The sequence below is a fragment of the Maribacter aquimarinus genome, assembly GCF_047345505.1.
Classification (GTDB): domain Bacteria; phylum Bacteroidota; class Bacteroidia; order Flavobacteriales; family Flavobacteriaceae; genus Maribacter.
Genome location: NZ_JBLFEO010000030.1, coordinates 1 through 48031, shown reverse-complemented (window position 1 = coordinate 48031; position 48031 = coordinate 1). Strand labels below are relative to the sequence as shown.

45 protein-coding genes are annotated in these 48031 nt (G+C 51.7%); 19 read left to right on the top strand and 26 right to left on the bottom strand.

Going from position 1 to position 48031, the window contains the following annotated elements; translation table 11 throughout:
* Nucleotides 1-779 precede the first annotated feature (779 nt).
* From ACKWCC_RS16740 to ACKWCC_RS16725, 4 genes are all read left to right on the top strand, one after another.
* On the top strand, nt 780-3017 hold the full coding sequence (locus ACKWCC_RS16740; protein WP_413997116.1) for an NADP-dependent isocitrate dehydrogenase: 2238 nt from the start codon (nt 780-782) through the stop codon (nt 3015-3017).
* 127 nt (nt 3018-3144) lie between these two features.
* Nucleotides 3145-5532, top strand: a complete 2388-nt coding sequence (locus ACKWCC_RS16735) for a TonB-dependent receptor (RefSeq protein WP_413997115.1) — start codon at nt 3145-3147, stop codon at nt 5530-5532.
* A gap of 3 nt (nt 5533-5535) precedes the next feature.
* Nucleotides 5536-6393: a DUF4249 family protein gene (locus ACKWCC_RS16730; protein WP_413997114.1), complete on the top strand. Its 858-nt coding sequence runs from the start codon at nt 5536-5538 to the stop codon at nt 6391-6393.
* 147 nt (nt 6394-6540) lie between these two features.
* Nucleotides 6541-6795, top strand: coding sequence for a DUF6095 family protein (locus ACKWCC_RS16725; protein ID WP_413997113.1), 255 nt, complete (start codon nt 6541-6543; stop codon nt 6793-6795).
* A gap of 94 nt (nt 6796-6889) precedes the next feature.
* On the opposite strand, the gene ACKWCC_RS16720 is transcribed toward ACKWCC_RS16725, so the two are convergent.
* Nucleotides 6890-7582, bottom strand: coding sequence for a DUF4294 domain-containing protein (locus ACKWCC_RS16720; protein ID WP_413997112.1), 693 nt, complete (start codon nt 7580-7582; stop codon nt 6890-6892).
* Nucleotides 7583-7685: 103 nt separating this feature from the next.
* Between ACKWCC_RS16720 and ACKWCC_RS16715 the strand changes: the two genes are divergently transcribed.
* Together ACKWCC_RS16715 and ACKWCC_RS16710 are read left to right on the top strand one after the other, a co-directional pair.
* Complete coding sequence (locus tag ACKWCC_RS16715) at nt 7686-8771, top strand: M42 family metallopeptidase (RefSeq protein ID WP_413997111.1); 1086 nt, start codon at nt 7686-7688, stop codon at nt 8769-8771.
* A gap of 88 nt (nt 8772-8859) precedes the next feature.
* Nucleotides 8860-9408, top strand: coding sequence for an NUDIX hydrolase (locus tag ACKWCC_RS16710; RefSeq protein WP_413997110.1), 549 nt, complete (start codon nt 8860-8862; stop codon nt 9406-9408).
* On the opposite strand, the gene hisS is transcribed toward ACKWCC_RS16710, so the two are convergent.
* The 5 genes from hisS to rpsF all read right to left on the bottom strand — a co-directional run bounded on the left by hisS (nt 9400) and on the right by rpsF (nt 12635).
* A complete protein-coding gene (gene hisS / locus ACKWCC_RS16705) occupies nt 9400-10776 on the bottom strand; it encodes a histidine--tRNA ligase (RefSeq protein ID WP_413997109.1) in 1377 nt (458 codons plus the stop codon). The genes ACKWCC_RS16710 and hisS overlap by 9 nt on opposite strands.
* 209 nt (nt 10777-10985) lie before the next feature.
* Entirely contained in the window at nt 10986-11462 is a 477-nt protein-coding gene (locus ACKWCC_RS16700; RefSeq protein ID WP_413997108.1) for a DUF6495 family protein, read from the bottom strand.
* 64 nt (nt 11463-11526) lie between these two features.
* Nucleotides 11527-11979 (bottom strand): 50S ribosomal protein L9, encoded by a 453-nt coding sequence (gene rplI, locus ACKWCC_RS16695; protein WP_413997107.1) that lies wholly within the window; start codon nt 11977-11979, stop codon nt 11527-11529.
* Between the two features lie 12 nt (nt 11980-11991).
* Nucleotides 11992-12288: a 30S ribosomal protein S18 gene (gene rpsR / locus ACKWCC_RS16690; RefSeq protein ID WP_413968512.1), complete on the bottom strand. Its 297-nt coding sequence runs from the start codon at nt 12286-12288 to the stop codon at nt 11992-11994.
* A 5-nt stretch (nt 12289-12293) separates the two neighbouring features.
* Nucleotides 12294-12635 carry a 30S ribosomal protein S6 gene (rpsF, locus tag ACKWCC_RS16685; protein ID WP_413997106.1) on the bottom strand — a complete coding sequence of 114 codons (342 nt, stop codon included), beginning with the start codon at nt 12633-12635 and terminating at the stop codon, nt 12294-12296.
* Nucleotides 12636-12865: 230 nt separating this feature from the next.
* On the opposite strand from rpsF, the gene ACKWCC_RS16680 reads away from it, so the two are divergent.
* A complete protein-coding gene (locus tag ACKWCC_RS16680) occupies nt 12866-13558 on the top strand; it encodes a LytR/AlgR family response regulator transcription factor (RefSeq protein WP_413997105.1) in 693 nt (230 codons plus the stop codon).
* Nucleotides 13559-13608: 50 nt separating this feature from the next.
* Here ACKWCC_RS16680 and priA read toward each other — a convergent pair whose 3' ends face one another.
* From priA to nadC, 4 genes are read right to left on the bottom strand one after another with little or no spacing between them, the layout of a single operon-like run.
* Complete coding sequence (gene priA / locus ACKWCC_RS16675; RefSeq protein ID WP_413997104.1) at nt 13609-16065, bottom strand: replication restart helicase PriA; 2457 nt, start codon at nt 16063-16065, stop codon at nt 13609-13611.
* Between the two features lie 4 nt (nt 16066-16069).
* Nucleotides 16070-16510, bottom strand: coding sequence for a DUF2147 domain-containing protein (locus ACKWCC_RS16670; protein ID WP_413997103.1), 441 nt, complete (start codon nt 16508-16510; stop codon nt 16070-16072).
* The gene (locus ACKWCC_RS16665) at nt 16507-17475 is read right to left on the bottom strand and encodes a YihY/virulence factor BrkB family protein (protein ID WP_413997102.1); all 969 of its coding nucleotides are present in this window, start codon (nt 17473-17475) and stop codon (nt 16507-16509) included. The genes ACKWCC_RS16670 and ACKWCC_RS16665 overlap by 4 nt, the downstream gene beginning before the upstream one ends.
* Entirely contained in the window at nt 17476-18333 is an 858-nt protein-coding gene (nadC, locus tag ACKWCC_RS16660; RefSeq protein ID WP_413997101.1) for a carboxylating nicotinate-nucleotide diphosphorylase, read from the bottom strand. It abuts the gene before it with no gap.
* A gap of 62 nt (nt 18334-18395) precedes the next feature.
* Here nadC and rlmH point away from each other — a divergent pair, with 62 nt between their 5' ends.
* Nucleotides 18396-18869, top strand: coding sequence for a 23S rRNA (pseudouridine(1915)-N(3))-methyltransferase RlmH (rlmH, locus tag ACKWCC_RS16655; RefSeq protein WP_413997100.1), 474 nt, complete (start codon nt 18396-18398; stop codon nt 18867-18869).
* A gap of 105 nt (nt 18870-18974) precedes the next feature.
* Here rlmH and serA read toward each other — a convergent pair whose 3' ends face one another.
* From serA to ACKWCC_RS16635, 4 genes are all read right to left on the bottom strand, one after another.
* Nucleotides 18975-20876: a phosphoglycerate dehydrogenase gene (gene serA / locus ACKWCC_RS16650; protein ID WP_413997099.1), complete on the bottom strand. Its 1902-nt coding sequence runs from the start codon at nt 20874-20876 to the stop codon at nt 18975-18977.
* 150 nt (nt 20877-21026) lie between these two features.
* Nucleotides 21027-21725, bottom strand: a complete 699-nt coding sequence (locus ACKWCC_RS16645; protein ID WP_413997098.1) for a DUF3307 domain-containing protein — start codon at nt 21723-21725, stop codon at nt 21027-21029.
* Nucleotide 21726: 1 nt separating this feature from the next.
* Nucleotides 21727-22341 carry a SatD family protein gene (locus tag ACKWCC_RS16640; RefSeq protein WP_413997097.1) on the bottom strand — a complete coding sequence of 205 codons (615 nt, stop codon included), beginning with the start codon at nt 22339-22341 and terminating at the stop codon, nt 21727-21729.
* Nucleotides 22342-22416: 75 nt separating this feature from the next.
* Nucleotides 22417-22869 (bottom strand): methyltransferase family protein, encoded by a 453-nt coding sequence (locus ACKWCC_RS16635; protein ID WP_413997096.1) that lies wholly within the window; start codon nt 22867-22869, stop codon nt 22417-22419.
* Nucleotides 22870-22923: 54 nt separating this feature from the next.
* On the opposite strand from ACKWCC_RS16635, the gene ACKWCC_RS16630 reads away from it, so the two are divergent.
* The 4 genes from ACKWCC_RS16630 to ACKWCC_RS16615 all read left to right on the top strand — a co-directional run bounded on the left by ACKWCC_RS16630 (nt 22924) and on the right by ACKWCC_RS16615 (nt 28192).
* Nucleotides 22924-23514, top strand: a complete 591-nt coding sequence (locus tag ACKWCC_RS16630; protein ID WP_413997095.1) for a non-canonical purine NTP diphosphatase — start codon at nt 22924-22926, stop codon at nt 23512-23514.
* 238 nt (nt 23515-23752) lie between these two features.
* The gene (locus tag ACKWCC_RS16625) at nt 23753-25525 is read left to right on the top strand and encodes a DEAD/DEAH box helicase (protein WP_413997094.1); all 1773 of its coding nucleotides are present in this window, start codon (nt 23753-23755) and stop codon (nt 25523-25525) included.
* A 76-nt stretch (nt 25526-25601) separates the two neighbouring features.
* Nucleotides 25602-26372 (top strand): carboxypeptidase-like regulatory domain-containing protein, encoded by a 771-nt coding sequence (locus ACKWCC_RS16620; protein WP_413997093.1) that lies wholly within the window; start codon nt 25602-25604, stop codon nt 26370-26372.
* 113 nt (nt 26373-26485) lie between these two features.
* Nucleotides 26486-28192 carry an alpha-amylase family glycosyl hydrolase gene (locus ACKWCC_RS16615; protein ID WP_413997092.1) on the top strand — a complete coding sequence of 569 codons (1707 nt, stop codon included), beginning with the start codon at nt 26486-26488 and terminating at the stop codon, nt 28190-28192.
* 49 nt (nt 28193-28241) lie between these two features.
* Here the strand turns inward: ACKWCC_RS16615 and ACKWCC_RS16610 are convergent, their stop codons facing one another.
* Nucleotides 28242-28895, bottom strand: coding sequence for a TrmH family RNA methyltransferase (locus ACKWCC_RS16610; RefSeq protein ID WP_413997117.1), 654 nt, complete (start codon nt 28893-28895; stop codon nt 28242-28244).
* A gap of 106 nt (nt 28896-29001) precedes the next feature.
* On the opposite strand from ACKWCC_RS16610, the gene ACKWCC_RS16605 reads away from it, so the two are divergent.
* From ACKWCC_RS16605 to purB, 3 genes are all read left to right on the top strand, one after another.
* On the top strand, nt 29002-29700 hold the full coding sequence (locus ACKWCC_RS16605; RefSeq protein WP_413997091.1) for an SIR2 family NAD-dependent protein deacylase: 699 nt from the start codon (nt 29002-29004) through the stop codon (nt 29698-29700).
* 114 nt (nt 29701-29814) lie between these two features.
* A complete protein-coding gene (locus ACKWCC_RS16600; RefSeq protein ID WP_413997090.1) occupies nt 29815-30396 on the top strand; it encodes an adenylosuccinate lyase in 582 nt (193 codons plus the stop codon).
* Nucleotides 30397-30456: 60 nt separating this feature from the next.
* Nucleotides 30457-31800, top strand: a complete 1344-nt coding sequence (gene purB, locus ACKWCC_RS16595; RefSeq protein ID WP_413997089.1) for an adenylosuccinate lyase — start codon at nt 30457-30459, stop codon at nt 31798-31800.
* An 87-nt stretch (nt 31801-31887) separates the two neighbouring features.
* Here the strand turns inward: purB and ACKWCC_RS16590 are convergent, their stop codons facing one another.
* The 6 genes from ACKWCC_RS16590 to ACKWCC_RS16565 all read right to left on the bottom strand — a co-directional run bounded on the left by ACKWCC_RS16590 (nt 31888) and on the right by ACKWCC_RS16565 (nt 35989).
* On the bottom strand, nt 31888-32697 hold the full coding sequence (locus ACKWCC_RS16590) for a mechanosensitive ion channel family protein (RefSeq protein ID WP_413997088.1): 810 nt from the start codon (nt 32695-32697) through the stop codon (nt 31888-31890).
* 301 nt (nt 32698-32998) lie between these two features.
* Nucleotides 32999-33538, bottom strand: coding sequence for a DUF4252 domain-containing protein (locus ACKWCC_RS16585; RefSeq protein ID WP_413997087.1), 540 nt, complete (start codon nt 33536-33538; stop codon nt 32999-33001).
* Nucleotides 33539-33685: 147 nt separating this feature from the next.
* Nucleotides 33686-34231 (bottom strand): DUF4252 domain-containing protein, encoded by a 546-nt coding sequence (locus ACKWCC_RS16580; protein WP_413997086.1) that lies wholly within the window; start codon nt 34229-34231, stop codon nt 33686-33688.
* 152 nt (nt 34232-34383) lie between these two features.
* Nucleotides 34384-34941, bottom strand: coding sequence for a DUF4252 domain-containing protein (locus tag ACKWCC_RS16575; RefSeq protein WP_413997085.1), 558 nt, complete (start codon nt 34939-34941; stop codon nt 34384-34386).
* 114 nt (nt 34942-35055) lie between these two features.
* On the bottom strand, nt 35056-35493 hold the full coding sequence (locus ACKWCC_RS16570) for a hypothetical protein (RefSeq protein WP_413997084.1): 438 nt from the start codon (nt 35491-35493) through the stop codon (nt 35056-35058).
* On the bottom strand, nt 35480-35989 hold the full coding sequence (locus ACKWCC_RS16565; RefSeq protein WP_413997083.1) for an RNA polymerase sigma factor: 510 nt from the start codon (nt 35987-35989) through the stop codon (nt 35480-35482). The genes ACKWCC_RS16570 and ACKWCC_RS16565 overlap by 14 nt, the downstream gene beginning before the upstream one ends.
* Nucleotides 35990-36194: 205 nt before the next feature.
* Here ACKWCC_RS16565 and ACKWCC_RS16560 point away from each other — a divergent pair, with 205 nt between their 5' ends.
* The 3 genes from ACKWCC_RS16560 to ACKWCC_RS16550 all read left to right on the top strand — a co-directional run bounded on the left by ACKWCC_RS16560 (nt 36195) and on the right by ACKWCC_RS16550 (nt 41110).
* Entirely contained in the window at nt 36195-37718 is a 1524-nt protein-coding gene (locus ACKWCC_RS16560) for a S41 family peptidase (RefSeq protein WP_413997082.1), read from the top strand.
* Nucleotides 37718-39196, top strand: coding sequence for a S41 family peptidase (locus ACKWCC_RS16555; protein WP_413997081.1), 1479 nt, complete (start codon nt 37718-37720; stop codon nt 39194-39196). Before ACKWCC_RS16560 ends, ACKWCC_RS16555 begins: the two co-directional genes overlap by 1 nt.
* Nucleotides 39197-39463: 267 nt before the next feature.
* Nucleotides 39464-41110 (top strand): phytoene desaturase family protein, encoded by a 1647-nt coding sequence (locus tag ACKWCC_RS16550; protein ID WP_413997080.1) that lies wholly within the window; start codon nt 39464-39466, stop codon nt 41108-41110.
* Between the two features lie 100 nt (nt 41111-41210).
* Here the strand turns inward: ACKWCC_RS16550 and ACKWCC_RS16545 are convergent, their stop codons facing one another.
* The 4 genes from ACKWCC_RS16545 to ACKWCC_RS16530 all read right to left on the bottom strand — a co-directional run bounded on the left by ACKWCC_RS16545 (nt 41211) and on the right by ACKWCC_RS16530 (nt 45792).
* On the bottom strand, nt 41211-42029 hold the full coding sequence (locus ACKWCC_RS16545; protein ID WP_413997079.1) for an SDR family oxidoreductase: 819 nt from the start codon (nt 42027-42029) through the stop codon (nt 41211-41213).
* Nucleotides 42026-43336, bottom strand: a complete 1311-nt coding sequence (locus ACKWCC_RS16540; protein ID WP_413997078.1) for a putative oxidoreductase C-terminal domain-containing protein — start codon at nt 43334-43336, stop codon at nt 42026-42028. Before ACKWCC_RS16540 ends, ACKWCC_RS16545 begins: the two co-directional genes overlap by 4 nt.
* Before the next feature lie 122 nt (nt 43337-43458).
* On the bottom strand, nt 43459-44829 hold the full coding sequence (locus ACKWCC_RS16535; RefSeq protein ID WP_413997077.1) for a Gfo/Idh/MocA family oxidoreductase: 1371 nt from the start codon (nt 44827-44829) through the stop codon (nt 43459-43461).
* Nucleotides 44830-45792: a DUF6807 domain-containing protein gene (locus tag ACKWCC_RS16530; protein WP_413997076.1), complete on the bottom strand. Its 963-nt coding sequence runs from the start codon at nt 45790-45792 to the stop codon at nt 44830-44832.
* A gap of 398 nt (nt 45793-46190) precedes the next feature.
* Here ACKWCC_RS16530 and ACKWCC_RS16525 point away from each other — a divergent pair, with 398 nt between their 5' ends.
* On the top strand, nt 46191-47111 hold the full coding sequence (locus ACKWCC_RS16525; RefSeq protein WP_413997075.1) for a ThuA domain-containing protein: 921 nt from the start codon (nt 46191-46193) through the stop codon (nt 47109-47111).
* 76 nt (nt 47112-47187) lie between these two features.
* Here ACKWCC_RS16525 and ACKWCC_RS16520 read toward each other — a convergent pair.
* Nucleotides 47188-48031 (bottom strand): amidohydrolase (locus tag ACKWCC_RS16520; RefSeq protein WP_413997074.1); only part of this gene is annotated, 844 nt, incomplete at its 5' end.

Here is a 48031-nt window from a genome sequence, read left to right as displayed (position 1 = left end):
CAAGATACAGCTTGCCAAGAAAAGGGCAAGGGGCTACCGGAACACGGAGAATTTTATAAACATGATCTATTTCATAGCGGGTAAACTGAAATTCGATTACCCACTGTATTTAACATAGAACCATAATTTTTCAAAGGATAACTTGGTTGCTTGAGTGTTATATAGTAGACTTTCGTGGATGAGGGTGCAAAGCCCAATAAAATCAAGACTTTTGCGATTGAGGTGTAGCCATCGCTACGGTGAGTGAGCAAAAGTCAGTGCAACGATTGATTTTGCAGGGATTTGCAGCCGTAATACCTGCCCGTTCCTTTCAGGCGGGGAATTTCTATTGCTTAATCTGGGTTTAAGAAGCCTTGACCATGGATATCGGTTTCTTGTTTGGAAACAGGCCGGAAAAGTTGAACCCTTATACTGTTTCACACCTTACTAATGAGGGGGCTACCTCCCGTAAAATGAAGCAATCTGGAATCTGGGCAAGCCCATGGCCACGCTGTTTCCGGGAAGGTGGGCACGGCGATCGGGTTGGCAGGGGTTTGCAGAAGTAATGGAATTTATGGTTTGAAGTGTTTCCTGACCATTTTCAAGGGGCATCTGGCCTGGGGCGGGCCGCCGGTACCGAGACGTTCTTAAAAACGGTAACAAAAACCCGATGTAACCGAAGATTTCATCGGTGAAACCGGCCCAAGGGACAAAGTGGTGCCCGTAGGTCGGATAAGCCAAAAACCCTATGGCCAGACCGGCCAAAATATGTACCTTTGCCGGCTTTAAACCCATTTTTGATGTCGAAAATCTTATACACAAAAACCGATGAGGCCCCTGCTTTGGCCACGGCCTCCTTTCTTCCCATAGTAAAAGCGTTTACCTGTACCGCCCACATAGACATCGTTTCACAGGACATTTCCCTGGCCGGCCGGATTCTGGCCGCTTTCCCAGAATACCTCACCGAGACCCAACGGGTGCCCAACGCCCTGATGGTTTTGGGTGAAATGGCCAAACAGCCAGAGGCGAACATTATAAAACTGCCCAATATCAGCGCATCGCTGCCCCAGCTCAAGGAGGCCATAGCCGAACTGAGGGAAAAAGGCCTCACCGTACCACCCTACCCCAATGTGCCCAAAACGGACAAGGAAAAAGACATCAGGTCCAGGTACGACAAAATAAAGGGCAGCGCCGTAAACCCCGTACTAAGGGAAGGCAACTCCGATCGCCGTGCACCCAAGGCCGTGAAAAACTACGCCAAAAACAACCCACATAAAATGGGGCCATGGCGCCCTGATTCCAAAACCCACGTGGCCACCATGTCGGGGGGCGATTTCAAGGCAAACGAAAAATCGATCACCTTGGACGCCAACACCACGGTAAAGGTGGTATTGGAGACCCCGGAGGGAAAACAGCAAGTGCTCAAAGAGCACATTGACCTCTTGGCCGGGGAAATCATTGATGCCACCGTTATGGAAAAGAAGGCCTTGGTGCAATTCCTGGAAGCCCAGAAACAAGAAGCCAAGGAACAGAACGTGCTGTTTTCAGTGCACCTAAAGGCCACGATGATGAAGGTTTCGGACCCCATTATCTTCGGGCTGGTAATGGAGACCCTCCTGGGCACGGTGCTTGAGAAACACTCGGAGACCCTGAAAGGTCTGGGCTACAGTCCCAAGAGCGGCCTGGAGGTGCTCTACAACAAACTGGCCGATCTGCCCAGGGAACAGCGCGAAACCATTGAAAATGACCTCCGGGAGGCCCTGGAGGAAGGGCCCGATCTGGCCATGGTCAATTCCGATGAGGGCATTACCAACCTGCACGTACCCAGCGATATCATCATTGACGCATCCATGCCCGCCATGATCCGCAATTCGGGCCAGATGTGGAATGCCAAGGGCCAACCCCAGGACACCAAGGCCGTGATACCGGACAGCAGCTATGCCGGCATTTACCAGGCCACCATTGATTTTTGCAAACAACATGGCGCCTTTGACCCCACCACCATGGGAACCGTGCCCAACGTGGGACTCATGGCCCAAAAGGCCGAGGAATATGGTTCCCATGACAAGACCTTTGAGATGGCCCTGGAAGGAAGGGTCAAGGTCATTGACATGGCCTCCGGAAAAACCTTGTTGGAACACCAAGTGGCCAAGGGCGACATTTGGCGCATGTGCCAGGTCAAGGACGCCCCCATACGCAACTGGGTGCAATTGGCCGTTTCCAGGGCAAGGGCCACACAGGTGCCCGCAGTCTTTTGGTTGGACCAAGACCGTGCCCACGATGCCCAGTTGATCGCAAAAGTGAACCACTATCTGCAAGAAGAGGACACCAATGGGCTGGAATTATACATCATGTCCCCGGTAGCGGCCACCAAATATACCTTGCAGCGCATAAAGGACGGACAGGACACCATATCCGTGTCCGGAAACGTGCTACGGGACTACCTCACGGACCTCTTCCCCATCTTGGAGGTGGGCACCAGTGCCAAAATGTTGTCCATAGTGCCGCTGATGAACGGTGGCGGACTTTTTGAGACGGGAGCGGGCGGATCGGCCCCCAAGCACGTACAGCAGTTTCTGTCCGAAGGCCACCTGCGCTGGGATTCCCTGGGGGAGTTCCTTGCCCTGGGCGTTTCCCTTGAATTCTGTGGCGAAAAATACGGCAACCGGCGTGCCGCGGTACTAGGCGAATGTCTGGACCGCGCCACCGAAACGTTATTGGAGCAAAGAAAGACCCCTTCCAGAAAGGTAAACGAACTGGACACCCGTGGCAGTCACTTTTACCTGGCCCTTTATTGGGCACAGGCCCTGGCCGGGCAAAAGACAAACGTTGAACTGAGCAACCACTTTACACCGGTGTACCATATGCTCAGGGACAAAGAGGCCAAGATCACGGAAGAGTTGTTACGGGCCCAGGGCAGTCCCCAGAACTTGGGCGGCTACTACCTGCCCAATGAGGACATGGTGCAGCGCGCCATGCGCCCCAGTGACACCTTCAACGATATCCTGGATGAAATCCGTTGCCAGGTACAGATGTAGGTGCTGGCTGTTCCCAAAACGGGCAACGGCTTGTTTTTAACGTGAAGCTCCCCGACCAGGGAGCTTTTTACTTGGTACAAAATGGCACGCTTGTGCTCCTTTCTGTTTACTTTTGTAAAAAAATACTATGACAGGTATCCGGCAAGGCGTTCTCGCAGTTTGCCTATTGTTCTTCAGTGCGGGCGTTGCCCAAGAGAAGTTTACCCTGAGCGGGACCATATCCGAAGAAAGCAGTAACGAAACCCTCATAGGGGTCACCGTGGCCTTTCCGGAGCTCTCCACGGGCGTTACCACCAACGAATACGGCTTTTATTCCATAACCCTCCCAGAGGGCACCTACCAACTTGTGGTGAGCTATCTGGGCTATGGGGACCTAAGGCGCAGCATCACCCTGGACAAAAACCTAAAGCTGGACTTTAGTCTTTCTGAAGAGGCCCAGGAACTGGAAGAGGTGGTGGTGACCCAAAACGTGGAAAAAATGGATATCCGAAAACCGCAAATGAGCGTGAACACCCTTTCCGTGGGCACCATTAAAAAAATTCCGGTGATCTTGGGCGAGGCAGATGTGATCAAATCCATATTGCTCTTGCCCGGCGTAACCAATGCCGGGGAAGGCGCCTCGGGTTTCAACGTCCGCGGCGGGGCGGTGGACCAAAACTTGATTTTGTTGGATGAGGCCATCATCTTCAACTCCTCGCACCTTTTTGGTTTCTTCTCGGTATTTAACCCAGATGCGATCAAGGACATAAAACTGTACAAAGGGGGCATTCCCGCCCGATACGGGGGCCGGGTGTCTTCCGTGCTCGATATTTTTCAAAAAGAGGGCAACAGCAAAAACTTTAAGGCCAATGGCGGCATTGGGGCCGTGGCCAGCAGGTTACTGCTGGAGGGACCCATAAAAAAGGACAAAGCCGCGTTCTTGATCGGCGGCCGCGCCTCTTACGCCCACCTCTTTTTGCCCCTGTTCGATCTGGACAACACCGCCTATTTCTATGACCTGAACACCAAGCTCAACTACCGCATCAATGAAAAAAACAACATTTTTCTCTCTGGCTACTTTGGCCGGGACGTCTTTGGCATAAGCGATAGTTTTGTGAACACCTATGGCAATGCCGTGGGCAATTTTAGGTGGAACCACCTGTTCTCTGACAAGTTGTTCTCCAACCTCTCCTTGATCTACTCGGATTACTATTACGGACTCACCTTGGATTTTGTTGGGTTCGATTGGAACTCGGGCATTAGAAACTTCAACTTAAAATACGATCTGAAGCATTACCTCAACGACAAATTGCAGGTAAATTATGGGCTCAACAACGTTTACTATCAGTTCAATCCCGGGAAGATATCGCCCAGCCGTCCGGATTCGGGTATTTTGGAAGAACAGCTCACCCAAAAGTATGCCAATGAATTTGCGGCCTACGTAGATCTGGAGCACCGGGTCACCGAACGGCTCAGCTTGGGCTACGGTTTGCGCTTCAGCAATTTTTTGCGTTTGGGCCAAGACGAGATCAACGTCTATGAGAACAACAACCCCCTCACCTTTGACCCCGCCCTGCAATTGTACCAAGAGGCAGACCCCATTGCCGTGAGCACCCCGGGAAGGGGCGGTAGCCTGGCCACCTATAACAACTTTGAGCCCAGGATCTCCTTTTCCTATTTGTTGAACGGGGACAGCTCCATAAAGGGAAGTTACACCCGCTTGGCACAATACCTGCACCTGATAAGCAACACCAACTCCCCCACCCCGCTGGATGTCTGGACGCCCAGCGGCCCCTTCATTGAGCCCCAATTGCTGGACCAGTACGCCTTTGGGTTTTTCAAGAACATCAAAGGGGGCGACTATACCTTTGAAACCGAGGTCTTTTACAAGGACATTCAAAATAGGATCGATTATATAGACGGTGCCAACCTCATTGCCAACAATGCCATAGAGCAGGTGATCCTCAACGGGGAGGCCAGGGCCTACGGGCTGGAAGTACTGTTGCGCAAGAATGTGGGCAAGTTCCAGGGATGGCTGGCCTACACCCTGTCCAAGTCAGAACAGCGCACCCCGGGCCGTAATTTGGTGCCGGGCGTCACCGAGACCGGCATTAACTTTGGGGAATGGTACAACACCCCTTTTGACAAGCCCCATGACCTATCCCTATTTGCCAGTTATGATTGGAACAACAAGTGGAGCTTTAACACCAACTTTGTGTACCAGACCGGCCAGCCCACCAATTTCCCGGTGGGCCAGTTTGAGTTCCAGGGGCTTACCGTGCCCTATTTTGGCCTTCGCAACCAACAGCGGCTCCCGGACTACCACAGGGTGGATGTCTCTGCCACCTTGACCCCAAGGAAGAATGCCCGCAGAAAGATAAAGGGCGAGTGGGTCTTTAGCATCTACAATGTGTACAACCGCAGAAATGCGGCATCCATAAACTTTAGGCGCAATCAGGACACCGGCGCCAACGAAGCGGTACGGACCGCCATATTTGGTGTGGTTCCCGCAGTGACCTATAATTTTAAATTTTGAGCCATGCAAAAGCAACTCCTTTCCTTACTGGTGGTATGGGCCCTCTTTTCCTGTGAAGACGTGGTGGAGGTGGAAACCCCCACAGAACCACCGCGCCTCATTGTTGAGGCCCTGATCAGGATAGACAACGGTGCACCCATCACCACCGCCCGCATTGCCGTTAGCCAGAGCAGTTCCTTTTTTGAGGACATCCAGCCCGTGTCCGTGGATGGCCTCAGTATTCAGAACTTGGACCGTACCAATGCAAGCCCCCTGGAACCGCAGACCCTTGTGTTTTTAGAAACGGCACCGGGATCCTATGAGGTCACGGCAGAGACCGATTTTTTTACCTCCGGAAGGCTTCTTTTGGTCATTGACGTGGATGGCGAACGTTACATTGCCCGGACCACCTTTGTCCCCACGTCCCCCATTGACAGGGTGGTACAGGGTGATCAGACCCTCTTTTCCGGGGAGGAAAAAGAAGTGGTCATCGCCTTTACGGACAATGGGGAACGTGATGATTTCTATATATTTGATTTCGGGTTTGGCGAGTTCTTGGGAACGGAGGACGAATTTTACCAAGGACAGCAGTTTGAGTTCTCCTATTTTTATGACGACAATGTGGAGGCCGGAGACACACTAAGGATCAGCATCCTGGGGGCAGACGAAGCTTTTTACAATTATATGAACCAGATCGTGGCACAGGCCGGAGGCGACCAAGGGCCCTTCCAGACGCCGGCCGCCACCACCAAGGGGAATGTGATCAATGTTACCGGCGTGAGCGATGTCACCACTTTTATGGGAACGGGCAACACGGACAAATTTGCCTTGGGCTATTTTGCCGTGGTACAGGAATATGTGGAGACCATTACCTTGGAATGAGCGGGGCACGGCCCTGAAACCAAAACGTGGCCATGCCCGAGAAGTTGGGCAATATCAGAAAAAACCGGATGGCCTTTCTCATGCTTGTTTTCCATACGCGGTACGCTGGTTGGGTACGCTCATCACTATCAAAAAAAAACAAAACGAATGCACAACAAAGGACAAGGGCCCAAAAGGACGGACAAGGAACTTTTGGTCAAGGGAATCCGGCGCTTGGCCATTACCGTGGTGTTGATGTTCGCGGCACCCATTGTTATCTGGCAGGCCTTTAAAAATGAGGGGCACCCTCTATATTGGCCAGTGCTGGCCCTGGGCCTTCTTTTGGCCGCAGGGGCCGTTTTTATGGGTTTTAAGGGCATCATGACCATGGTGAACGCCCTTTTTGGCAAGAGAAAAAGCTGAGTGCCCCCGGGCCGTACACCCACCTTACCGCCCACCGGCTCCGAATGGATGGGAAACCTTTGGGGCAAGGGACCTGGCACACCGCCGCCCCCTTTTACCGCCTTCCCTTTTTGGCGGTTACCTTCCATTTGTTGTACAACTTGGAGTAATCATAGTCCAGCACCGACTCCTGTCTTTCCAGTTTTCCGGAAGCAAAGGCGCGCTGTAGGATGTCTTCAATGAGGTAATCTTCCTCCACCAGGTCCGGCTTAAACTCCTCCTTGATACTTATTTTGAACATGTTGGCCGTGGTGTTGTACCAAAAGGCCCTCCAGCCGTTTCGCAATTCCTTGACCAGGTCAAAAGCGGTACTGCCGGTCTGTCTGTAAATGAGCTTTACCAGAATCTGGCCCTCCGTACGGGTAAGTTTCTTCAATTCCTCCGAAAACTCATCTTCAATGTACCTGTGAATCTTCCGGGTGTACTTGCGGCGCAACCTAGGTTTTTTTATGCCGGCCAAGCTATCATTGAGCTCCACCAAGCGCTCTGCGGCCAATTTGGCGTAGGGGTACACCTTGTGGGTCTTTCGCCTCAGGATATAATAGCGCAACTTTTCCTTGTAATCATCAAACTCCAAGGCTCCAAAGACATAGGCCTCCTGCAGGGGAATGGAGCTTTGAAAGACAGAATCTCCCTCTATGATAATGAGTCGCTCCGCCACGGAATCCATTGGTTGCTCCGGCACTTGGGCCACGCCCAGCAAGGAAAGGCCCAACAGCATCAAAAAACAAAAACGTTGTACGTTCATAACAGCATAGCTAGCAAAAGCTCTGCCAAAATTAGGCATATTTGAACAAGCTTATTATTAAAAACAAGTGAATATTGCTAAGTTTGCAACAAAGAAAAAATCCATGGCCAAAAGCATCCTCAACAAAAAATCGATCACCTTTTTGGAAACCTATCTAAACAATGCCTCCCCCACGGGCTATGAGTGGGAAGGCCAAAAAATATGGATGGATTACCTAAAGCCGTATGTGGACACCTTCATTACGGACACCTATGGCACGGCGGTGGGCGTCATTAACCCGGAGGCCCCCTATAAGGTGGTCATAGAGGGACATTCGGATGAAATTTCCTGGTACGTGAACTACATCACGGACAACGGCCTGCTCTATGTGATCCGGAACGGGGGCAGCGACCACCAGATCGCCCCCTCCAAATGGGTGAACATACACACCAAAAATGGCATTGTGAAGGGCGTTTTTGGCTGGCCGGCCATACACACCCGGAAATCCGGCAAGGAAGAGCCCCCAAAGCTGGACAACATCTTTATAGACATAGGCGCCAAGGACAAAGAGGAAGTGGAGAAAATGGGGGTGCACGTAGGCTGTGTCATCACCTACCCAGACACCTTCCAAATACTGAACAAGGATAAATTTGTGTGCCGTGCCATAGACAACCGGGCCGGTGGCTTTATGATCGCGGAAGTGGCCAGGCTGTTGCACCAAAACAAGAAAAAGCTGCCCTTTGGTCTTTATGTGACCAACTCGGTGCAAGAAGAAATTGGCCTGCGCGGTGCGGAAATGATCACCCAGACCATTAAGCCCAACGTGGCCATTGTCACGGATGTTTGCCATGACACCACCACGCCCATGATCGAAAAGAAGACCCAAGGCCATACCGAAATGGGGGCCGGCCCCGTTATTTCCTATGCGCCGGCCGTACAGAACAAATTGCGCGAGCGCATCTTGGAAACGGCAGAGGCCCGGAAAATTCCCTTTCAGCGCATGGCGGCGAGCCGCATGACGGGAACGGACACGGACGCTTTCGCCTACAGCAACGGAGGGGTGGCCTCGGCCTTGATCTCCCTGCCCCTGCGCTACATGCACACCACGGTGGAAACCGTGCACAAAGACGATGTTGAAAATGTGATCCGACTCATCTATGAGACGCTGCTCACCATAAAGGAAGGGGAAACCTTCAGTTATTTTGATTGATGGGGTGATGGACCGCGCCCCGGGACGTGCATTTTTGCCGTTTTGATGCTTCCACCGAATACAATTGGGCCGGAAATACGTTAGATGGATGGACGAATACTTGGATGTTCTTGATGCCCAAGGGAAGCCCACGGGCCGGGTGGCCTTAAAATCCGAAGTGCATCAAAAAGGCCTGTATCACGCCACGGTACATGTCTGGTTCCATACCCCTCAGGGACAAGTGCTCTTGCAACAACGGGGCAAGGACAAAGACACCCACCCCCTGCTTTGGGATGTTTCCGTCGCGGGGCATATTGGGGCTGGTGAAGCGATCACATCTGCCGCAGTGCGGGAAGTGGACGAAGAAATTGGGCTACAGATCGGCACGGGGTCTTTGAGCTCCATAGGCCGTTTCACATCTGTGCAACATCACCCCAACCTTCTGGATAGGGAGTTTCAACATTGCTTTCTTAGCCCCCTTAACGTACCCCTGCAGCGGCTGAGCAAACAAGAGAGCGAGGTGGCCGATCTAAAATTGATTTCTTTGGAGGATTTCAAGGCCATGTGGGCGCATCCTGTACGGTCGCAGGACCTTGTGCCACATAGTAGATTTTATTACCAGAGTATTTTTAGGGCCATTGAAGACAAGCTAGAATGACGTTATAAACTCGCCCAACGCATCCATGGCGTACGTGGTCTGTTCCCCACTGGCCATATTTTTGACCACCAGGGTACGGTCCCTTAGCTCCTGGTCTCCCAACAGCACCACAAAAGGCACGTTACGGTTATTGGCGTATTTGAACTGTTTTTGGATCTTGGCGTTGGTGGGATACACATCCGTCCTCAACCCGGCCTTTCTGAGTTCTTGCGCCAATTTGAGGGAGGCAAGCGCCTCCCGTTCCCCGAAATTCAAAAAGAGCACGTCCAAAGATTTTTCCAGGGCCTCGGGGAAAAGGCCCAACTCCTCCATGACCAGGTAAATACGGTCCAGGCCAAAGGAAATGCCCACACCGCTCACGTTCTTGAGCCCAAAGATACCGGTAAGGTCGTCATAGCGCCCCCCGCCTCCAATGGAGCCCATGTGCACCCCTTTGGGGGCACTGACCTCAAAGATGGCACCGGTATAGTAGTTTAGGCCTCTGGCCAAGGTCACATCCAGGGCCAGGTGGGCCGTTTGCAGTCCCATTTGGGCCACGCCCTCCAGAATGAACCGAAGCTCTGCCACCCCTTGGCTTCCCTGCTCCGAATCCTTTAGCATATCTGCCAACTTTTGCAGCTGTTCCTCATTGGTGCCGGTAAGGGAAAACAAAGGGGATGCCTTTGCAATGGCGGCTTCCGAGATGCCTTTGGCGCGCATCTCCGTTTTTACGCCCTCCTCCCCTATCTTGTCCAACTTGTCCAGGGCCACGGTAAAATCCACCAACAGGTCTTGGGCGTGGATCACCTCTGCAATGCCCGCCAGCACTTTTCTGTTGTTCATTTTTATGGTGGTGCCCTTGAGCCCCAGATCGGAGAAAACGGCGTCATAGAGCTGCACCAACTCGATCTCCTGCAATAGGGAGTGTGCGCCCACCACATCGGCATCGCATTGGTAAAACTCCCTGAACCTCCCTCTCTGGGGCCTATCGGCCCGCCAGACCGGCTGTATCTGATAGCGTTTAAAGGGAAAATCCAGTTCGTTCCGGTGCATCACCACATAGCGCGCAAAAGGCACGGTAAGATCGTAGCGCAGGGCCTTCTCGGTAATTTTTGGGGCCAGGGCGGCGGCGTCCCTGCCCGCATAGAGGTCCTGGGGCACCTTGCCCAAAAAATCGCCCGAATTCAAGATCTTGAAGATCAGCCGATCTCCCTCTTCGCCATATTTGCCCAAAAGGGTGTCCGAGTTTTCAAAGGCAGGGGTCTCAATGGGCAAGAAGCCATAGGCCCGAAAATGCTTTTTAACCACTTCAAAGATGTGGTTGCGCTTGCTGATCTCTGCCGGTGAAAAATCCCGTGTCCCCTTGGGGATGGATGGTTTTTGTGCCATATTTGGTTTTTAACTGCCTATGCCGGTCCAAATTCATTGAAACACGGGACCAGCAAACATTGCGATACAAATATAGTTTGCGAGCCCTTCCTTGCCAAGGCCGCTCCACAATACTTTCGGGGCCCTTGCCACAAATGCCAAGGCCCCCTGCCCAGCTGGGGACCAACCTCCCCACAAATGGGCACTGGACCCGTGCCGGCTGTTTTTTTTTATGACGTTTCCATCATTTTGGCAAACCACTGGTACAGTTCGCCTTTGGTGATCACGGCGCCCTGTTGTATGAGCTTGAACTTGTCCAGGTTCCTGTCTTCCGTGTAGGCCTTTGATGCGGTCATGTACTCCACAAAATCTGACTGCCAATTTTTCTTGAACCAGTCGAAACCGGTTTTGGTGGTAAGGTCGATTTTGGGGTTCATCACCTTCACCGCGAACAACTTCATCTCCTTGGGGGCAAGTTCAAAGAGGTGCATTTGTTGGGCACTGATGTTCTCCAAATAACGTACCTTTCCCAAAACGCCCTCCCAAATGAGGTCGCTGAAAACATCGAGCTCCTCTTCGGCCACCTGGGGACGCTGTTTTTTAATGTTGGCCCACTCTGCGGCGGTAATGGACTGGGAGGCCAAAAAGTTGGCGAATTCCGGTTGCAGTTCCTCCAGTTGTTCCTTGGTTAAACGGGCGTATTTCATGACGATAAAAAAAAGAAGCCCTTCAGGAGACTGAAAGGCTTGGGTAAAAAATATGCGTTACAGTTTACTTTTGCTCTGCCACCACTTCAAAAGGGAAGTCCACGACCACCTCTCTGTGCAATCTGATCTGCGCATTGTAAGGGCCCGTGCGCTTCACGGAACCACCTTGGATGCTGATGAATTTCTTGTCCACCTCGTGTCCTTCCTTGGCCAGGGCCTCAGATAGGTCCATCACGGTAACGGAACCGAACAGCTTGTCGCCGTCACCGGTCTTGGCGGTTATCTTCATTTCCAGCCCCTTGATGGCATTGGCCACCTTGGTGGCGGAATCGATCACTTTTTTCTCTTTGTGGGCGCGCTGCCTTAGGTTCTCTGCCAACACTTTCTTGGCAGATGTGGTGGCCATTGTGGCCAATCCTTGGGGTATAAGGTAGTTGCGGCCATACCCGTTCTTCACGGTGACCACATCGTCCTTAAAACCTAAATTCTCTACGTCTTCCTTTAATATAAGCTCCATGTTCCCTTTCTTTTATTTTAGTAAATCGCCTACGTAGGGCATCAAAGCCAAATGACGCGCTCTCTTCACGGCCTGGGCCACTTTTCTTTGGTACTTCAATGAGGTGCCCGTGAGCCTTCTGGGCAACAATTTGCCCTGTTCGTTCACCAATTTCATCAAGAAGTCCGCGTCTTTGTAATCAATGTACTTTATACCGGACTTTTTAAAACGGCAATACTTCTTTTTGGTGTTGGTCTCAATGTTCAGCGGGGTCAAATACCTGATTTCCCCATCCTTTTTGCCTTTGGCCTGTTGTTGTAGTGTGGACATAGTCTTTACGCTTTAGATGTTTTTAACCTTGTTCTCCTTTTCTCTGCCCAAGCAATGGCATGCTTGTCCAATTTAACGGTAAGGAAACGCATGATACGCTCATCTCGCTTCAATTCCTGCTCATAGGGCATCACGGCCTCGCCTGGACCGCTAAACTCGAACAAGTGGTAAAAACCACTTTTTTTGTTTTGGATGGGATAAGCCAATTTTTTAAGGCCCCAATTCTCCTTGGAGACCATTTTGGCTCCATTCTTAATTAAGAAATTCTCAAATTTCTTAACTGTTTCCTCTATCTGGTCTTCAGATAGAACGGGATTTAAAATGAAAACAGTTTCGTAATGGTTCATAATACATTTTATTTTAAGGAGTGCAAAAATAGCCAATAATTTAAAACTTATACAAGAAATGGAAAAAATCTTCGTTATGTATGGGAGTGTAACAAAAACAGTAACCCAAATCTATAAACCAAAATCATGGCAAACCATACAATAAACGGTACATTGTTCACATCTTTTGTTGCACCAACTATCGTTTTTTGAGTACTTTGCCCTTGATTTAACCCCACAAATCAGCCCCTATGAAATTAAAGAGTATCATTGTCGACGACTCATCCATGCAGCGGATGGCCGTGGCCAAATTGGTAAACAACCACCCCAACCTAACGATGGTAGCTGAGTACAGCAACGCCATAGAAGCAAAGAACGGCATTAAGAACCACGAGATAGACCTTATCTTTTTGGATGTTGAAATGCCCATTATCACAGGGTTTGACCTACTCGAATCCCTTGATAACAGCCCACAGGTGATCTTGATTACCGGGAAACCGGACTACGCCCTGAAAGCCTTTGATTATGATGTTACCGATTACCTTCACAAGCCCATTACCATGTCCCGTTTTGATGCTTCGGTTAAACGTGCCGTGGCAAAATACGAGCAGATACACAGGGTGCACGAAGACGAGGAGCACATCTTTGTAAAGAGCAATCTCAAGAAGCGCAAAGTGATTCTGAACGATATCAAATGGATCGAGGCCCTTGGAGATTACATAAAATTGGTCACGGACGAAGCCAACATTGTAATTTTATCAACAATGAAGTCGTTCGAAAAACAGCTTCCGGAAGACAAGTTTTTACGCATACACAAATCGTACATCGTTAACTTGGAGAAGGTTGAGAAATTCAACAGCAAGAATGTAGAGGTCAGTGGCCGAAGCATTCCCCTGAGCAGGAACAAAAAAACCGAGCTGGCGGAAGCCCTGAGCAATGTATAGATTGTCTATGGGAAAAGAATACTTATAAAACCGCCTTGGGGCGGTTTTTTTTATATGTGATCCACGTTGTGGATGACCCGCACACTGCGGTAGGCGGCAATGGCGGCAAAGGATTTGCCCACCTTGGCAATGTACTGCTTGGTACCGGCCACGCTGGCCCTGCCGTCCATCTTTACCAAAAGGTGTTTTAGGTACTGGTTGCGAATGCGCGCCACTGGCGGATACTCGGGCCCCAGCACCCGATCGCCAAAATGCTGCCTCAGGGCTCCCGCGAACCAGTCCGCCGCCTCGTTGAGCACGTGGTAGTTCTTGTGCTTAAAGGTAATTTTAACAATGCGCACCAAGGGTGGATAATTGTATTGCCTTCTTTGGTAGAGCTGCTCTTTGTACATGGTGTCGTAATCCCCGGTAGAGACCTGTTTCAGTATTTGGTGGTAGGGGTTGTAGGTCTGTATGATGACCCGGCCGCGCCTCTCGGTGCGTCCCGCCCTGCCGGCCACTTGGGTCAACAACTGAAAGCTGCGCTCGTGGGTGCGGTAATCCGGGAAATTGAGCAAGGCATCGGCGTTCATGACGCCCACCAGGTTCACGTTTCTAAAATCCAAGCCCTTTGTGAGCATTTGGGTGCCCACCAGAATATCCAGTTCCCGTCTTTCAAAGGCGGTAATGATCTTTTCGTAGCCGTGCTTTCCGCGGGTGGTGTCCAGGTCCATCCGGCCCACTTTGGCCTCTGGAAAAAGCGCCCGTACCTCCTGTTCTATCTGTTCGGTACCAAATCCCTTGGTGTCCAGGTCCACACTGCCGCAGGCATGGCACCCTTGGGGAATGGCCGTGTGGTGCCCGCAGTAGTGGCAGCGCAACTGCTTTTTGTATTGGTGGTAGGTAAGGCTCACATCGCAATTGGGGCATTGCGGCGCATTGCCACAGGACGTGCATTCCAAAATGGGTGCGTAGCCGCGCCTGTTCTGAAAAAGGATCACTTGGTCTCCCAGCTCCAGGGTATCGGTCATCTCCTGCAGCAAACGTTCGGAAAAATGGCCCTTCATACGCTTTTTACGGTGCGCTTCCTTGATGTCCACCAACTCCATTTCCGGCAAGGGCACGTTGGCATACCGCCTATTGATCTCGGTATAGCCATATTTTCCCTTTTGGGCATTGTGGTAACTCTCCAAGCTGGGGGTGGCCGATCCCAGGAGCACATTGGCCCGGTGCAGCTTTCCCAGTACAATGGCCGCATCCCGGGCGTGGTAACGCGGGGCAGGGTCAAACTGTTTAAAAGAGGCCTCGTGCTCCTCGTCCACAATGATCAGTCCCAGATCGGCAAATGGGAGCAGCAGGGAAGACCTGGCACCAATGACCAACTGAGCCTTCTCTTCCCGGGCCAGTACGTTGTTCCAAACCTCTACCCTTTCCTGTACGTTGTACTTGGAGTGGTACACGGCTATACGGTCTCCAAAATAGCGTTGCAGACGCGCGATCAACTGGGTGGTGAGCGCAATTTCCGGCAATAGGTAAAGCACTTGTTTCCCCTGATCCAGAACGGTCTGGATCAACTGCACGTACACCTCGGTCTTGCCCGAGGAGGTAATGCCCTTTAACAGGCTCACCTTGTTCTCGGCAAAGTGGGAGCGGATGTCTTCAAGGGCGTTCTGCTGCACCTCGTTGAGCACCTTTGCGGCCTGCGTTCCCCCTTGCTGTTCGTGGGATACCCGATCGTGACGCAATTGGTAGGTTTCCAAAATGCCTTTTTCCACCAAACTTTTCACCACGGCACGGGTGCAATGGGCCGCCTGCTCCAAATCTGAAAGTGGAATGGGCTTATTGCCAGTGCCCATCAATTGGAACAAGGCCAAAACAGCTTGACTTTGTTTGGGCGCCCGGGACAGGGAATGGAGCAAGGGCTCCAAATGGGCATCGTCCGCGTAGTGTGGCGCCAATCTTACATAGTGCACCAACTTGGGCTTGTACTGCTCGTACACCTCTTCCTTTAACCGTATCACATCCTTGTCCAAAAGGCGCTGAAGGGTGGGCAGGGCGTTCTTTTTGTCCAATATGCCGGCAATTTCCCGCACCTTTAAGATGGGTTGGTGCTGCAGGGCCTCAAACACCAGGAACTCATCATCCTCCAAGAGCCCTTCCTGTACCGTGGTGTCCTTGTTCAGCACCACAAAGGTTTCACTTTCCAACAAAAAGGCGCCCGGCAGGGCCGATCGCATTACTTCGCCCAAGGTGGCCATATAATAGTCCGCGATCCATTGCCAATGGCGCATCTGTGTGGCGGTGACCAAGACATCGTCATCCAAGATTTCATGAATTTCCTTTGCCGTGTACGCCGTGGGCGGCTGGGTGTGCACGCGCGCCACCAAGGCCGTGTAGATCTTGGATTTGCCAAAGGGCACCGCCACCCGCATTCCGGGAAGCAAATGTGCGGCCTCTTCCGGGGTCACGGCGTAGGTGAAGAGCCGTTCCAAGGGAATGGGCAATATGACGTCTATGAAATTGGACATACCCCTACCCTTCTACCCTTAACCACGTTTGGGTCCTGTAAATAAACGCAAGGTATCCCCTGACCTTTAATTCATTGGGGTTCTCTGGGTTAAGCCAAAGTTTAAGCCTAAAGGTCATGGCCTGTTCCGGATCAAAAAGGCGCTTTCCCTTCCATTCGCCATCCCCGTCATGTTCCGCCGCGGTAATGATCTCCATCCCGATCACGGGCTTGTCCTTGAGATCGCCATCGCACTTGGTGCAGCGGGCATTTTCCTTGCCCTCCTCCAAAATATCCACCACTTTACCGTAGAGCAGTCCCCCATCTTCATAAATCTCTATGATGCCCTTGGGCTTGCCGGTGCGGTCGTCTATGGTCTTCCAGCGCCCAAAAACATCCTGGGCGGAAAGGGGGGCCACTGTGGCGCAGCACAGCACTACAAAAAGTATCTTACGGATCTTTTTCATTCTTTATCTTCCATTTTTCTTAGGGAATTCAAGGAGGCGTTGAGCTCAAATCCCAGCAGCAAGATATTGGAATTTAACCAGATGTAAACCATTAATATCAATAAACCGCCCAAGGCCCCGTACAATTCGTTGTAGCGGGCAAACTTTTCAATGTACACCCCAAACAGAAATGCGGTGGCCAAAAACAGGAACGTGGTCATTAGGGCCCCCACGGAGAAGAACTTGGCCTTTTTGCCCTCGGCCGTGCCAAAATAGTAGAGCGTGGCCACGGTGAGATAGGATAAAATAACAAAGAACAGGAATTTGGCGATCTGCACGCCCAGAATGTCGTCCTCGCCCAAAACATAACCTCCCTGTTGGGCCGCAAATTCGGTAAGGTAGCCCAGCACATAGATCTCAAAGTACACAAAGGCCACAAAACCAATGATGATCAAAATGGAGAGGATGAGACCCACCATAAGGGCATAGGCATATTGTTTAAAAAAATTGCGGGTAAGGCTCACGTGGTAGGAATTCTCGAAACCGCCAAAAATGGCGCTCACTCCGTTGGCCATTAGAAAAATGGAGATGAAAAAAGTGGAAGACAGGAGCCCGGGCCGCTTTTGGTCCTTTATCTGTTGATAGATCTGCTCAAAATAATCGCTCGTGGCGGCGGGCAGGAAGGACTCCAGGAATGCCGGAAAGTTGGCGTCAAAGTCCGTATTCTGTAAATTGAAGAAAGAGATGACAAAGGGGACCAGGGTAAGCATAAAAATGAGCAGGGGAAAAAGGGCCAGGAACAGACTAAAGGCAATGGAACCGGCCCTTGAGGACAAGGCACCCTGTACTATTCCAAAAACGTACATTTCTGCCAGATCATAGATGGACAGGCCCTCGAAGCCCGGCAACTTTATCTGCTTTAGGGCACGCACCACCCAATTGACCACCGGGATGCCTTTAAGTTTATCCTCAATTTCACGGGACATCTATACGGCTTTAAGACTCAGGTCCAGATTGTGCACCGAATGGGTGAGCGCGCCACTGGAAATATAGTCCACCCCACATTCCGCATAGGCCCTGATGGTGTGCTCATTGATGCCACCGGACGACTCCGTGAGGCACCGATCACCAATCATGGCCACGGCCTTTCTGGTATCTGCGTAATTAAAATTATCGATCAAAATGCGGTACACACCGCCACAGTCCAAGATCTGTTCTATCTCCGTTAGGTTCCTGGCCTCCACAATGATCTTCAGGTCGCGGCCCGTCTCTTTCAGATAGTTCTTGGTCTTGTTGATCGCCATGTTGACCCCTCCGGCAAAATCAATATGGTTGTCCTTGAGCATGATCATGTCATAGAGGGCAAAACGATGGTTTTCACCGCCCCCCAAGGTCACGGCCCATTTCTCAAGGGCCCGGATGCCCGGCGTGGTCTTGCGGGTGTCCAGCACCTTGGTCCCGGTGCCCTGCAGCAAGCCCACAAAGTGGTGGGTCTTGGTGGCTATGGCGCTCATGCGCTGCATGGCGTTGAGCACCAAGCGCTCTGCCTTAAGGATGCTTTGGGAGCTTCCGGAGACATGGAAGGCCACGTCCCCGTGCGACACCTGGGCACCATCGGGCAGGATCACCTCCATCTGCAAGTGGGGATCCACGTAGGCAAACACCTGGCGGGCAAAGTCCACCCCGGCCAAAATACCCTGGTCCTTTACCAATAGTTTTGCCTTACCCCGGGCCGTTTCCGGAATACAGGCCAGAGAACTATGGTCTCCATCGCCCACATCCTCACGTATGGCATTTGCTATGATACCATCTATCTCTTCTTGAAACTGCGCTTTTGAAATCATCGGTGTTGTTTGTCATCCGCTAAAATACAAATCCATTTGGGAATTTAATTTACTTTTGGGGAATGACGATAAAACTATTGGCGGTGGGGAAAACGGACAGTCCACAACTGAAACAACTGATGTCCGTTTACGAGGGCAGACTAGCCCATTACGTGCCCTTTGCCCTTGAAATCTTGCCCGATCTAAAAAAAACGAAGCACCTGAGCGAATCCCAACAGAAAGACAAGGAAGGGGAAATGGTACTGAAAAAATTGGACCCCTCCGATCACCTTATCCTTTTTGACGAGGTTGGAAAGCCATATAGCTCGGTGGCCTTTGCCCAATTTTTGCAAAAGAAGATGAACAGTGGCCTAAAACGGTTGGTGTTCTTGATCGGGGGCCCTTATGGTTTTAGCGAAGCCGTCAGGGCACGGGCCAATGGAAGCATCAGCCTTTCCAAAATGACCTTTTCCCACCAAATGGTACGCCTGTTCTGTTTGGAGCAGTTGTACCGGGCCCAAACCATTCTAAGGAACGAGCCCTACCACCACAAATAAGATGTTTGCAACGGCCTGCCGCACCTTACCCTCCCTTTCCAGGGGAACACCGGCATTTGGCCCGGAAGGATTTTAAAACTGCCGTGGGAAAACAAAGCGCGCGGGCTAATACAGTACCCTGAACTTGATGGTGTGCTCCACCTTTTTAAGGGCCTTGATCACGTCCTTGTTGTATTCCTTGTCCAGGTCGGTGATCACATAGCCCACATCACTGTCCGTGGAGAGATACTGGCTGGAGATGTTTAGCTCGTACTGGGCCAGCACCTTGTTGATCTTGGCCATGATGCCCGGAACGTTTTTATGGATGTGCAAAAAGCGGTGCGCCCCGTTCTGTTTGGGAAGGCGTATGTTGGGGAAGTTCACCGCATCGACCGTGTTCCCTGAATTGATGTATTCCATGATCTTATTGGGCACAAAAAAGGCAATGTCCCGTTGGGCCTCCTCGGTACTGCCGCCCACGTGGGGGGTTAAAATGACATTGTCCAATCCCTGTAGGCGTGTTTTGAAACTTCCATTGGCACGGGGCTCTTCCGGATAGACATCTATGGCCGCACCGGCCAGGTGCTTGCTCTCCAGGGCCTTGGCCAGGGCGTCTATATCCACCACAAAACCGCGGGAAAGATTAATGAGCAAAGACCCTTTCTTCATCAGGGCCAACTCCTTCTCCCCAATAAAATTTTTGTTGTTCTTGTTGTCGTCAATGTGCAGGGTAACCACATCGGAGATGCGCAAGAGCTCTTCCAGGGTACTGCACTTAATGGCATTGCCCAGGGCCAACTTGTCATTGACATCATAATAGTTTACCCGCATGCCCAGGGCCTCTGCGAGCACGGAGAGCTGCTTGCCAATGTTGCCGTAACCAATGATGCCCAAATTCTTGCCCCGCACCTCCCGGGAACCCAGGGCGGTTTTTTGCCACTGCCCTTGGTGAATTTCCGTACTGCGCTGAAAAACGCTGCGCATGAGCATGATGATCTCGCCAATGGCCAGTTCCACCACGGATCGCGTGTTGCTGTACGGTGCGTTGAAGACCACAACGCCCTTGTTCTTGGCGTGCTTTAAGTCTATTTGGGTGGTGCCAATGCAGAAGGCGCCCACCACCAAGAGCTTCTCTGCCGCGTCCAGCACTTTCGGGGTAACCACCGTCTTGGAGCGGATGCCCAGCACGTGCACATCCCTTATTTTTTCAACAAGCTCCTCCTCCGGTAGGCTATGGGTTATGAGCTCTACCGAAAAACCTTCCCTTGAAAGATTTTCAAAAGCGGCCGGGTGCACGTTTTCCAACAATAGGATCTTGATTCTGTTCTTGGGGTAAGAGATGTTTCTAGGCAATTGGTTCACGTATAAAAATTCATCCAAATTAGGGGCAATATGATCGGCATTGGCGGCGGCCTTGTCGCGGTGCACGTTTTCGGTGTAGGCAAAAAATTTATCGGCAATACCGGCCTCACGCATTACGTAATCACTGTAACCGTCACCAATGACCTGCACTTCGCCGTCCAGGTCCATTTGTTTTAGACAGGCAATTTTTCCGTTGTGCTTGGAGAGGACATTGTTGGCGTCAAAACCAATGATGTTCCCTGCCTCATCAAACTCAAACGTATTGGCAAACACCCGCTCCGAGGGAATATTGTAATCGGCCACAATGGGATCTATGAATTCCTTGAAGCCGCAAGAGATCACATAGATGTCTTCCGCATACTCCTTAAAAAAGGCCTTGTTGCTCTCAATGGACTTGGAGATCTTTTCTTTCAAGACCCCGATCAAGGCGTACAGGTCTTTTTTGTTGGCGTGGAGCAGTTTCAGCCTTCGCTCCAAGGATTCCGTAAAGGAAATCTCCCCATCTATGCCCAAATTGGTGATTTCCTGAATCTTGCGCACCACGGCATCGCGCTCCGGCCGCCCCTCAAGGGTCATTTCGGCCAGGACGTCCAAAGCCTCCACGCTGGTGAGGGTACTATCAAAATCAAAAACAAATTTCCTTTGGGGTTTTGTTGCCGTACTCACAGGGGTATTTTAAGGGTCTTGGGCACAAAAATAAAAATTTAATCCCGCATCCCTTCAAGGATGGGACAAATAAAACATTTTGAGGGCCATTTGGATAAAAAAGGAGCTCTGGCACCCTTTCATTTGCCCCTTTATTGGCCTTGATTGTCTTTAACCCAGATGGCTGTAGAGCAGGCCGGAGAGCATTGCCAGTCCAAAACTGACCAAGGTGCCGATCAAGATGTACTCTGTGAGCTTTCTGTTGTTGCGCTCCTTTAGGTCATTGAACCTAAAGACAGATTTTGCAGTTATGAGCAGGCCTATGCCGCCCCACTGGCCTAGAACCACGAACATAAAGACAAAGAGACGCTCCAAGATGCCAATGTAACGCCCCGCGTTGTTGAGCGATCGGTGATCCGTCTCTATTTGATCGGACATGCCCTCCAGCAGTTTTCCCATGATCACGGCAGCGGGCACGGTCACAAAGAACAGGGCGGTGACCAATGGCCAGTCCAAAACGGCCAAGCCCTGTACCAGGTGCCCGGGCAGTTGCTGGTGGTACGCCACCCCATAGAGCACCGCCAAATGGAGCATTTGATCTAAGAAAAACAGGGCCGTGTCCCTTTTGAACAAGGGCTGCACGTAGCTTTTGGCAGTATCAATGGCCCCGTGGGAAAGTGCAATGACCAATGCCAGCCCGTAGTGCCCCAAATCCCACAAAACGATCATGTAGAGGGCAAAATGCACCAGGATGTGGAGGTAGAGGTAGCGGGAGGCTATTTTCCGGGATTCACGGTGCAGCACCCATTTTTTGGGCTGCAACAAGAAATCTGCCAGTAGGTGCGCCAACAAGAGCTTTACAAAGAGCATGTTAGGAAGAGGTGTCGGTTTTCATGTATTCCGAATAAAAGTGCAACAGCTCCAAGACCAGCTCAAACCGGGCCCGTTTTAGGCGTTGGCTCACGGCAGATTGTTTAATGCCCAACTGTTTGGCGATCTCTTTTTGGGGGGCATGGACATCATCCAACATCAAGGATACGATCTCTGCCGAGACGGCACTCCAGTGGTCCATAAAATCCAGGGCCAATCTAAACATAAGGTTCAGGACGGCATCCTTGTCCGAATGCCCGGTGGCAATGCTCAGATTTACCTTGCTCTGCTTTAGGGCGTCCAGGTTGCGACCAGAGCGGCGGTAGGCCGGCCCGTTGCTCTCAGTGACCCCGGACCCCTGAAAGGTCTCCAGCCCTATGCCAATGCCCATGCGCACGTCCAATCCTTTCACGGACTTCATCATCGCCTTGATCTTTAGGGCAGTGTGCAGGGCGTTTCTTTCGTTGACCTTGAGCTGAAACTCATCTCCCCTGTAAATTTCCCATTGCAGGGGCGCTTCCCCAAATCTTGAGAAATACTCCTTTAACCGGGGGAGCCATTCCGCGGGGGAATGGTTGGCAGACTTTATGATATCACCCGTTATGATTGCGATCACTGGAATAAGGTTTTTGAGTAATATACCTCTTTATTATTTAATTTACTAATATTTCCCGATAGCAGCACATCCTCCTCAGAACCACCTGCGCACCATAAGACAGTACTGCTTGTAGGGCTTCCCCAACTTCTCCAACAGGATCCGCTCTTCCGGGATGATCTGAAACCGGTTCATGTATCCCACAAAGGCCGCGGCGGTGAGGGTGTTAAAGGCATTCCCAAAATAGAGCCCTACGGCCAAAAGCACCAAAAGCAATGCCAGGTACATGGGGTTCCGGGTAAACTGATAGACACCACTGGTGACCAATTTGGTGATCTTCTGCGGATGCATGGGATCTATACTGGTTTTGGACCGATGGAACTGCAGCAGGGAAACCAGTCCCAAGACAAAGGCGGCCACCAACAAGACGGCGGCCAGTGCCCACCTACCGAAAAAATCGAAATAGCCCACGGGCAAAAAATTGCCCACTACGTTCATAAGGCCAACAAAGATCAAAAACACAACGACCGGCGGCAACTTTAGCTCCATGTAACAAAATTACTACATTTGGGGTGCACGGCGGACACAAAACCCAGCGAAATCATGATTGAAATGCTTTTTGCCACCCATAACCCCAACAAATTGGCCGAAGTACAACAACTGCTTCCAGACCACATAAAATTACTTTCCTTAAGGGATATGGGCTGTAAGGCGGACATTCCGGAAACGGCCACTACCCTAAAGGGCAATGCCAAATTAAAGGCAGATTTTGGCCTGGCCACCTACCACCTGCCCTGTTTTGCCGATGATACCGGTCTTTTGGTAACCGCCCTTAACGGGGCACCTGGGGTGCATTCTGCCCGCTATGCGGGGCCCCAGAACAATGCCGAGGCCAATATGGCCAAGCTGTTGCGTGCCCTTGGGGACAAGGAAGACCGCAGGGCCAAGTTCCAGACCGTGATCGCGCTGAACATGAACGGCCAGACCCTATATTTTAAAGGGGAGGTCCAAGGGAGCATCCGAAAGGAAAAAAGCGGAAGCGGTGGTTTTGGCTACGACCCCATTTTTGAACCCCAGGGTTATGACATCACCTTTGCTGAAATGCCCTTGGACACCAAAAACAGCATTGGGCATCGCGGAAAGGCTTTTTCCAAACTGATCGCCCACCTTGGCTCCCTACCAGCGGTAAAATAGCCTGACAATACCCAGATCAAGAGCAAAAACAAAAGGGCCCAAGACCACCCACCGCCCCCATTGCCGGCATTGCCAAAAAAGCTTAAATGAGGGGCAACCACAAAAAACCGATAAAATAAGACTATCTTTGCTGCCTTAACAATGCCGCTGGTAAGCATGTGTTGCGCCGAGTCTAAAGGTTATATGGGATAATCGCTCTATGCAACATACATATTTGCGATTGCATATAACTTAGAACATGGAAAAATTTAAAGCATTGGGGCTCCAAGAGTCCCTTTTGGACGCCGTGCGCGACCTTGGGTTCGAAACCCCTTCTGAAGTACAGGAAAAAGCCATCCCCATTTTATTGGAAAGCGAGACGGACCTCGTGGCACTTGCCCAGACGGGCACCGGAAAAACAGCGGCCTTTGGCTTTCCGCTCATTCAAAAAATAGATCGTGGGAGCAGGACCACCCAAGGGCTGATCCTTTCCCCAACGCGGGAGCTTTGCCTGCAGATCACCAATGAAATGAAGCTTTACGCCAAGTACGAGCGATCCGTGAACGTGGTGGCCATTTACGGTGGCGCCAGCATTACGGAACAGGCCCGGCAGATCAAGCGCGGCGCGCAGATCATTGTGGCCACACCGGGAAGGATGAAGGACATGATCAACCGAAGGTTGGTGGACATAGGCAAAATTGACTATTGTGTGCTGGACGAGGCCGATGAAATGTTGAACATGGGGTTCATGGAAGACATTAAGGACATTCTTTCCAACACGCCCAATGACAAGAGCACCTGGCTGTTCTCTGCCACCATGCCCAAAGAGGTGGCCACCATTGCCAAGAAGTTCATGCATTCCCCACAGGAAATCACCGTGGGGGCAAAGAACTCCGGAGCCACCACGGTGCAGCACGAGTACTACGTTGTGGGCGGCCGGGACAGGTATCCGGCCCTGAAGCGCCTGGCAGACACCAACCCCGATATTTTCTCGGTGGTGTTCTGCCGTACCAAGCGCGATACCCAAAAAGTGGCCGAAAAACTCATTGAAGATGGGTACAACGCCGGCGCCCTGCACGGCGACCTGAGCCAAAACCAGCGGGACCTGGTCATGAACGCCTTTCGCAAAAAACAGATACAGATGCTCGTGGCCACCGATGTGGCCGCCAGGGGCATAGACGTGGACGATATTACGCACGTGATCAACTACCAACTGCCAGACGAGATAGAGACCTACACCCACCGCAGCGGCAGAACGGGCCGGGCAGGAAAATCGGGCATTTCCATGGTCATCGTTACCCGCAGTGAACTCCGTAAGATCAAGGCCATAGAAAAAAAGATCAAACAGGAGTTTGTGGCCAAGACCATACCCACCGGGATGGAGATCTGTGAAATTCAGCTCTACCATTTGGCCAACAAGATCAAGGACACCAAGATCAACCCCGATGTGGAGCCCTACCTACCGGCCATTGGCGATGTCCTCGCGGGCATAGACCGCGATGAACTGATACAGAAAATGGTGTCGGTGGAGTTTACCCGCTTTTACAACTACTACAACAAAAACAATGACCTAAAGTCGTCCCCGGCCGGCCAGGAAGGCAAAAAGGGCGATTTCACATCGTCCAATGGGGCGGTGCGCTACTTTATCAATGTGGGCGAGAAAGATGGCTACGATTGGATGACGCTCAAGGATTTCATAAAGGAGACCGCGGGTCTGGGACGGGACGATCTCTTTAAGGTGGATGTGAAGGACAGTTTCTCCTTTTTTAACACGGAACCGGAAGTATCCGATCGGCTCATGGCCGCCTTTAAGGACCTCAAAGTGGCGGGCAGGTTCGTGAACGTGGAAATATCCAGCAATCCCGGAGGTGCTGGCGGTGGTCGCCGGGGCGGCCACAGGGACAAGGCCAAGCGCAAGGGCAAGAAACATTTCAATGACGCCCCCAAGGGCAAAAGAAGGGAGCACAGCAAAGGGGCTGGGCCCCATTCGGGCAAAAGACGAAGCGGCCGTAAAAAAGGGAATTTCTTTTAGTTAATTCTATATTAAAAGGAAGTAGTAAGGATATTTTTTTTATTTTGTTTGTAAGACAAAGTTTGGCCTTGGGCCCATGAAATACACCCTATTGTTCATTTTTACCTTGTTCTGCTCTCTTGGGTACGCCCAAGGGCAGGCCATGCGCGATACCATAAAGGCCGTGGTGATCAATGCCCAGAACGATCGCCCCATGGAGAGCGTGCACGTGGTGAACCTGAACCAAGTGGTGGGCACCATTACCAATGAGCAGGGTGAATTTGCCCTTCCGGCCGCCGTGAACGACACGCTCTACCTCTCCTTTTTGGGCTTTAGATCGCAAAAGATCCGTGTAACCAATGACATGCTCAAGTTCAAGAACACCCAGATTGCACTCACCGAGCTTGCCTATGCCCTTGAGGAAGTTACCGTAAGACCCTACCAACTTACCGGATACCTGGAGATAGACGTGAAGAACCTGCCCCTGAACAATGCCTACCAATACAGCATTTCTGGCTTGTCCCTGGGCTACGAGGGCGGTAACAGGAACCCCACGGCAGTGACCAAAGTGCTGGGCGCCATACTCAATCCGGCCGATCTGCTGCGAAACCTTTTTGGCAAAAGGCCCAACCAGATGCGCAAGCTGCGGCAAATGAAGGAAGACGACCAGATCAGGAACCTCTTGGCCTCCAAGTTTGATCGGGAGACCCTGGTTGAACTGCTGCAGTTGGAGAAAGTGGACCTGGAAGACATCTTGAACAATTGCAACTACTCCCGCTCCTTCATCACCACGGCCAACGACCTCCAGATCCTGGACGCCATTAGCAGCTGTTATGAGGAGTACAAAGTGCTCAACCGTAAAAAATAGCGGCAAGCCCATCTTATCCCAAAGAAAAAAGGGCTGGATGCCACCTGCCTTTGGCCCCAAATTTATTTTTCTTTTCTAGCCTCATTTCATAGCTTTATACCAAATCCTTTGTCATGCAAAAAATGCTTTTCTCCGCCTTGTTCTTTCTGTTCCTGTTTTCCTGCAAGACAGAGAAAAAAGAAACCCAAAAAGTGGTGGCGCCGGCCGTGGAAACAACAGAGGAGGCGGCACCCACCACCCCATTTGTATGGGAGGGTGCCAACATCTATTTTTTGTTGACGGACAGATTCCACAACGGCAATCCGGAAAATGACCTCAACTACGATCGAAGCAAGGAAACCGGTGTCCTCAGGGGTTTTATGGGCGGGGACATTGCCGGCATCACCCAAAAAATAGAGGAAGGCTATTTTACCGATCTGGGCATCAACGCCATCTGGTTCACCCCAGTGGTGGAGCAGGTGCACGGCAGCACGGACGAAGGCACGGGCAACACCTATGCCTACCACGGCTACTGGACCAAGGACTGGACCGCACTGGATCCCAACTTTGGCACCAGGCAAGACCTGGAACGTCTGGTGGACACGGCACACGACAAGGGCATCAGGGTCATTTTGGACGTGGTGCTCAACCATACCGGTCCCGTGACGGAAAAAGATGCGGTGTGGCCAGAGGAATGGGTCATTACCGATCCCACTTGCGAGTTCACCACCTACGAGAACACCACCAACTGCACCTTGGTGGACAACCTTCCGGACATCCTCACGGCCACGGATACCCCCGTGGACCTGCCCGATGCCCTACTGGCCAAGTGGAAAGAAGAGGGGCGCCTGAGCGAGGAACTGGAAGAGCTGCAGCTGTTCTTTGATAGAACCGGCTACCCCAGGGCGCCCCGTTTCTACATCATTAAATGGCTCACGGATTACATCCATGAACTGGGCGTGGACGGCTTTCGGGTGGACACCGTGAAACACGTGAACGAAAATGCTTGGCAAGAGCTCCAGACCCAGGCCAACTACGCCTTTGAGACCTGGAAAAAGAAACACCCCAAAAAGGTATTGGACAACACTCCCTTTTATATGATGGGCGAGGTGTACAATTATGGCATCTCCGGAGGAAGGGAGTTCGATTTTGGCGATAAAAAAGTGGATTATTTTGACCACGGTTTCAACAGCCTCATCAATTTTGAGCTCAAGTATGATGCAAAAAACGATTACGAACGCATTTTTACCAAGTACGATGAACTTTTGAACTCCAAGTTAGAGGGAAAGGGCGTGGTAAATTACCTTACTTCCCACGACGATGGCGCCCCGTTTGACAAGGAGCGGAAGGCCAGCCTCCGTACCGCCAATGTGCTGCTCCTTACCCCGGGCACCTCACAGGTGTACTATGGGGATGAAACGGCCCGGAACCTCATCGTGGAAGGCACTCAGGGAGATGCCACCCTGCGCTCCTTCATGAATTGGGAAGAACTGGAAAATGATCCCAAGACCCAAGAGGTTCTGCGCCACTGGCAAAAGCTGGGAACATTTAGGAGCTCACATCCGGCCGTGGGCGCGGGCAGGCACCAGCGCTTGTCCAAAGCACCGTACGTGTTCAGCAGAACGTTTATAAAAGAAGGGGTCAGCGACCGGGTCGTTGTGGGCCTGGACCTGCCCGAAGGGGAAAAGACGCTTTCGGTAAAGGGTGTTTTTGAGAACGGTACTGCCGTGCATGACGCCTATTCCAACACCCCGCTTACGGTGGAAAACGGCAAGGTGGTGCTGAACTCCCCGTACACCGTTGCCCTGTTGGAGGCCAAGGAACCGGAAAGCCAGATGTAATAGGTGGTTGTCCTTGGGCAGCGCTTTGACCCAAGGGGTTGGCACAAGATCACTCTTGGGCGTGAAATCGCTGTAGAATGAAATCAATGTCCTTGATGGATTTCTTGGTCCAATCCAGGCGTTTTTCAAATTTCTCACGGTCCGTCAGGGGCCAGTTCAAATCGCTTTTTAGCAGTTTATTGCTCAAATCCTGGAGTATGATGGCCGCTGCCACGGAAATATTGAAACTCTGGGTGAATCCGCGCATGGGGATTTTTAGATAGCCGTCCGCAGTGGCCATTACCTCTTGGGTCAGGCCATCGCGCTCGGTCCCGAAAAACAGGGCCACTTTTTCCCTCAGCTCAAAATCGGACAGCAAGGTGGCCTTCTCGTGGGGCGTGGTGGCCACAATTTGGTAGCCCCTTTCCCGCAGGTGGCGCACACAGTCCAAACTGTTGCCATAACGATGTACATCTACCCACTGTTGGGCGCCCATGGCAATATTGCCGTCCAGCCGGTTCCTGTTTCTTCCCTCAATGACGTGGGCCTCCTGTATGCCAAAGATATCGCAACTGCGGATCACCGCACTGGTGTTGTGCAATTGGTACACATCTTCCATGGCCACGGTTATGCACTTGGTGCGTTGGTCCAAAACCTCTTTAAAGCGGTTCTTCCGCTCTTCGGAAATAAAACCTTCCAAATAATGTAGCAGCGCGCGCTCCATGGGGCCAAGATAGTAAAAATGTGGCATTGCCCCGGGAAGCCTGGCCTTGTCCAAAGTGATGCGCAACAACGCCCCATAAGCCATAATTTTGGTTATTTTAGTATCCATGAAAGAAATTGTGGTATTGACGGGGGCCGGCATCAGTGCCGAAAGCGGGCTCAAGACCTTTAGGGACGCCAACGGTCTGTGGGAAGGGCATGATGTCATGGAGGTGGCCTCCCCAGAGGGCTTTGAGCGCCATCCGGAACTGGTCTTGGACTTTTACAACCAACGGCGGCGGCAGCTCTTGGAGGTACACCCCAACCCTGCCCATAGGGCCCTGCACCGATTGGAGTCCCATTACCGTGTAACAATCGTCACCCAAAATGTGGATGACCTTCACGAAAGGGCGGGCAGTACGGAAGTGCTGCACCTGCACGGGGAACTGTTCAAGGTAAGAAGCACCCGGGGCAACGGGGAAGTCATGGAATGGAAAAAAGACCTGGTGCTGGGAGATGTCTGTGGGCAGGGACATCAACTTAGACCGCACATTGTTTGGTTCGGAGAGCAAGTGCCGCTGTTGCACACCGCCATCTCCGTAGTGGAAAAAGCGGACATCCTCATCATCATTGGCACCTCCATGCAAGTGTATCCTGCCGCCAGTTTGGTAGATTATGTGGGCGCGCAGGCACCCATTTATTTTATAGACCCCAGACCGGCAGTCTCCCGTGGCAGTAGGAACAACCTCAACATCATCCCAAGTACGGCCGTTGAGGGCGTGCCGCCCTTGGTGGAACAGCTCATCCAAGAAGTGGAAACCAGTTAGAAACGATCCCGAAGATCGGGGGAACCTACCTCGGGGCAGGCCCACGGGCATTCATAAGAAACTGAATTTAAATTTCGAGGCAAGCCTCGGACATCAAACCCCTTGGCGGTGCCAATGAACAAAATTGAACTTTTGAACGCCCTGGACAATGTGGATGCCTCCAGAGATGGCCGTGATCGCATGGCGGCGATGGTTCTGGCCGATCCGCCGATTTTTAAGGTACTGCTCCATTTGGCGATGCAACCGGGACATCCAGCGGGATATAAAGCATTTTGGGTGCTGGAACGTGTTGTACTTCAAGATCTGGCCTTGCTCCTGCCCCACTTGGACACTTTCTTGGCCGGCCTTCCCGCACTGAACAAACCACAGGCGGTGCGGCCCGCCGCCAAGATCTGTGAACTGCTTTTAACCACCCAGCAGAGGCAACATAGGGATACAGGACCAAAACTGCTCCAAAAAAAGCACTTGAGCGCCCTGACCGCAATTTGTTTTGACTGGCTCTTGGGCGATGCCAAAGTGGCCCCCAAGGCGTATGCCATGACCTGCCTCCATCTCTTGGGAGAGCAACAGCCCTGGATACACCCCGAACTCAAGGTGATTTTGGAGCGCGACATGCCCCTTGCCTCTGCGGGCTACCGGGCACGGGCCAAGAACATACTTAAAAAGTTGAAGGCCCAAAGGGAATGGCGGCATTGAAGCAATGCTTTTAAACCTCCCGGTATATGGGTATATTTGCCGCACCTAAACAAAAGACAGATGGCATTGAACACATTGAACGCAATTTCCCCCATAGACGGACGGTACCGGGGAAAAACCCAAGCACTGGCCCCATACTTCTCAGAAGAGGCGCTGATCAAGTACCGGGTTCGGGTAGAGATTGAGTATTTCATTGCACTTTGCGAACTCCCCTTGCCGCAGCTGCAAGATTTTGACCCTTCAAAATTTACCGCGCTCAGGGAAATCTATGAACAATTCAGTGCAGAAGATGCCCGTGCCATAAAGACCATTGAAAAGACCACCAACCACGATGTAAAGGCGGTGGAATACTTTATAAAGGAAGTGTTCGATTCCTTGGGCCTTTCCGAATTCAAGGAGTTCATCCATTTTGGCCTTACCTCACAGGACATTAACAATACGGCCGTTCCCCTGAGCATCAAGGAGGCCATGAACGAGGAATACGTTCCCCTGTTTTTTAAGGTGCTCAACAGATTAAAGGCCCTGTCCCAGGAATGGGCCTTGATCCCCATGCTGGCCAGGACCCACGGGCAACCGGCCTCCCCCACCCGATTGGGCAAGGAAATCGAGGTCTTTGTGGTGCGGTTGCAAGAGCAGTTCAACCTGCTTAACGATATTCCCAGCGCGGCAAAATTTGGTGGGGCCACGGGCAACTACAATGCCCATAAAATTGCCTATCCCGGGGTGGACTGGAAGGCTTTTGGGCAAAAATTTGTCCAAGAAAAACTGGGATTGCACCACTCTTTCCCCACCACACAGATCGAGCACTATGACCATATGGCCGCCCTGTTCGATACCTTGAAGCGGATCAATACCATACTGTTGGACCTGGACAGGGATTTTTGGAGCTACGTTTCCATGGATTATTTTAAACAGAAGATAAAGGCCGGCGAAGTGGGCTCATCGGCCATGCCGCATAAGGTGAACCCCATAGATTTTGAGAATTCCGAGGGAAATCTCGGTATTGCCAATGCCCTTTTTGAGCACCTTTCGGCCAAATTACCGGTATCCCGATTGCAGCGAGACCTTACCGACAGTACGGTGCTGCGCAATGTGGGCGTGCCCTTTGCCCATACCCTCATTGCCTTTCAGAGCACCTTGAAGGGACTGGACAAGCTCTTGCTGAACGAAAGTAAGTTTGAGCAGGACCTGGAGAACAACTGGCCGGTGGTGGCAGAGGCCATACAGACCATTTTGCGGCGCGAGGGCTATCCCAACCCCTACGAAGCCCTAAAGGGACTTACCAGGACCAATGAGGCCATCAATCAAAAATCCATTGCCCAGTTCATTGACACCCTTGCGGTCAGTGATGCCATAAAGAAAGAGCTCAAGAACATTACCCCGAGCACGTACACCGGCATATAAGGGAATAGGGAAAAATCCATGCTGCCGGCCACAAAAAAAAGACCGCAACAATGGCGGTCTTTCTTTTTTTTGGGACAATGTTCAAGGTTACTTCTCCACCTGCACTTCGTGCGGATAAGGTATTTCAATGCCGGCCTTGTCCAGTGCCAATTTGCAGCCTTCATAGGTGGCAAAGTACACGTCCCAGTAGTGCTCCGGCTTACAGTAGGGCCTCACGGCAAAGTTAACGGAACTGTCTGCCAGTTCCATAACGTTTACGGAAGGGGCGGGATCTTTTAACACCAGCTCATTGGAGGTAAGGACTTCCATAAGCACATCCTTGGTCTTTTTTATGTCCTCTTCGTAAGCCACCCCGATAACGGTATCCACACGTATCTTTCCCTCTGCGGTGTAGTTTACAATGTTTCCGTTGGCCATGGCGCCGTTGGGCACAATGACCAGTTTGTTCTCAGGCGACACCAATTTGGTGGTAAAGATCTCTATCTCCTTTACCACGCCAAGTACATCTTGGGCCTCGACGAGGTCGCCAATGCGATAGGGCTTAAAGATCATGATCAGTACACCTCCCGCAAAATTGGAGAGCGAGCCTTGCAGGGCCAGACCCACCGCCAAACCGGCAGCGGCAATGACAGCGGCCAAACTGGTGGTCTCCACCCCTAGTTGGGAAATGACCGTGATGATCAAGAAGATGCGCAGTGCCCAAGAAACCAGGTTCAATAAGAATTTCTGAAGCGACTCATCGTAACTTCCGCGTGACAGGGTCTTTCGCAGTACGCCCACGATTTTTTTAATGATCCATGACCCAATCATGTAAATGAGGATGGCCCCGATCACCTTGGGCCCATAATCGGTAACAAAATCAATGCCTTTGTTGATCCAAACTTCTGCGTTTTCCATATAACTTCTCGTGTTTTTAAGTGAAGGTTAATTATTTCTTAAGAACCAAAAATATCGATAAAGTCACATTAATTGTCCACCAATGCACTTTTTTGTGTAAAAAAATGGGGAAACGGCCCAATTTTGGTATGGATCCGTCCCTATTTGGCCTTTTTTTCAAGGCATCGGAAAAAAGCCAGGGAAAAGATGTGCCCAACACAGGGGATGGCGTTTGCCAGAAGTGGAATTGGGGCCATTCAGGGTCGCGGATGGATGTGGGTTGGCCAAAACACCAATGGAATGGCCTTACGGCATAAGGCGCTCAATCCTGGAACACCTCCTTGAAATCTTCAAACTGGTCCAGGTTCACATCGGATTTACTGAGCAATTGTATAAATTGGACCAGATGGGCCGGATTCATATCATTGCCCAGCAGGCGCACCAGCACAAAACCCTTTTCGTCATGGGCCCCGTACACCACAAGCTCATCAATGGCATCCCCCTCACCCACCATCCGTAGGGTGGCCTTTCCGTAGGGCGTGTTCATCTTCATGAGCTCCCCGTACTTTTTCCCTTTTAAAATGGCGGCCACCTTCTCCTTTTCCAGGGCAAAGGCCTCCCTATTGGCGTCGTTGGCCCTAAAGGCCAGCACGTTCATCTTTTTTAGGGAGGCCAGTACCTCCCGTTCGGTTTCGGACAGGGCAACCTCGTCAAGGTTCAACATGCTGGTGGGGATGTCCAAGGAAACAAAATGGCCATCCTCGGCCTTGTCCACATAATATTGTTGCAGGCTGGGCCCGGAGGAACAGGACCACATCCATGCGGCGGCCAGGGTCATACAAAGGAAGTTCAAGGTTTTCATGGGTCTTGTTTAAATGATAATGGTGTATTGGATGTTACCTAAACTACCTCGAAGCAAGCCGCGAGGCATTCATAGGAAACTGAATTTTAAATTCGAGGCAGGCCTCGGAGCATCAAACCCTTTGGCGGTGCCCATGAACTGTCCGTGCTATTGCGAACTCCCGGCCTGCTGCAGCTCTTTTGGGAGGTCCATGGCCTGCGCCAACTTGCCAATGTTGTTCAGGTCCATCTCCCCGGTCAGGCTTACCAGAACGGTCTCCATTTTGCCCATTGGGCCGGCATCCACGGCTTTGTCCAATCCGGAGACAAACATCAACAATTCGTTCACGTGGTCCTTTTTTTTGCCCTCGCGCACATAGAATTTTACGTGGACATCTTGGTCCCTGACCCGCATCAACTCCTCCAGCTTGTTCGTTTTTAGGTAGGTGGCCACGGTTTTGGCCATATCGCGCGTTGCGTCCACATCTTGGGTCATATAAATGCTTATTTCCTCAAGCCCGGACACCAATTGGGACAGTTCCTTGGCTTCGGGATCTTTGCTCAGCTCGCCCATACTGGCGGCCAGGTCAATGAGTCCCTTGTTAATGGTGATGGCACCCACATCTTTGTGATGCTCATATTTATTGAAAACCGACTGCGATATGGCCCAAAAGGGCATTAGTGCGATGGATAAAATGTAAACTGTTTTTCTCATGATGTTCGTTTTTGTGCCCCCACAGGGGCTGATTGATGGATGATTAATGATTGATGGATGGATGGATGGATGGATGGATGGATGGATGAGGGTCTCGATCGACGCCGCATGGCTGATGCTTACGCAGCAAGATGGCACCTCCGGAACCGTTTTTACTCTTTCTTTTTTTGGGACGCCTTTCCCAATTGGTCACCGCCGGGCAGGTCCATTTTATCGGTAAGTTTGGAAACGGATCTTAGGTTGATGTCCCCGGTCAGGGACAGCAATACGGTCTCCATTTTTTTTCCGTTGATGTCCACATTGGCTTCCTTTAGCCCCGTGACAAACATGAGCAGCTCCCTGACGTGATCGGCATCCTTGCCCTCTTTTACGTAAAACTTTACGTTGCTGCCCCCGTCCCGGATGCGCATGAGCTCCTCAAAGGCATCGTCCTTTAGTCGGGTGCCCACCCAGGCATCCACGTCTTTGGTAATGGCCGCGTCTTCGGTGGTGATGACCTTAAAGCTCTGTATGGAGTTCACCAGTTCAAAAAACTCACGCGCTTCCGCATCTTCGGTGTCCACGCTCATTTTGGCCAACATCTGGAACATTTTGGGCTGCATGGCCACAAAGGTGACCTTATCATCATTTTCATACTTGTCAAAAATATCCTGTGCCTGGGCCATCAAGGGCGCCAAGACCAGGAGCAACAATAGGGGTAACTTTTTCATAACATTCTTGTTTAGGGTTTTCATCGATTTTACTTGGTTTCCCAACCCGTTTTGGGCAGGCTTACATTCGTTTTTTGTTCGCGTTTGGGTACTGCCTTGGGGCATTCGCTTCCATCATTGGTCCTTGGGCAGAAATTTTTGGGTGCTTTCCTCAAATTCCCTTAAGTGGTGCAGTTGCTCCGTTCCCTTGTTAAAATTGATGGCGAGCAGGGCAAAAGCCTCCTTTGCCGATGCAATTTCGGCGGCCGTGTAGGTGGCCTCCAAGTGCGCTTCCCTTTCTTGCGCACCGTTAAAGTAGAGTCCGGTGGCCAGCACCACGGCGGCCACGGCAGCGGCCCATCCGTAGTGGCCCTTATTCTTGGGCAGGGCCTGGGGCCGCACCGAACGTTCTTCCTTGCTCTGCGCCAGATGCGCAAACAGGGCGGTATGCTGTTGCAGATGTTCCGGCACGTCCTGGGCCGTAAAAAATTCCCGCAGGCGTTCCTCTTCGGCCAGGGACGTCTCTGCCTCAAAGTATTTTTCCAATAATTTTTCTATCCTATCCAGTTCCATAGTTGTGCTTTTTCATCAATTGGTCCCTGACGGTTTTCCTGGCCCTGCTCAGGGCCACGCGCACCGCTGTGGGCTTCATTTCCAATATTTGTGCAATTTCCTCGTACTCGTACTGTTCCACATCGCGCATTTGCAGCACCATGCGCTGGGTCTCGGGCAATTCCTGCATGATCTTCTGCACCCAGTGCACGCTGTCCTTGGTTTCCACCTCGCGCTGCAAGGAAGGCCCGTGGCCCGTAAAATTGGTGTGCAGCAAGGTTAGGTTTGTGGCCTGTTTGCTCTTTAACCTGTCCAGGCAAAAGTTCTTGGTCATAGTCATGGCCACCGCCTCTGCACTGCGGTACTGCCCCATACTGTCCTTCTTTGCCCACAGCTTTAGCAAAACCTCTTGGGTGGCATCCTCGGCCTCCTCGGCGCTCACCAACAAACGCTTGGCCAGGCGGTACAATTTGTCCCTAAAAGGCATCACCTCATTCAAAAATTCCACTTGTCTCATTACGGTCGGTTGCTCGCAAGTTACGTTAAGGGCTTACAATAGGGAGACGACGTTCATCGACTTTTGTTACACAGAATTTGTTTTTATGGGATATGTAGCTATTTTTAACGTCCAAGATAAGCTCCCTGCACGTACATAAAACCGTGGAACCTATCCACTGGCACAGTTGGAACGATTATTGAGGCACTAAAATAAAATTGAAGTTATGAAAAAGATCTTTTTATCGCTGCTCCTTTTGGGCGCCTGCTTTACCTCTTGCAACAAGGAAGATGATGAACCGGTGGTGGAAGAGACCCAGGAAGAGGAGAATCAGGAGGAGCCCCAAGAAGAAGTGGATATCACGGTGCAGAACTTTATGTGGCAGACCATGAACAATTATTACTTCTGGCAGGCAGATGTTCCCGTGCTGAGCGACACCCAATTTGCCACACAATCCGATTATGAAAGCTATTTGAGCGGCCACCCGGACCCAGAAAATTTTATTCAAAACCAATTGCTCTACGTGGAAGACCGCTTCACCTTCTGGAACGCCGACTACCGGGAACTGACCCAACAACTTTCCGGAGTGTCCAAGAGCAACGGGCTTGAATTTGGTCTGAGCCGCATTGGCAATACGGACAACATTTTTGGCTTTGTGCAGTATGTGGTGAAGAATTCCGATGCCAGTACCAAGGATATCAGAAGGGGCGATTATTTTATCGGGGTCAACGGCACGGACCTGACGGTGAACAATTACATAGACCTCCTCTTTGGTGATAACGACAGTTACACGCTGAACATGGCAGATATTGCCAACAATACCATAAGCCCCAATGGTAAGGAAGTGGCCCTCACCAAACAAGAAAACCTTTTGGAGGATCCCATTCTGGTGAACCGGGTGCTTTCCATTGGCGACAAGAAAATAGGCTATTTAATGTACAACCAGTTTCAAGCCGGATCCGGCGAGCAATTGAACGAGGTCTTTGGTGAGTTTAAAGGTGAAGGGGTCACAGATTTGGTGCTGGACCTTAGGTACAACCTGGGCGGACGTGGCACTACGGCCCAGATCTTGGCCAGTCTTATCTACGGCACCAATACGGAAGAACTGATGTACCGGACACGCTACAACAGCAAATTGCAGGCTGCCTTTGGCGCGGACGATCTGGACAATTATTTTGTGGCCACCACCGGTACGGTGGAAAACAATACCGATAGTCCATTGAACACCCTTAACCTGGCCAAGGTGTACATTTTGGCCACAGACTCCTCCGCCTCTGCCAGTGAGTTGGTCATGGTGGGTCTCGAGCCCTACATCAACGTGGTGCACATTGGGGGCACCACGGTGGGCAAAAACCAAGGTTCAGTGACTTTCGTGGACGACTTTGAGAATGGGAACGTATATGACAGGGACCGCGAAGACAAAATAAACCCCAACAACCAGTGGGCCATACAGCCCATTATTAGCCGTGTGGAGAACAGTGCGGGCTTTTCTGACTATGCGGATGGTTTGGTTCCGGACATTCCGTTGGAGGAAGACATTACCAATCTGGGTACCCTGGGCGATGCCAGTGAACCCTTGCTGGCCAGGGCCATACAGGAAATCACGGGAAGCTCCGCAAAAAGGAGTTTTAATGTGGCCATGCCGGCCGATCTCCTCTCCAGCTCAAAACTGGTAAATGATCGGAATTCCATTTTAATAGTGGACCTGCCCAACAAACAAGGGGGTATGCCACTAAAGCCCACGGAATAATGCAACAACCCACCACCTGGGGCACCTTGCTCTTGATGTCCCTGTTCTTCCTATCCTGCTCAAAGGACAAGGAATTGGTCATTCCCGGAACGGTATCCCCCAATGCGGATGCCGATGTGCCGGTACAGGATTTTATGTGGAAGGCCATGAACTTTTGGTACTTCTGGCAAGAAGAGGTACCGGACCTCGCAGATGACCGTTTTGTGAACACGCCCGAGGGCCGGGACGCCTACACGGCCTTTCTGCAGTCTGAGGAAGATCCGGGCCAGTTTTTTGACAACAAACTGCTTTTTACCGAAGACCGTTTTAGCTACTACAACCCAGACTACCGGGAACTTACCAATGCCCTTGCGGGCATCTCGCGGAGCAACGGCCTGGAGTTTGGTCTGGTGGGCGTGGCCAACAGTGAATCGGTCTTTGGATATGTGCGCTACATTGTGCCCAACTCCGATGCCGCGGGCAAGGACATAAATCGGGGCGACATCTTTTCGGGGGTGAACGGAACGCCCCTGACCCGTAGCAATTTTAGGGAACTTCTCTTTGGGGAAGAGGCCACCTACACCCTGAACATGGCCACCCTTGTGAACAACGTGGTGGTGCCCAATGATTTTGAGGTGACCCTGACCAAAGAAGAGGCGCTTTCCGAAAACCCGGTGTTCCTTTCCAAATCCTTTGAGATCGGTGGGGCCAGCATTGGCTACTTAATGTACAACCAGTTTACCAATGAGTACGACAATGACCTGTACAATGCCGTGCAAAACCTAAAGGCCAGCGGCATTACGGACTTGGTGCTGGACCTGAGGTACAACCCGGGAGGCTCGGTGAACACCACCAGACTATTGGGCAGTATGATTTATGACACCAATCCCGAGAACCTGTTCCTGAGAAAACGGTACAACGCCAAGGTACAGGACGAACTGGAAGACAGCCAGTTGGAAGTCTATTTCACCGATCGTTTGGGCGGCCGCACCATTGAATCGTTGGGGCTGGACCAAGTTTATGTGCTTACCAGCGCCGCATCGGCGTCGGCGAGCGAACTGTTGATCAACTGCCTGGAGCCATATATTGATGTGGTGCACATAGGGGATGTAACCCGTGGAAAGAATGAATTCTCCACCACCCTGGTAGATGACAGGACCAACTCCTATCTCTACACCCCATCTCGCGTAAACCAGATCAACCCGGAAAACCAATGGGCCATACAACCCCTGCTGGGCAGAAACGAAAACGCGGATGGCTTTTTTGATTATACCGATGGATTGACCCCAGATATTCCATTAAAGGAAGATTTGGCCAATTTGGGCATTCTGGGCGAAGCCAACGAGCCGCTCTTGGCCCGTGCCATACAGGAAATTACCGGGGCCACCGGCAAGCGCAGTACCCATGTTGAAATACCCATTGACCCACTATCCAATTCCAAACAATTCAAAATCTTGGGAGAGCGAATGGTGGACGATACCAATTACGGAACCCAATGATACCCACCATAGGGGCATCCCGCGCGGGATACGGAAGTTTCACGGGAAACAGAACCAAAAGAATGTTGGGCCAGGGCCTTGGGTTGAGCATCCTTCCACATATGGATCTGTGTGCCCTTTAGGCCCGGAGTTGTAGTTTACTTTTGTAACAAGGGTGCAACCTCCAAAAAAATCCTAGACTTTGGCGAAAACATCGCCATAATTATTGGGCAAACGTGGGCGCATCCATCGGTTTTGCGGGGATGTGCGGCCGTAATGGAATTTTCAATGATTGATCTGGCTTACACCACCACTATGAAGAACAGCGCCAAAACCACTTTGACCACCATACAATCCTATAAACAGCGGCCCCAGCTTTTGGAGGGGTACGATGCGATCGTCATCGGTTCCGGAATGGGTGGGCTCACCACGGCGGCCCTGTTGGCCAAACAAGGCAAAAAGGTGCTGGTACTGGAACGCCACTACACCCCTGGCGGTTTTACCCATATCTTTAAGCGCAAGGGATATGAATGGGACGTGGGCATACACTACATTGGCGAGATGCAACGTAAAAACAGCCTGCTGCGAAAGATCTTTGGGCACATCACGGACGGCAACTTGCAATGGGCAGATATGGGCAGGGTATATGACCGTATTGTGATAGGGGATCAGGCCTACGATTTTGTAAAGGGCGTGGCCCAGTTCAAGCAACAGCTCATCACCTACTTCCCCGAAGAGGAAAAAGCGGTGCATGCCTATGTGGATTTGGTGTTCAAGGCCGTGAAGACCAGCAAGAACTACTATATGAGCAAGGCGATGCCCCCCTATTTGGAGGCCCTGATGGGCGGTTTTATGCGTAGGCCGCTATACCGATATTCAGATCGGACCACCTATGCCGTGCTCCGTTCCCTTACGGACAATGAACGCCTCATAAAAGTACTCACCGGGCAGTATGGAGATTATGGCCTTCCCCCAAAAAAGAGCAGTTTCTACATGCACGCCTCCTTGGCAAGACATTATTTTGATGGAGGCAATTTTCCCGTGGGCGGTTCCTCCAAGGTGGTGGAGACCATTGCCCCCATCATTTCCGCGGCAGGAGGCACCATTTTGGTAAGTGCCCAAGTGGATAAAGTATTGGTGGAGAACAACAGGGCCGTGGGCGTACAGATGGCAGATGGAAGGACCTTAAAAGCCAAACAAGTGGCGAGCAATGCGGGCATCGTGACCACCTACACCCAGCTCCTTCCGGAAGAAACCGTAAAAAAGCATGGTTTGCACCAACAGCTGAAAAAGATCAAGCCCTCTGCGGCGCACCTTTGCCTTTATGTAGGGCTCAAGGGAAGCCCGGAGGCGCTGGAACTGCCCAAGACCAATTACTGGATCTATCCCGAAGACGGGGACCATGACAGCTGCGTGGCACGCTACCTCCAAGACCAGGAAGCACCCTTTCCCGTGGTTTATCTTTCCTTTCCCTCTGCAAAGGATCCGGACTGGCCCCGGCGTTATCCAGGCAAGAGCACCATAGACATCATTACCCTGGTCCCCTTTGAAACCTTTGGGGCCTGGCAAGACAAGCCCTGGAAGAAACGGGGAGCCGCATACGAAGCAAAAAAGGAGCGGTTTGCCCAACGCTTGTTGGAAGTACTCTACCAACAACTGCCACACCTAAGGGACAAAGTGGATTATTACGAACTCTCCACCCCCTTGACCACCCGGCACTTTGTAAACTATGGCCGGGGGGAGATCTATGGCCTTGACCACGACCCGAAGCGCTTCCGGCAGTCTTTCTTGAAGCCCCGTACCCCCATTAAGAACTTTTACCTCACGGGACAGGACATTGCCACCGCGGGCATTGGGGGCGCCCTTTTCAGCGGGGTACTCACGGCAACCGCAATGAGCGGAAAGAACATCTTAAGGGAAGTCCTGTTCCCATGATGGGCCTTCCATAAAATGGCCCTGGGCACTATGGAACAAGGGCCATTTCATGGACCTGTACGGTCATTGTCCCTTTTTGGGCAGTGCATCAGGCCCACCCCTACACCCCTGAAAAGGAGCTAAAGCCCCCATCCACGTCCAAAATGGTGCCCGTAACAAAACGTGAGGCGTCGCTCAAGAGGTAGTGTATGGTTCCATTGAGCTCCGAAGTTTCGCCAAAGCGCCCCATGGGCGTATGGGCAATGATCTTTCTGGCCCGATCGGTAAGCGACCCATCTTCATTGGTAAGCAGGCGCCGGTTCTGGTTGCCCATAAAAAATCCAGGGGCAATGGCATTGACCCTAATGGCGTCCCCGTGCCGGGAGGCCATTTCCTGGGCCAGCCATTTGGTGAAGATATCTATGCCCGCCTTGGCCATGGAATAGCCCAAGACCCTGGAAATACCCTGTTTGGCCGCCATGGAGGAAACATTGACAATGGCCGCCTTGCCACGGGCCACCATAAGCTCACTGAGCACCAAGGTGGGATTCACCGAGCCGAACAAATTAAGATCCACGGCATGACGGGTGGCCTCAAGAGACAACTCGTGCAGCTGTTGTCCGGGTTTTAAGGTGGCCCCTGGCAGATTGCCACCGGCCATGTTCACCAAGCCGTCCAAGGTCCCAAATTGCTCTGCCAGGGCCTCTTTAACAAGATGCAATGCAGCTTCATCCATCACATCGACCTGGAAAATGTGGCAGGCGTTGCCGGCAATACCGTTTAAATCGTTTTGGTTGGCTTGCAGTTTCTCCAGGCTTCTACCCAAAAGAATCACTTGGGCCCCCTGCCGCACCAGGTAACTGGCCAGGGAAGCGCCGAGCACCCCTGTTGCCCCCGTAAGCGCATAAAGATTGTCCCTGATGCAAAACTGTTGGTTCATTTTTTGGATCTATTTTGGGCCATTTTATAGGCGGCCATAATGGTATGGTACTTTGCGATCATATTGGCCACCTCGCCATCTGGCAGCCGCCCAGCCTCCATATAATCCAAGAAGTTCTCCGTTACCTGGGCAAAATGGGCCTCGTGGCCCACCCTAAAGTCGTCCGGAATATTTACGCGCCAGCGTCCCTCTACCATTTTGGTGACCGTGGTTCCTGGAAAAAGGGTGCTTACCTCATTGCCCATGGCCCGTTGCAGCTCCTTTTCAAAATTGGGGCTTCCTTGGGATTCCACATACAATACGGGTTTGTAGTCTTCATTGGCACCTTGTTCAATGATCAAATGGCTCTTGCTGCCGCGCATGATGCTGTAGTGGGTATCACCTGTTCCCTCCGGTGCCCTAAAAGCCCACCGAACGGAAACCTTGGCGTGTTTGCCGTTAATGGTGTAGTTCATTTCCCCGTTACAAAAGACATGTAGCCGATCGTTCACCACATCTTTTTGGAGTTGGTTGGGAAAGGCGTCAAGGCCGGTTACCTCAGAGAACTCCTTTTGGGAAAGTACCGTGGGCCATCGCTTGGCGCCGAGCATGACCACCTGGGCCGTATCCACGACCTCTCCGGGAAAGGCGCCCCATTGTATAAGGTCCACCAAGTGCGTGGTCACGTCCACCAGGCCATCGCCCTCTTCGTCCACATCAAAGAACCAAGGGGGCCTCACCAAGGGCTTCCCGGAAACGAACTTGTAAAAGTGATGAACGCTTTCCTTACTAATGGCCGGTTCTTCCACACTGCCTTTCTCCATATGACCAAATACACTGGGCAGGGTGCCCAACAGTTGCTGCATCCTGCTGGTCGCTTCAAACCGCTCCGTCATGATATCATAGATCAGGACTCCTTTATCCCCTGCAACGCGGAAGGCTTCTTTGAGTTTATCAAAACCTTTGTCATTGATTACCAAAGGCTTGTCCGCATACACATTAAAACCGGCTTTTACGGCTTCCAGGATGTAATCTATTTTTTTGGAGTTCTTGCCCGCCACAATCATGACATTTCCAGGTCCCTGGGCCAGCATTACGTCCAGAAAGCTGTTGGAATAATGTGGCACCACCTTCCATTGTGTTGGAGCATCCGGGCGGGTGTTGTAGCCCTTCACCCTATCCAAAAAATCCTGGGCCTCCCTGCCCTTTGGCGCATATAGATATATGGTGGAATCGACCTCGGGATACATGGTCTTGTGCACCAGGGCCGCATGAAAATGCCCGGGATCCAGGACCATCAATTGAACTTTGGCAGGGTTCTTTTCCATCAAAGGGACTGGATTTTTTTTGCCATCGCCACAAGAAAACAACAACATCAAACCAAAAATAGCACAAGATCGGTCAAAGCCCATTTGCATCATAAAGAAAAGATTTATGCCGTCACGGCCATTTAGAGTTGATCTGTACCATAGGGTTTGCGCTGCTCCCTGCGCAACATTGCATTGGCTTCGGGGTGGTTTACAAACTGTTCCGTATCATTGTTCCATTCCAACTTCCCACTAAACTGCATGGCAATATCACTGATGAGGCAGGTAACACAGGCCTTGTGACCTTTTTCTATGGGCGATATGGGTGTTTTACGTGTCCTTATGCACTCCAACCAATTGCCGTGCTGGTCGTCTATCCTCTCCAAATGGAGCTCATTGGGCCCAAGGGTGGATTCCAATATTTTGGGATCGGAGGCGTTCAGGGCCTTGGCGCTCTTTTCTTGGTCCACCGGATCGGAGGCCGATGCGGTGTAGGCCCCACGGGAAACAAAGATCCACCCCTGGTCCCCTATGTACTTGATGCCATTGGCATAGCCGCCACTGGTATAGACGGTGATGCCGTTGTTATATTGGTGTTTTACCAGAAAATCGCCGTGCACGTTCCACAGTCCGGATTTGGGGAATTCCGCCAAGGCCTCCACGCTGTGGGGGCCAGTGAGCTCCGTGTCCATGCCCCAAGCCGCGGAGTCATAGTGGTGCTGCCCCCAACCCGTGATCATCCCTGCACCATAACTTCTTATTCGCAACCAGCCGGGGCGACTGTAATCGTTCTGGGGGTGCACGCCCATCTCGGTATAGGGCACCTTTGGTGCGGCGCCCAGCCAAGCATCAAAATTGAGGTTGGGCGGCACGGGCATTTCAGGGGCCTCAGGTCCGGCGGGGTCTCCGGGGAGGCCTATCTTTACGGTATGTAATTTTCCGATCCTCCCGTTCCTGACCAGCTCGGCAGCCACACGAAACTGGGGCATGGCCCGCTGTTGTGTACCTACCTGCAATACCACGTTATGCTCCTGAACCGCTTTTTGGAGCTGCTGGCCTTCCCGCACCGTTAAGGAGGTGGGTTTTTGTAGGTAGATGTCCTTTCCGGCCATGGCGGCTTCCATTGCCGGTTGGGCATGCCAATGGTCCGGGGTACTGATGATCACGGCATCCAGGTCCTTGTTCAACAGCATTTCCCGGTAATCATCGTAGCTTTTGGTGTCCCCATACTTGGGTTTGTCATCGCGTTCGCGATAAAAATCATCTACCCATACTTTTGCGTCCTGGGCCCTTTTGGCATCCACATCGCAAACGGCCAAAAACCGGGTGCCCTTAAAGCGGATGGTATCATGGATATCGTGGCTTCGGGCAATGCGGCCACATCCGATCTGACCTATATTGATGGTATTGCTGGGCGATTCCTTGCCCAGGACATGGGCCGGCACGATTGTGGGAAAGCCCAGGAACGCGGCGGACGCCATTGTGGTACGATGAATAAATTTTCTTCTCTGCATCTATCGTTGGTTTTGGTTGTGATCTTTCTGGGCCGTGACCCGGGGCGGGTGGGCAAAGTGCTGCCAGTACGCCTCGGCCTCCTCTGGGATCAGCTCGCCATCAAAGACCACCATTCGGTATTTGAGTTCATACGGCATGCCCCCATCAATCTTCCATTCTTTATGTCGAATGGGACAGAACTGGAAAAACAGGTCGCCCCGGCCCTTGTTCGCATTGAGCGGCCACACGCGCATCGGTTCCGGATGGGCCCTGTTTTCTGGGTGGCTCAAGAACAGCATACCATTGGTTCCGGTTCCGCTGGAGGCCTCACCGGTTACAAGACACCATCTTGCCTTGCTGCCATCGGCCTGGGAGCGATCGTGCCCCTCGGAAGTGAGCACCGAGACGTTATCGGCCTTCCAGCGCTGGGTAAAGCGCATCCCGAGTCCGCCCCCATAACGATAGGCCTCCAACAAAAGGCCCTTTTCCAGGGGAGAACGAAAACTACTGGTATAATCCAAAAGATAGCGGTCCGGACGGCCCACATCCCAGAGACGAACGGTGAGCTCCTCGACCAATGCCACCTGGGGCGTGTTGTTCGATTTTAGGTCGATGTGCTCTTGTTGCGCGGTAAAGTAAGAGGACACCGGCCCCGAGGAGCTAGATTTGAATTCCTTGAACAGCACCGTTCCCATGCCTTGGCCCAGGTTCCAGAAATCGACCAGGGTGGTGTCGATACGGGTTCTTGTCCAAGGCCCCCATAGACCGTAATGATGGTAATGGTCCGGGGGTTGAATTTGGGACAAGGTATCTCCCTTGGGCGTAATAATGGGGTGCACAAAGCCCGATTTACCATAGATGGAATCCACTCCCTTTGGCGGATAGGCCGTGGCGTGGCGGTAATGCACCATCGGGGTTCCATTTTGGCTTAAAATGAGCTGTTCATCGTCCTTGAACATTTGGGTGCCTGTCGTTACTGGCAATGCAGCCAGCGATTCCTTAAAAACATAATCTGGCGTATTTCCTGTAGCGTGTACAAATTGAATGGTTTTTGAGATGGTATCCACCTGAAAAGGAACAGCCCTCCCCTTGTTATAAAGCTGTTGGGACTCGGAATGGTTTTGGGGAAGTGGCAGGGTTATCGGAACCGCCACAGGAAGATTTTCCCCAGCATCCAGCGCTAGGGTGAAGACGGTATGGCCCTCCGATCGGCAGGCGCCAAGGCACACTGAAATAAGGATCAAAAAACAAATGCGGCACCCTAAATTGGACATATAAAAAAGCTCCCATTTAAAAATATGCCTTAATTTACGAAAGATTTACATTTCCATAGGGGTAAAACCGACATATAGACCCCACCAGAACCCAATTTTAAAAACAGATGAGACTCCTTTTTCCCTTTTTTCTTTTTTTGGCAATGCAACCCAGTTGGGGCCAAAGCAACGACCCCATAAAGATAACTCCGGAATGGTTGGCCAAAATAGAACGTCTGGCCCCCGCAGAGACGACCATTAAAAACGTAAAACCGAAAAAAATACTGGTCTTTTCCAAAGCCACCGGTTTTGACCACTGGACCATTCCCCACAATGCCGAAATGCTAAAAATACTTGGACGTAAAACAGGAGCTTTTGAAGTGCACATAAAATATGACCTTGAGGCCTTTGACAAAAAAAATCTCAGGAAGTACCATGCCGTGGTCTTCAATAACTGCAATCCCAGTGGCCCCGATCGCGACCTTTTTGCGGACCTATTGCGGCAGAACAGCTCGCTCCAGGAAAGCGCGATAAAAAAAAGGGCGGCAGATTATCAGGACAACATCATGCGCTACGTGAAATATGGGGGCGGCCTTATGATCTTGCACGGGGGCATTACCGTACAGAACAATTCCGCGGCCTTCAGTGCCATGACCGGGGGCAGTTTTGATTACCATCCAAAACAACAAACCCTGACCCTAAAGGAGGTGGACAAGGCCCACCCCTTGGTCAGGGCCTTCAAGGGAAAGGGGCTCACCCATTTCGATGAACCTTATTTTTTTAAGAACGCTTACTACAACTATAACTTTAGGCCATTGCTCTATATGGAAGTGGCCGCCCTGGAGGGCTTAAAAAAAGAAACCGATGAAGAACGCGTCTATGTCTCTTGGATCAAGAGATACGGTAAGGGGCGTGTCTTTTACAGCGGTCCGTCCCACAATGCCCAGAGCATGGAACAGCCCGGGGTGCTGCAGTTCTTTTTGGACGGCCTGCAATATGTGGTGGGCGATCTGGAGTGCGATGATTCTCCCGTGGGGCCACCCCGATGACGACTTCCGCATGCAGTGCCAGAGCCCTCTCTTCTGGGAACCGTCCGCCGGCCCGTTACGCCGCGAATGTTCGCCCTTAAGGGGCAGAACCTGTTCTCTGGTACACCACCTCCCCTTCCTTAATGGTCTGTTGCACCCAAATGTCCTTTATGGCATCCGTTTCCACTTTCAGGGGGTTTTCTGAAAGCACCACCAAATCTGCCCATTTCCCTTTGGCCAGTGTTCCTTTTTCCGCTTCCTCGCCGTGCTGGTGGGCGGCCCATTCGGTAATGCACTTCATGGCTTCGTAAGGCGTAAGTCGCTCACGGGCACCGATGACCTTCCCGGTGCGACTGGTTCGGCTCACAGCGGTCCAGACCAGGCGCATCAGGTTTGGGAGGGCCACTGGGGCATCCGTATGGATGGTAAGCTTTAGGCCCTTGTCCAAAGCGGTTCTGGTAGGACTTATTTGCTGGGCCAGTTCCTCCCCAATGAGCTGGGTGTGCCAATCTCCCCAATAAAAGGTGTGCATGGGAAAAAGGGAGGCCACCACATGGAGCTGTTTCAGGGAATCCAACTGATCGGGGCGCACATACTGTCCGTGTATGAGTACGTTTCGGAGGTCTTTGGGCCCGTGCTGCGCCACGGCCTGCCGCAGACCATATATCATTTGATCCACGGCGGCATCGCCATTGGCGTGGGTAAGCACCTGCCAATTGTTGGCGTAGGCCTTTTTGTACACCTGGGCCACCGCTTCCCTGTCCGGAATGGCGGGATAGCCCCTGTAGTCCGCACCCTTTCCCTTGGGCGGAACTAGATAGGGCTTGCTGATTTTCGCAAGGATTATAAACTTTAGGCCGCTACGATTCGGGGCGCATTTCGGCCACCATTTCCGATCGGTGCAAAAACCTTGCTTAAGAGCCCCTTTATGACGCCAGGGT

What these genes read in the sequence shown, in the direction of transcription:
- ACKWCC_RS16565 (WP_413997083.1), bottom strand. Translation starts at nt 35,989, where the DNA reads ATGAGACAAGTGGAATTTTTGAATGAGGTGATGCCTTTTAGGGACAAA.
- ACKWCC_RS16600 (WP_413997090.1), top strand. Translation starts at nt 29,815, where the DNA reads ATGAACAAAATTGAACTTTTGAACGCCCTGGACAATGTGGATGCCTCC.
- rpsF (WP_413997106.1), bottom strand. Translation starts at nt 12,635, where the DNA reads ATGAACCATTACGAAACTGTTTTCATTTTAAATCCCGTTCTATCTGAA.
- ACKWCC_RS16725 (WP_413997113.1), top strand. Translation starts at nt 6,541, where the DNA reads ATGCACAACAAAGGACAAGGGCCCAAAAGGACGGACAAGGAACTTTTG.
- ACKWCC_RS16590 (WP_413997088.1), bottom strand. Translation starts at nt 32,697, where the DNA reads ATGGAAAACGCAGAAGTTTGGATCAACAAAGGCATTGATTTTGTTACC.
- ACKWCC_RS16680 (WP_413997105.1), top strand. Translation starts at nt 12,866, where the DNA reads ATGAAATTAAAGAGTATCATTGTCGACGACTCATCCATGCAGCGGATG.
- ACKWCC_RS16665 (WP_413997102.1), bottom strand. Translation starts at nt 17,475, where the DNA reads ATGTCCCGTGAAATTGAGGATAAACTTAAAGGCATCCCGGTGGTCAAT.
- ACKWCC_RS16610 (WP_413997117.1), bottom strand. Translation starts at nt 28,895, where the DNA reads ATGGAGCGCGCGCTGCTACATTATTTGGAAGGTTTTATTTCCGAAGAG.
- ACKWCC_RS16580 (WP_413997086.1), bottom strand. Translation starts at nt 34,231, where the DNA reads ATGAGAAAAACAGTTTACATTTTATCCATCGCACTAATGCCCTTTTGG.
- ACKWCC_RS16625 (WP_413997094.1), top strand. Translation starts at nt 23,753, where the DNA reads ATGGAAAAATTTAAAGCATTGGGGCTCCAAGAGTCCCTTTTGGACGCC.
- ACKWCC_RS16710 (WP_413997110.1), top strand. Translation starts at nt 8,860, where the DNA reads ATGGACGAATACTTGGATGTTCTTGATGCCCAAGGGAAGCCCACGGGC.
- ACKWCC_RS16670 (WP_413997103.1), bottom strand. Translation starts at nt 16,510, where the DNA reads ATGAAAAAGATCCGTAAGATACTTTTTGTAGTGCTGTGCTGCGCCACA.
- ACKWCC_RS16570 (WP_413997084.1), bottom strand. Translation starts at nt 35,493, where the DNA reads ATGGAACTGGATAGGATAGAAAAATTATTGGAAAAATACTTTGAGGCA.
- ACKWCC_RS16525 (WP_413997075.1), top strand. Translation starts at nt 46,191, where the DNA reads ATGAGACTCCTTTTTCCCTTTTTTCTTTTTTTGGCAATGCAACCCAGT.
- ACKWCC_RS16585 (WP_413997087.1), bottom strand. Translation starts at nt 33,538, where the DNA reads ATGAAAACCTTGAACTTCCTTTGTATGACCCTGGCCGCCGCATGGATG.
- ACKWCC_RS16635 (WP_413997096.1), bottom strand. Translation starts at nt 22,869, where the DNA reads ATGGAGCTAAAGTTGCCGCCGGTCGTTGTGTTTTTGATCTTTGTTGGC.
- ACKWCC_RS16700 (WP_413997108.1), bottom strand. Translation starts at nt 11,462, where the DNA reads ATGAAATACGCCCGTTTAACCAAGGAACAACTGGAGGAACTGCAACCG.
- priA (WP_413997104.1), bottom strand. Translation starts at nt 16,065, where the DNA reads ATGTCCAATTTCATAGACGTCATATTGCCCATTCCCTTGGAACGGCTC.
- ACKWCC_RS16575 (WP_413997085.1), bottom strand. Translation starts at nt 34,941, where the DNA reads ATGAAAAAGTTACCCCTATTGTTGCTCCTGGTCTTGGCGCCCTTGATG.
- ACKWCC_RS16735 (WP_413997115.1), top strand. Translation starts at nt 3,145, where the DNA reads ATGACAGGTATCCGGCAAGGCGTTCTCGCAGTTTGCCTATTGTTCTTC.
- ACKWCC_RS16605 (WP_413997091.1), top strand. Translation starts at nt 29,002, where the DNA reads ATGAAAGAAATTGTGGTATTGACGGGGGCCGGCATCAGTGCCGAAAGC.
- ACKWCC_RS16550 (WP_413997080.1), top strand. Translation starts at nt 39,464, where the DNA reads ATGATTGATCTGGCTTACACCACCACTATGAAGAACAGCGCCAAAACC.
- ACKWCC_RS16740 (WP_413997116.1), top strand. Translation starts at nt 780, where the DNA reads ATGTCGAAAATCTTATACACAAAAACCGATGAGGCCCCTGCTTTGGCC.
- ACKWCC_RS16555 (WP_413997081.1), top strand. Translation starts at nt 37,718, where the DNA reads ATGCAACAACCCACCACCTGGGGCACCTTGCTCTTGATGTCCCTGTTC.
- rlmH (WP_413997100.1), top strand. Translation starts at nt 18,396, where the DNA reads ATGACGATAAAACTATTGGCGGTGGGGAAAACGGACAGTCCACAACTG.
- ACKWCC_RS16615 (WP_413997092.1), top strand. Translation starts at nt 26,486, where the DNA reads ATGCAAAAAATGCTTTTCTCCGCCTTGTTCTTTCTGTTCCTGTTTTCC.
- rpsR (WP_413968512.1), bottom strand. Translation starts at nt 12,288, where the DNA reads ATGTCCACACTACAACAACAGGCCAAAGGCAAAAAGGATGGGGAAATC.
- ACKWCC_RS16540 (WP_413997078.1), bottom strand. Translation starts at nt 43,336, where the DNA reads ATGGAAAAGAACCCTGCCAAAGTTCAATTGATGGTCCTGGATCCCGGG.
- purB (WP_413997089.1), top strand. Translation starts at nt 30,457, where the DNA reads ATGGCATTGAACACATTGAACGCAATTTCCCCCATAGACGGACGGTAC.
- ACKWCC_RS16630 (WP_413997095.1), top strand. Translation starts at nt 22,924, where the DNA reads ATGATTGAAATGCTTTTTGCCACCCATAACCCCAACAAATTGGCCGAA.
- ACKWCC_RS16720 (WP_413997112.1), bottom strand. Translation starts at nt 7,582, where the DNA reads ATGAACGTACAACGTTTTTGTTTTTTGATGCTGTTGGGCCTTTCCTTG.
- ACKWCC_RS16645 (WP_413997098.1), bottom strand. Translation starts at nt 21,725, where the DNA reads ATGCTCTTTGTAAAGCTCTTGTTGGCGCACCTACTGGCAGATTTCTTG.
- ACKWCC_RS16730 (WP_413997114.1), top strand. Translation starts at nt 5,536, where the DNA reads ATGCAAAAGCAACTCCTTTCCTTACTGGTGGTATGGGCCCTCTTTTCC.
- nadC (WP_413997101.1), bottom strand. Translation starts at nt 18,333, where the DNA reads ATGATTTCAAAAGCGCAGTTTCAAGAAGAGATAGATGGTATCATAGCA.
- rplI (WP_413997107.1), bottom strand. Translation starts at nt 11,979, where the DNA reads ATGGAGCTTATATTAAAGGAAGACGTAGAGAATTTAGGTTTTAAGGAC.
- ACKWCC_RS16620 (WP_413997093.1), top strand. Translation starts at nt 25,602, where the DNA reads ATGAAATACACCCTATTGTTCATTTTTACCTTGTTCTGCTCTCTTGGG.
- ACKWCC_RS16545 (WP_413997079.1), bottom strand. Translation starts at nt 42,029, where the DNA reads ATGAACCAACAGTTTTGCATCAGGGACAATCTTTATGCGCTTACGGGG.
- ACKWCC_RS16535 (WP_413997077.1), bottom strand. Translation starts at nt 44,829, where the DNA reads ATGCAGAGAAGAAAATTTATTCATCGTACCACAATGGCGTCCGCCGCG.
- ACKWCC_RS16560 (WP_413997082.1), top strand. Translation starts at nt 36,195, where the DNA reads ATGAAAAAGATCTTTTTATCGCTGCTCCTTTTGGGCGCCTGCTTTACC.
- hisS (WP_413997109.1), bottom strand. Translation starts at nt 10,776, where the DNA reads ATGGCACAAAAACCATCCATCCCCAAGGGGACACGGGATTTTTCACCG.
- ACKWCC_RS16715 (WP_413997111.1), top strand. Translation starts at nt 7,686, where the DNA reads ATGGCCAAAAGCATCCTCAACAAAAAATCGATCACCTTTTTGGAAACC.